Source organism: Desulfovibrio sp. SGI.230 (genome assembly GCF_050313065.1).
Lineage (GTDB): Bacteria > Desulfobacterota > Desulfovibrionia > Desulfovibrionales > Desulfovibrionaceae > Desulfovibrio.
The window spans coordinates 1-54472 of record NZ_JBNPKS010000008.1; the positions used below are offsets into that span (position 1 = coordinate 1).

General features: G+C 64.0%; 53 protein-coding genes, 3 tRNA genes and 1 riboswitch (1 of these 57 cut by a window edge). Of the genes, 45 read left to right on the plus strand and 11 right to left on the minus strand.

Going from position 1 to position 54472, the window contains the following annotated elements; genetic code table 11:
* Positions 1-186: 186 nt before the first annotated feature.
* From cobI to ACQRAG_RS07770, 6 genes are all read right to left on the minus strand, one after another.
* On the minus strand, positions 187-894 hold the full coding sequence (gene cobI / locus ACQRAG_RS07745; RefSeq protein WP_304026698.1) for a precorrin-2 C(20)-methyltransferase: 708 nt from the start codon (positions 892-894) through the stop codon (positions 187-189).
* Between the two features lie 478 nt (positions 895-1372).
* Entirely contained in the window at positions 1373-2314 is a 942-nt protein-coding gene (locus ACQRAG_RS07750; protein ID WP_427804062.1) for an ABC transporter substrate-binding protein, read from the minus strand.
* Positions 2304-3113 carry an ABC transporter ATP-binding protein gene (locus ACQRAG_RS07755; protein ID WP_418237200.1) on the minus strand — a complete coding sequence of 270 codons (810 nt, stop codon included), beginning with the start codon at positions 3111-3113 and terminating at the stop codon, positions 2304-2306. The genes ACQRAG_RS07750 and ACQRAG_RS07755 overlap by 11 nt, the downstream gene beginning before the upstream one ends.
* Complete coding sequence (locus ACQRAG_RS07760; protein ID WP_337519388.1) at positions 3113-4180, minus strand: iron ABC transporter permease; 1068 nt, start codon at positions 4178-4180, stop codon at positions 3113-3115. The genes ACQRAG_RS07755 and ACQRAG_RS07760 overlap by 1 nt, the downstream gene beginning before the upstream one ends.
* Before the next feature lie 131 nt (positions 4181-4311).
* A riboswitch (cobalamin riboswitch) is annotated at positions 4312-4490 on the minus strand.
* 662 nt (positions 4491-5152) lie between these two features.
* Positions 5153-5899, minus strand: coding sequence for a polyphenol oxidase family protein (locus tag ACQRAG_RS07765; protein WP_168936478.1), 747 nt, complete (start codon positions 5897-5899; stop codon positions 5153-5155).
* Positions 5890-6507 carry a 5-formyltetrahydrofolate cyclo-ligase gene (locus ACQRAG_RS07770; RefSeq protein WP_303868005.1) on the minus strand — a complete coding sequence of 206 codons (618 nt, stop codon included), beginning with the start codon at positions 6505-6507 and terminating at the stop codon, positions 5890-5892. Before ACQRAG_RS07770 ends, ACQRAG_RS07765 begins: the two co-directional genes overlap by 10 nt.
* A 71-nt stretch (positions 6508-6578) precedes the next feature.
* Between ACQRAG_RS07770 and ACQRAG_RS07775 the strand changes: the two genes are divergently transcribed.
* The 5 genes from ACQRAG_RS07775 (at position 6579) to ACQRAG_RS07795 (ending at position 10975) form a co-directional block, all read left to right on the plus strand.
* Positions 6579-7271 (plus strand): metallophosphoesterase, encoded by a 693-nt coding sequence (locus tag ACQRAG_RS07775; protein ID WP_168936476.1) that lies wholly within the window; start codon positions 6579-6581, stop codon positions 7269-7271.
* A 297-nt stretch (positions 7272-7568) separates the two neighbouring features.
* Positions 7569-10025, plus strand: a complete 2457-nt coding sequence (locus tag ACQRAG_RS07780; RefSeq protein WP_427804063.1) for an Rne/Rng family ribonuclease — start codon at positions 7569-7571, stop codon at positions 10023-10025.
* Positions 9998-10681: an epoxyqueuosine reductase QueH gene (locus ACQRAG_RS07785; RefSeq protein WP_204674817.1), complete on the plus strand. Its 684-nt coding sequence runs from the start codon at positions 9998-10000 to the stop codon at positions 10679-10681. The genes ACQRAG_RS07780 and ACQRAG_RS07785 overlap by 28 nt, the downstream gene beginning before the upstream one ends.
* A 69-nt stretch (positions 10682-10750) precedes the next feature.
* Positions 10751-10826: transfer RNA gene (locus ACQRAG_RS07790), tRNA-Asn, on the plus strand.
* Between the two features lie 73 nt (positions 10827-10899).
* A tRNA-Asn gene (locus ACQRAG_RS07795) sits at positions 10900-10975 on the plus strand.
* Positions 10976-11399: 424 nt separating this feature from the next.
* Here ACQRAG_RS07795 and ACQRAG_RS07800 read toward each other — a convergent pair.
* Both ACQRAG_RS07800 and ACQRAG_RS07805 read right to left on the minus strand, forming a co-directional pair.
* Entirely contained in the window at positions 11400-12107 is a 708-nt protein-coding gene (locus ACQRAG_RS07800; protein WP_304021034.1) for a DUF4405 domain-containing protein, read from the minus strand.
* Between the two features lie 177 nt (positions 12108-12284).
* Positions 12285-13817, minus strand: coding sequence for a peptide-binding protein (locus tag ACQRAG_RS07805; RefSeq protein ID WP_239465083.1), 1533 nt, complete (start codon positions 13815-13817; stop codon positions 12285-12287).
* Positions 13818-14094: 277 nt separating this feature from the next.
* Here ACQRAG_RS07805 and ACQRAG_RS07810 point away from each other — a divergent pair, with 277 nt between their 5' ends.
* Positions 14095-17352 carry a DEAD/DEAH box helicase gene (locus ACQRAG_RS07810; RefSeq protein ID WP_168936393.1) on the plus strand — a complete coding sequence of 1086 codons (3258 nt, stop codon included), beginning with the start codon at positions 14095-14097 and terminating at the stop codon, positions 17350-17352.
* 366 nt (positions 17353-17718) lie between these two features.
* A complete protein-coding gene (locus ACQRAG_RS07815) occupies positions 17719-19425 on the plus strand; it encodes a CHAD domain-containing protein (RefSeq protein WP_427804064.1) in 1707 nt (568 codons plus the stop codon).
* Positions 19426-19594: 169 nt separating this feature from the next.
* On the opposite strand, the gene ACQRAG_RS07820 is transcribed toward ACQRAG_RS07815, so the two are convergent.
* Positions 19595-20938 carry a deoxyguanosinetriphosphate triphosphohydrolase gene (locus ACQRAG_RS07820; protein ID WP_300645372.1) on the minus strand — a complete coding sequence of 448 codons (1344 nt, stop codon included), beginning with the start codon at positions 20936-20938 and terminating at the stop codon, positions 19595-19597.
* 258 nt (positions 20939-21196) lie between these two features.
* Here ACQRAG_RS07820 and ACQRAG_RS07825 point away from each other — a divergent pair.
* The 38 genes from ACQRAG_RS07825 (at position 21197) to ACQRAG_RS08010 (ending at position 52610) form a co-directional block, all read left to right on the plus strand.
* A tRNA-Arg gene (locus tag ACQRAG_RS07825) sits at positions 21197-21273 on the plus strand.
* Between the two features lie 500 nt (positions 21274-21773).
* Complete coding sequence (locus tag ACQRAG_RS07830) at positions 21774-23402, plus strand: DNA primase family protein (protein WP_427804065.1); 1629 nt, start codon at positions 21774-21776, stop codon at positions 23400-23402.
* A gap of 252 nt (positions 23403-23654) precedes the next feature.
* Positions 23655-25112: a primase-helicase zinc-binding domain-containing protein gene (locus tag ACQRAG_RS07835; protein ID WP_427804066.1), complete on the plus strand. Its 1458-nt coding sequence runs from the start codon at positions 23655-23657 to the stop codon at positions 25110-25112.
* A gap of 119 nt (positions 25113-25231) precedes the next feature.
* Positions 25232-26596: a DNA methyltransferase gene (locus ACQRAG_RS07840; RefSeq protein WP_302261859.1), complete on the plus strand. Its 1365-nt coding sequence runs from the start codon at positions 25232-25234 to the stop codon at positions 26594-26596.
* Positions 26589-27338: a hypothetical protein gene (locus ACQRAG_RS07845; RefSeq protein ID WP_427804067.1), complete on the plus strand. Its 750-nt coding sequence runs from the start codon at positions 26589-26591 to the stop codon at positions 27336-27338. The genes ACQRAG_RS07840 and ACQRAG_RS07845 overlap by 8 nt, the downstream gene beginning before the upstream one ends.
* Positions 27335-29221, plus strand: a complete 1887-nt coding sequence (locus ACQRAG_RS07850; RefSeq protein ID WP_427804068.1) for a terminase gpA endonuclease subunit — start codon at positions 27335-27337, stop codon at positions 29219-29221. Before ACQRAG_RS07845 ends, ACQRAG_RS07850 begins: the two co-directional genes overlap by 4 nt.
* A gap of 17 nt (positions 29222-29238) precedes the next feature.
* Positions 29239-29475: a helix-turn-helix domain-containing protein gene (locus ACQRAG_RS07855; protein WP_147589059.1), complete on the plus strand. Its 237-nt coding sequence runs from the start codon at positions 29239-29241 to the stop codon at positions 29473-29475.
* A gap of 152 nt (positions 29476-29627) precedes the next feature.
* A complete protein-coding gene (locus tag ACQRAG_RS07860; protein ID WP_006005152.1) occupies positions 29628-29852 on the plus strand; it encodes a hypothetical protein in 225 nt (74 codons plus the stop codon).
* A complete protein-coding gene (locus tag ACQRAG_RS07865) occupies positions 29849-31351 on the plus strand; it encodes a phage portal protein (RefSeq protein WP_427804069.1) in 1503 nt (500 codons plus the stop codon). Before ACQRAG_RS07860 ends, ACQRAG_RS07865 begins: the two co-directional genes overlap by 4 nt.
* 11 nt (positions 31352-31362) lie before the next feature.
* The gene (locus ACQRAG_RS07870; RefSeq protein ID WP_427804070.1) at positions 31363-33573 is read left to right on the plus strand and encodes a hypothetical protein; all 2211 of its coding nucleotides are present in this window, start codon (positions 31363-31365) and stop codon (positions 33571-33573) included.
* A gap of 14 nt (positions 33574-33587) precedes the next feature.
* Positions 33588-33926, plus strand: coding sequence for a DUF2190 family protein (locus tag ACQRAG_RS07875; protein WP_427804071.1), 339 nt, complete (start codon positions 33588-33590; stop codon positions 33924-33926).
* Positions 33927-34001: 75 nt separating this feature from the next.
* The gene (locus tag ACQRAG_RS07880) at positions 34002-34568 is read left to right on the plus strand and encodes a glycoside hydrolase family 108 protein (protein WP_427804072.1); all 567 of its coding nucleotides are present in this window, start codon (positions 34002-34004) and stop codon (positions 34566-34568) included.
* Positions 34565-34876 carry a hypothetical protein gene (locus ACQRAG_RS07885; RefSeq protein ID WP_427804073.1) on the plus strand — a complete coding sequence of 104 codons (312 nt, stop codon included), beginning with the start codon at positions 34565-34567 and terminating at the stop codon, positions 34874-34876. Before ACQRAG_RS07880 ends, ACQRAG_RS07885 begins: the two co-directional genes overlap by 4 nt.
* Entirely contained in the window at positions 34857-35075 is a 219-nt protein-coding gene (locus ACQRAG_RS07890) for a hypothetical protein (RefSeq protein WP_297230806.1), read from the plus strand. The genes ACQRAG_RS07885 and ACQRAG_RS07890 overlap by 20 nt, the downstream gene beginning before the upstream one ends.
* Positions 35062-35376 carry a hypothetical protein gene (locus ACQRAG_RS07895; RefSeq protein ID WP_427804074.1) on the plus strand — a complete coding sequence of 105 codons (315 nt, stop codon included), beginning with the start codon at positions 35062-35064 and terminating at the stop codon, positions 35374-35376. Before ACQRAG_RS07890 ends, ACQRAG_RS07895 begins: the two co-directional genes overlap by 14 nt.
* Before the next feature lies 1 nt (position 35377).
* Positions 35378-35638, plus strand: a complete 261-nt coding sequence (locus ACQRAG_RS07900; RefSeq protein ID WP_297138045.1) for a hypothetical protein — start codon at positions 35378-35380, stop codon at positions 35636-35638.
* Complete coding sequence (locus tag ACQRAG_RS07905) at positions 35638-35919, plus strand: hypothetical protein (RefSeq protein ID WP_006005134.1); 282 nt, start codon at positions 35638-35640, stop codon at positions 35917-35919. The genes ACQRAG_RS07900 and ACQRAG_RS07905 overlap by 1 nt, the downstream gene beginning before the upstream one ends.
* Positions 35912-36508: a hypothetical protein gene (locus ACQRAG_RS07910; RefSeq protein WP_427804075.1), complete on the plus strand. Its 597-nt coding sequence runs from the start codon at positions 35912-35914 to the stop codon at positions 36506-36508. Before ACQRAG_RS07905 ends, ACQRAG_RS07910 begins: the two co-directional genes overlap by 8 nt.
* Positions 36509-36877, plus strand: a complete 369-nt coding sequence (locus tag ACQRAG_RS07915; protein WP_427804076.1) for a head-tail joining protein — start codon at positions 36509-36511, stop codon at positions 36875-36877.
* The gene (locus ACQRAG_RS07920; protein ID WP_427804077.1) at positions 36870-37505 is read left to right on the plus strand and encodes a hypothetical protein; all 636 of its coding nucleotides are present in this window, start codon (positions 36870-36872) and stop codon (positions 37503-37505) included. Before ACQRAG_RS07915 ends, ACQRAG_RS07920 begins: the two co-directional genes overlap by 8 nt.
* Before the next feature lie 4 nt (positions 37506-37509).
* Positions 37510-37695, plus strand: a complete 186-nt coding sequence (locus ACQRAG_RS07925; protein ID WP_289616530.1) for a DUF2635 domain-containing protein — start codon at positions 37510-37512, stop codon at positions 37693-37695.
* Positions 37696-39171, plus strand: coding sequence for a phage tail sheath subtilisin-like domain-containing protein (locus tag ACQRAG_RS07930; RefSeq protein ID WP_427804078.1), 1476 nt, complete (start codon positions 37696-37698; stop codon positions 39169-39171).
* Positions 39172-39186: 15 nt separating this feature from the next.
* Positions 39187-39564, plus strand: a complete 378-nt coding sequence (locus tag ACQRAG_RS07935; RefSeq protein WP_278900214.1) for a phage tail tube protein — start codon at positions 39187-39189, stop codon at positions 39562-39564.
* Between the two features lie 10 nt (positions 39565-39574).
* A complete protein-coding gene (locus ACQRAG_RS07940; RefSeq protein ID WP_006005120.1) occupies positions 39575-39847 on the plus strand; it encodes a phage tail assembly protein in 273 nt (90 codons plus the stop codon).
* Positions 39848-39861: 14 nt separating this feature from the next.
* Positions 39862-39966: a GpE family phage tail protein gene (locus tag ACQRAG_RS07945; RefSeq protein WP_366937114.1), complete on the plus strand. Its 105-nt coding sequence runs from the start codon at positions 39862-39864 to the stop codon at positions 39964-39966.
* Positions 39966-41705 (plus strand): hypothetical protein, encoded by a 1740-nt coding sequence (locus ACQRAG_RS07950; protein ID WP_427804079.1) that lies wholly within the window; start codon positions 39966-39968, stop codon positions 41703-41705. The genes ACQRAG_RS07945 and ACQRAG_RS07950 overlap by 1 nt, the downstream gene beginning before the upstream one ends.
* Positions 41705-42919 (plus strand): DNA circularization protein, encoded by a 1215-nt coding sequence (locus ACQRAG_RS07955; protein WP_427804080.1) that lies wholly within the window; start codon positions 41705-41707, stop codon positions 42917-42919. Before ACQRAG_RS07950 ends, ACQRAG_RS07955 begins: the two co-directional genes overlap by 1 nt.
* On the plus strand, positions 42912-44063 hold the full coding sequence (locus ACQRAG_RS07960; RefSeq protein ID WP_297230813.1) for a phage baseplate assembly protein: 1152 nt from the start codon (positions 42912-42914) through the stop codon (positions 44061-44063). The genes ACQRAG_RS07955 and ACQRAG_RS07960 overlap by 8 nt, the downstream gene beginning before the upstream one ends.
* On the plus strand, positions 44060-44713 hold the full coding sequence (locus tag ACQRAG_RS07965) for a phage baseplate assembly protein V (RefSeq protein ID WP_418741499.1): 654 nt from the start codon (positions 44060-44062) through the stop codon (positions 44711-44713). The genes ACQRAG_RS07960 and ACQRAG_RS07965 overlap by 4 nt, the downstream gene beginning before the upstream one ends.
* Before the next feature lies 1 nt (position 44714).
* Positions 44715-45227 (plus strand): phage GP46 family protein, encoded by a 513-nt coding sequence (locus tag ACQRAG_RS07970; RefSeq protein WP_303740483.1) that lies wholly within the window; start codon positions 44715-44717, stop codon positions 45225-45227.
* A 9-nt stretch (positions 45228-45236) separates the two neighbouring features.
* Positions 45237-46316 (plus strand): baseplate J/gp47 family protein, encoded by a 1080-nt coding sequence (locus ACQRAG_RS07975; RefSeq protein WP_297138068.1) that lies wholly within the window; start codon positions 45237-45239, stop codon positions 46314-46316.
* On the plus strand, positions 46309-46974 hold the full coding sequence (locus ACQRAG_RS07980) for a YmfQ family protein (RefSeq protein ID WP_303740484.1): 666 nt from the start codon (positions 46309-46311) through the stop codon (positions 46972-46974). Before ACQRAG_RS07975 ends, ACQRAG_RS07980 begins: the two co-directional genes overlap by 8 nt.
* Before the next feature lies 1 nt (position 46975).
* Complete coding sequence (locus ACQRAG_RS07985; protein WP_427805310.1) at positions 46976-47923, plus strand: hypothetical protein; 948 nt, start codon at positions 46976-46978, stop codon at positions 47921-47923.
* A gap of 1003 nt (positions 47924-48926) precedes the next feature.
* Entirely contained in the window at positions 48927-49442 is a 516-nt protein-coding gene (locus tag ACQRAG_RS07990; protein WP_427804082.1) for a phage tail protein, read from the plus strand.
* Positions 49432-49605, plus strand: coding sequence for an anaerobic ribonucleoside-triphosphate reductase (gene nrdD / locus ACQRAG_RS07995; RefSeq protein WP_412389598.1), 174 nt, complete (start codon positions 49432-49434; stop codon positions 49603-49605). Before ACQRAG_RS07990 ends, nrdD begins: the two co-directional genes overlap by 11 nt.
* Positions 49592-50344, plus strand: coding sequence for a hypothetical protein (locus tag ACQRAG_RS08000; protein ID WP_303951405.1), 753 nt, complete (start codon positions 49592-49594; stop codon positions 50342-50344). The genes nrdD and ACQRAG_RS08000 overlap by 14 nt, the downstream gene beginning before the upstream one ends.
* A 44-nt stretch (positions 50345-50388) precedes the next feature.
* A complete protein-coding gene (locus ACQRAG_RS08005; protein ID WP_427804083.1) occupies positions 50389-51459 on the plus strand; it encodes a tyrosine-type recombinase/integrase in 1071 nt (356 codons plus the stop codon).
* 821 nt (positions 51460-52280) lie between these two features.
* Positions 52281-52610 (plus strand): hypothetical protein, encoded by a 330-nt coding sequence (locus ACQRAG_RS08010; RefSeq protein WP_303951409.1) that lies wholly within the window; start codon positions 52281-52283, stop codon positions 52608-52610.
* A gap of 383 nt (positions 52611-52993) precedes the next feature.
* On the opposite strand, the gene ACQRAG_RS08015 is transcribed toward ACQRAG_RS08010, so the two are convergent.
* Both ACQRAG_RS08015 and ACQRAG_RS08020 read right to left on the minus strand, forming a co-directional pair.
* On the minus strand, positions 52994-53725 hold the full coding sequence (locus ACQRAG_RS08015; protein ID WP_329968598.1) for a hypothetical protein: 732 nt from the start codon (positions 53723-53725) through the stop codon (positions 52994-52996).
* Between the two features lie 95 nt (positions 53726-53820).
* A protein-coding gene (locus ACQRAG_RS08020) for a hypothetical protein (protein ID WP_427804084.1) crosses the window boundary here: on the minus strand, positions 53821-54472 show its 3' portion. It continues 119 nt past the right edge of the window; 652 of the gene's 771 nt are visible here — the last part of the coding sequence; its start codon lies beyond the right edge, outside the window; the stop codon is at positions 53821-53823.

Genomic DNA, 54472 nt, shown 5'->3' on the forward strand with positions numbered 1-54472 from the left:
CCCCTCCCTTCCAAAAAACTTTGCTCCGGTCCGGATGGCCGGTCCCCGTCGCTGACCGGCGGGAAGGGACTTCGTGCCCGTACCGGGAGAGGTCTCCGGATGAAGGCCGTACGGTCGTTGGGGACAGATGACGAAAAAAGGACGCCGGAGGGCGTCCTTTTTTTGTGTGCATGAGGCTGGGAGAGGTTATTTTTTACGGCTCAAGATCAGGGACATGTACGGCGGGGTCCCCTCTTCGGCAGCCACCGTTGTCACGGGAGCCAGACGCTCTTCGGGCTGCTCCACATGGCTGGCCATAAGGCCGCTTTCAAGGCGTCCGCTACGGCGCAAGGATGACACGATGGCCGGGAAGTTGCGATAAGCCTTGAGGATGACGGCGGAGTCGGCCTGCTCCAGCGTTTGGGTCAGGCTCTCTTCGTCACGGATACCGGGGATGATGCACAGGGTCTCGTGGCTCTCGCACAAAATGGTGCGGGTACGCGCGGCCGCCGCCTGGAACGACGTGATGCCCGGTATGATCTCCACCGGCAACGAATCATCCAGTTGCCGGAGCGTTTTCAGCAGATAGCCGAACGTGCTGTAGACCAGCGGATCCCCGATGGTCAGGAAGGCCGCGTTCTCGCCGCCACGCAGCACGTTGCGCGTGATGCCCGCCGCCTTTTCCCAGGCCGCGCGCAAGGTGGCCTTGTCGTGCGTCATGGGGAATTCCAGCCGCTGCAGGCGCACGTCCGGGCGCAGATGGGGACGGGCCGTTTCCAGCGCCCGTGAATAGTCATTGCGCGGCGAGGCCGCCGCCAGGATCACGTCCACCTGGCGCAGGGCCTCCACGGCACGCAGGGTCAGCAGATCGGGAGCGCCGGGGCCCACGCCCACAGCGTACAGGGTTCCTGTCATGGTCATCTCGTATCGTTGCGGGCTCATGCCCGGTTACAGACTGATTCCTTCATCTCTCCACAGGGAAAAACACTACCGACTACCGTTGCATGAGGGCACGGCCCCCCTCCATCGTTCATTCCTTCAGAGGCGGCTACCGTCCGGCAGAAAAAATACCTGTCCGTGATACGGCCCCTCAAAAATCCGGCCCGTCTCTCTCCCCGGGATCCGGTTGTTCGGCTCCGGCAGGCTACCGCCTTGAACTCCTCTTCCCGGAGACTGAATACATCGCTCTTCATCCCCATCTCCCGAAGACGCAGCCCCAATCAGCCCCTGCCCTCTCCTCCCGGAGACCGACGGCACGGCAACGCCCGGCGCACCCCCGTTGCCTTCCACAGACCAGAAGAAAGAGCTTTTGGAGGATGGGGGGAGTTTGAGGGGGGAAGGCCCCTTTGAGCTCTGGCCAAAGGGGCCTTCCCCCCTCAACAAAATACCCGGCTCACTCCCCGCTGCCCTGCTCCTCGCCATGCAGCCAGCGAGCCAGCCGTTCGGCGGCCTCCACGGAACGGGGACCGGGACGGGCGAACAGATGCTCGTCCACCAGCAGCACGCGCCCGGAGCGCACGGCACTGAGGCCCCGGTAATGCGGACGCTCCGCCGGAGCCTGCGGCGCGGGGTTCATGGGCCCCTGTTGCAGGATGTAGGCTTCCGGGTCCAGCGCCACCAGCATCTCTTCGTTGCAACGCACCAGCTTTTGCGGCGCGTCCAGCACATTGCGGCCACCGGCATGGCGGATGATCTCGTCCACGATGCTGGCGCGCCCGGCAGCCAGCAGGTTGGGATAACGCACCTCATAGAACACGCGCACAGGCGGCTGCCCCGCATAGCGCTGCTCCAGGACCGCCAGACGCCGCTGCCAGTCCGCCACCAGGGCTTCGGCGCGCGTCTCGCGTCCGGTGAGCCGCCCCAGAGCGCAGGTCACGGCAAAAAGCTGTTCAAAGGACTGCATCTCGTAGACCAGCACCGGGATGCCCACGGCTTCCAGGGCCTCGGTCTGGGTCAGCACTTCCTGCCGCCCGGCCAGTTGCAGCACCACATCAGGCTGCCGGGCCGCCACCAGCTCCGCATTGGGGCGCATGTGCGTACCCACGGCAGGCAGGTCTTGCAGGCCGGGGATGGCCGCATCGGCCGCCGTGCGGGCCACAAGGGTCTCGCGGGCATCCAGCGCCAGCAATATCTCGTTGAACGCGCCGTACAGGGCGATGATCCGCTGTGCGGGCCGTTCCAGGCGCACGGTCACGCCCCGGCTGTCCACCAGCTCCAGTGCCCGGGCAGGCAGTACGGAGCAGCAGAACAGGCAGAGGAAGAGCCCCAGCCACAGGCCAGGACGAAAGCCCCAAGCGGCAATGAGCTGCCGCAGGCGACAAAGATCAGGCTTCATGCGGAGAATCCTCCCGGTATTCAGGGCCACGAGGCCGCAGGGGCAGGGCCTGGGGCAGACCGTTGCGGGGATGCGGGACGATATGCAAGTCCACGGCATAGAGAGCGCGCAGGTTCTCCGCCGTGAAGCAGCGGCGCACCGGGCCGTCGAACAATACGCGGCCCTCGCGCAGGCCCAGCAGGCGGGTGGCATACTGGGCCGCCAGATTGCAGTCATGCATCACCAGCAGCAGCGCGGCACCTGCCCGGCGACGGCGCTCCAAGAGGTCGAAAAGTTCCAGCATCCGGGCCAGATCCAGACCGGCGGCCAGCTCATCCAGCAGCAGCACGGGGCTTTGCTGGGCCAGCGTCCGGGCCAGGGCCACACGCTGTAATTCACCGCCGGAAAGCTCGCTCACCTGCCGCCCGGCCAGCGGCAAGGCACCGGTCTCCTCCAGGGCCTCGTGGGCGATGCGGCGGTCTTCGACGCTGTAGCTGCCCCACCAGCCCAGCCAGGGATAGCGGCCCAGCAGGACCATCTGCAGGGCGGTCATGCCCTGCGGTGCGGCACTGCGCTGGGAAAGTACGGCCACCCGGCGGGCCCGCTCCCGGGGGGAAAGACGGCGGATGTCCGCGCCTTGTACCTGCACCATGCCCGCCGTCGGCATCAGACTGCCCGCCAGAACCCGCAGCAGCGTGGTCTTGCCGCTGCCGTTGGGCCCCAGCAGGGCCACGGCCTCACCGGGATGGAGGTCGATGTCCACACCATGCAATATCTCGTCCGTGCCGTAGGCCGCCCGGATGCCTTCTGCCCGCAACATCAGCGCCTCCGCACCAGAAAAGCGAAAAAGGGGCCGCCCAGCAGGGCCGTCACCACGCCCACGGGCAATTCCTGCCCGCCGGAAAGCACACAGCGGGCCAGCACGTCCGCCCAGACCAGCAGGATGCCGCCGCCCAGGAACGCACCGTACAGCAAAGGGCCATGCGCGCTGCCCAGCAGCATGCGCAGGACATGCGGCACCACCAGACCCACGAAGCCGATGACCCCGGCCACGGCCACGCAACCGGCCGTCATGCAGCTGGCGCCGGCCAGCAGCCAAAAGCGTGTGCGGCCCACGGCAAGGCCCAGATGCGCGGCCTGTTCATCGCCAAGGGCCAGCATGTCCAGCTTGCGCCAGCCCGGCAGCACCACCAGCAGCCCCGGCAGCAAGGTGGCCAGCAGGAGCGGAACGCTGTCCCAGCCACGGCCTTGCAGGCTGCCCATGATCCAGAAAACAATGCTGGTGACGGATTCTTCGTTAAGGGCTTTGACCAGGGCCACCACGGCACCCAGAAAGGCCGCCACGGCGATACCGGCCAGGATGACCGTCTCGCGCCTAAAGCTCCCCTGCCCGCTGCCCAGCCAGAGCGCGCCGCCCAGGGCCAGCAGAGAGCCCAGCAGGGCCGCCAGGGAGACCGTGGCCGCAGCGGAAAGGCCCACGGCAAGGCCTCCGGCCCAGATGCCCAGGGTACCGCCCAGTGCGATGGCCATGCTGGCGCCGCAGGCAGCTCCGGCGGAGATGCCCAGGGTGAAGGGGTCCGCCAGCGGATTGCGCAGCACGCCCTGCAGGGCCACACCGGCCACGGCCAGCGCACCGCCGCACAGCAGACCCAGCAGCACGCGGGCCAGACGGATCTGTCCCACCACCAGCTGCACGCTGCCGTCCGCCGGGGGGCACAGACCCACCACGGCCCCCAGCGCCTGCCAGACATCGGCCACAGCCACAGGCACGGGCCCGGGCAGACAGGCCAGCGGCAACGAAGCACACCAGAGGATGGCCAGCAGCACGCAGCAGCACCAGCGGCGCGCGCTCCGGGCATCCTTGGCAATGGGGCTTTTCTCCGGCATGGTCCGTCCTGTCATGGCCATCAGTGGCCGGGCACACTGGCCCGGAAACAAAAAAAGCCCCTTCCACCAATGGAAGAGGCCCGTATTCCCTTGCTCCCCTCGGCAAGACCCGTGCCGATACCGGTCGCGGCCAGCGGCCACGGTCCACGGCAGGTATTCCGGCTCGGCCCCCGGCTTCCGGCCTTCCCGTTGCCAGTGGCACATGAAGGAAGCTGGTATGCGGGCCTTACGGCGGCGGGTCCGCTCCCGATTCTCACGGGATTCCCTTTTGACGCCGGCAGGTTCCGGCGACCATGGACGCGCTACTCTAGGCAGGGAGCTGCGGCTTGTCAACGTGTGATGGAAAGAGGGAGATGCGGCAGACAGGCCTAGTAAAGACCGCTTGTGGCTGCTGCCGATGTCCTCAGCTTCGCGACAGGCGCTTCCCGCAGGGCCGGGACGATACCCGGCAGTACAGCGCGAACGGTGGCCTTGCCTGGCGGGCTGTGGCCAAATCCCGTGCCGCAGCGGCTCCCCGCGCTAAAAAAGTCTTTTCCTCAACACGCATCATCACGGCAACCGGGACTGAGGGCGCCCGTCGTCCCCGGCACACAAAAAAGACAGCCCAAAGGCTGCCCTTGCCATCTCGCGCTACAGTCTCGCAGGGGCAGTGTGCTCTCCCCGACGGCTCTCATGCCGGAGAACAAAGACGGGACGAAAAGACCATGCCCTTCACACCCTGCATTTTACTAAAAACACAACTATCCTATATAAATAGGACAAACAGAAGAGACTGCCTCCACCGCTTTGATACCCCATCTTTCGGGGACCGGCGGCAGGGGCTGCCTCCCCGTAGCCCGGACAGGTTCCATCCTTCAGAAAAAAGCGCGTTGGAAAGGGGATGGGGGGAGCTTGAGGGGGGAAGGGGGAAACCTTGTGCGCGAGCCAAGGTTTCCCCCTTCCCCCCTCATGACAAGCAAGCTCTCCGGCCTGCTAGTCCAGACGCCAGATGACGCTGGCCTGACGGCCGGAAGCCTTCACGCAGCGGTACGAGAAGAACTGGCGGTTGCAGCTGGCCGTGCACAAATCGATGCCGTAGATGTTGCGCGGCAGCAGCCCGGCCTGTTCCAGCTGCCAGCGGGTCAGGCCCCACAGGTCCATGGTGCGGCTTTGGGCATCGAACCAGGGGCGGAACTCGTCGCTCCACTCGCTTTCGAAGTTGATGAACTCCGCCCGGGCCGGGCCCAGGCTCGGGCCGCGCACGGCCAGAAGCTCGCGCGGTTCCACGCCGTAGTGCTCGCAGAAGCGGCGCACCCCGGAACCGGGGAAGTCACAACGGTTGCCGCGCCAGCCCGCATGGATACCGGCCACGAAACGGCCGCTCTTGTGGGCCAGCAGGATGGGCTGGCAATCGGCGGTCTTGATGACCAGCCCAAGCCCGGCCTGAGCGGTGGCCATGCCATCGGCATCGCAGCGGGGCACGGCGTCGGGCTCCACGGCATCGGGCTCGAAGATCATGGCATCGCCGTGCACCTGATTGAGTTCGGCCATGCGCCGGAGGCCCAGGGCGGCCCGCAGTTCGCGGCGGTTGCCGATGACGCTCTGCCGGTCATCGGCCGTGGCGAGAGAGATGTTGCCACCGGCGTACGGGCCGTCTCCGGCCTCCTGCCAGCGGGTCTGGAAGGCGCAGCGCACATTGTCCACGCCGGGGAACACAAAGGGGATGAAACTTACAGGCATACGAGTCCTTCTTCAGTACACAGGCAGTCCACGGGCCGGTCCCAGTCCTGGGAAGGCAGCGCGTCCACCACCTGGAAAGCATAGCACAGGCCCACCAGCAGGGGCCGCCGACCGCTGCCCCGGGCACCGAACGCCGCCAGGAAACGGTCATAGTAGCCGCCGCCGAAGCCCAGGCGGTTGCCCGCGCGGTCAAAGGCCACACCGGGCAGGATGAGCACGTCGGGACAAAAATCGGGATGGGCCAGCACCGGGGGCGCCATGCCCAGCAGACCGGCATGGGGCTCCAGCATCTTGTAAGGCCCGGCGGCCATGTCGCCCACCCGGGAACAGGGCACGAAGTCCATGAGCCCGCGCTCCAGGCGCACCCGGGGCAGATAGACCCGCACACGGCGCTGCCAGGCATCGGCCAGCAGGTAGCCGGTATGCACTTCTTCCGGCAGGGCCACGTACAGGGCCACGCGGGCGGCCTGCTGCCAGACGTCCCAGTCCAGCAGGGCCTGCTGGGCCGCACGGGCCCGCTGCCGTGCCAGGTCGGGGTCCTGACCGCGCCGCAGCCCACGCATGCGGACGCGCAATTCCTTCTTCTGCTCATCGGGGGAAAGGGACATGGAGGTCTTTCCATCCTTGCTAAAATGTGCCATAGTTCGCGGAGTGACTTTATAACAAAGGAAACACCGCCATGCCAAGCGTCAACGAACAGGATCATCTCTGGATTGCCGTTGGGGACATTCACGACGAGCCCGGGCTGTTTGCCCGTATCCCCGAGCTGGCGCAGGCAGACGGCATCATCGTCACCGGCGACCTGACCATCACAGGCGGCGTCAAGCAGGCCGAAATGGTCATGGACGTTCTGCGGGCGCACAATCCCCGCATCTGGGCCCAGATCGGCAACATGGACAGGCCCGAAGTGGACGAATGGCTGAGCGGCCTGGGCTGCAACCTGCACACGCAGGTGCACGAGCTCACGCCCGATACGGCCATCTTCGGCATCGGGGCCTCCACGTTCACGCCTTTCGGGACGCCCAGCGAGTTTCCTGAATCCACCTTCGCCGGCTGGCTTGAGAACAGCTGGCAGAAGGCCCGCAAGTACCCCCACACCGTGCTGGTTTCGCACAATCCGCCCAAGGACAGCGCCTGTGACGTCATCCCGGGCAATATTCACGTGGGCTCTACTGCCGTGCGCGAATTCCTTGAAGAAGCCCAACCCGATGTCTGCCTGTGCGGACATATCCACGAAGCGCGCGCCGTGGACAGGGTGGGCCGCACCATCGTGGTGAATCCGGGCGCTCTGGCCCAGGGCGGCTATGTGCTGCTGCGCTCCAGCGGCGGCAAGCTGTCCGTGGAGCTGCGCGTCCTTGAAAATTGTGATTAGCGAAGCCCAGCGCTTCCGCGGGGGACAGACAGTCTGATCCCGCCCGTCATGGCGCGGCCCGGTGCCGCGCTCTCTGACGTTGCCCCTCCGGCGGCTGTTCCGGCCGCCTGGAAAACGCCGTCCCCGTGACGGGCGTTTTCTCCTGCCATCCCCCGTGCCCTGCCCTTTCCGGGCATCCCCAGGCCCGTGCCCGCTCACGGACACGCCATCCGGTGTTTGCCGGATGTCCGGCCTGTTCCCTCAGTCGGGATAACGGCTGACAAATTTCGCCGCCTTTGGCGGTCCAAAAGGATATTTATGACGCAGGAAAATACGCCGGCCGTGTCTGACGCGGCCGCTTCCTCTGATGTCGCTGAAGCAACCCCCACCCCCAAACGCCGTACCACCCGCCGCAGCTCGCGCGCCAAGACCGCCCCTGCCGCGGAAGAAACGACCACGCTGACGGCCTCCCCGGCCACCGATGCCGCCCCGGCCGCTGCGGACAACGGCGATGCCCAGGCCACCGACGCGGCAGCCACCGCGCCCCGCAAGCCTGCCCGCCGGAGCAGCCGCCGCAAGACCACGGCCCCTGCCGCCGAAAATACGGCTCCCGAGGCCGCTCCCGCCGCTGCATCCGCTGAAGAGGCGCCCGCCCAGACCGCAGCCCCCGAAGCTGCCGAAGCCTCCACCGATACCGACGGCGAACAGCACGCCGCGCCCCGTCGCGGGACCCGCCGTTCGCCCGGTGCCCAGCGCCGCCAGCGTACCCCCCGCAAAAAATCTCCCGAAGCTGCGAGCCAGCCGGCCGAAGCTGCTCCTGCCGAAAGCGGCGACCAGACCACCGAAACGCCCGCGGCCCGCCCCGCTGACGATCAGCCTGCTGCCGTGACGGCTGAAGCCCCCGCTGCCGAGACGCCTGCGGCGCCTGCCGCCAAGGCCGCTCCGGATAGCGAAGATGCGGCGACCGCTGCGGCTGTTGAGAGCAACGAAACGGCCGCTGCCGATACCGGCAGCCAGGAAGACGGCGAGGAACAGCCCCGCCGCAAGAGCCGTCGCGGCCGTCGCGGCGGACGCGGGCGCAACCGCAAGAACCGTGAGGCCCAGGCGGAAAGTGCCGAACCTGCCGACAAGGATACCGAGGAGAGCGCCGAAACGGCCGCCCCTGCCGACCTGCCGGACGATCTCAGTGACGAGGAACTGTGGCAGGCGGCCACCGGTGATGTGGAAAGTCTGGAAAATGCCCCTGCCCGTCCCCGCCGCCGTGGCGAGGACAGCGAAGCCCCCAAGAAGGGCAGCGTGCGTGCGGCCGCGGTCAAGGCCAAGGTGGCCGCGGGCAAGCGGCGCATGTTCATCAGCGTGCTGCCCGGCGAGCAGGTGGAAGTGGCCATCGCCGAGGAAGGCCGTCTGCAGGAATACTACCTGGACATGTTCCATCAGCGCAAACTCAAGGGCAATATCTACAAGGGTGTCATCCACAATATCGACACCAACCTGCAGGCTGCCTTCGTGAGCTACGGCGCGGGCAAGAACGGTTTCCTCCAGATCGACGAGATCCACCCCGAATACTGGCTGACCCATCACGAGCCCAGCAAGGGCAAAAAATTCCCGCCCATCCAGAAAGTGCTCAAGCCCGGCCAGGAAGTGCTGGTGCAGGTGGTCAAGGAACCCACCGGCAACAAGGGCGCCTTCCTCACCACCTGGCTGTCGCTGGCGGGCCGCTTCCTGGTGCTGACCCCCGGTCAGGAGCAGATCGGCGTTTCCCGCAAGGTGGACAGCGATGAAGAGCGCACCCGCCTGCGCGAGATGATGAACGGCATCGACCCCGGCCAGGGCCTGGGCGTCATCGTGCGCACCGTGAGCGCCGGCACCACCAAGACCACGCTCAAGAACGACCTCCAGTACCTCAAGCGCGTCTGGAAGGACATCCGCAAGAAGGCCACCGAAGTCTCGGCCCCGGCCCTCATCTATCAGGAGCCGGGCCTGCCCCAGCGGGCCGTGCGCGACTACCTGACCGACGATGTCTGCGAGATCTGGGTGGACAACGAGGAAGTGGCCGACAGCATCCGCGAGACCGTCTCCCTGCTCTTCCCCCGCAAGAAGGAGCTGGTGCGCCTGCATACCGACGTGCGCATGCCCCTGTGGGAGCGCTTCAGCCTGCGCCGCCAGCTGGACCAGATCTATTCCCGCGAGGTCACCCTGCCTTCGGGCGGCCGCCTGGTCTTTGACCAGACCGAGGCCCTCATGGCCGTAGACATCAACTCCGGCAAGATCTCCGGCAAGGTCAATTTCGAGTCCATGGCCCACCGCACCAACATGGAGGCCGCCGAAGCCATCGCCCGCCAGCTCAAGCTGCGCGACATCGGCGGCCAGGTGGTCATCGACTTCATCGAGATGCGCGACAAGAAACACGTGCTGGAAGTGGAAAAGACCCTGCGCACGGCCATGAAGAACGACCGCGCCCGCCACGACGTGGGCCGCATGAGCTCCTTCGGCCTGCTGGAACTGGTGCGCCAGCGTACGGGCTCCTCGGCCCTTTCCATCACCATGGAGCCCTGCCCCTTCTGCGGCGGCACGGGCCAGCGGCGCAACCTTGAATGGCAGGCCCTGCAGGCCCTGCGCGAGATGCGCCGTGCCCTGCGGACCCACGGCGGCGACAAGTACGTCTTCGAGACCACGCGGGAACTGGGCCTTTATCTGCTCAACCACAAGCGCGACAGCCTGCGCGACATGGAACAGGATTTTGGCAAATGTCTGGAAATCAGCATCCGTCCGTAACGGACGCCCCCGTCGAAACTTCCGCGGCCTGCCCTTCGGGGCAGGCCCCTGTTTTTGAACCCGTCAAAGGCGAGCGCAGCCTGCTGCTGCACATCTGCTGCGGTCCCTGCTCCATCATGCCGGTCAAGCGCCTGCAGGACGAGGGCTTCACGGTCACGGCCTGGTACATGAATCCCAACATCCAGCCCCTGATGGAATACCTGCGCCGCCGCGAGGCCGCCGAGGAATGCGCCGCCCGTCTGGGCATCGAGCTCATCTGTCAGGACGATACCTGGGATCTGGTGGCCTGGCTGCGCTCCGTGGCCGGACGTGACCTGCCCCCGCAGCGCTGCGCCTGGTGTTGCAGCAGCCGCATGCAAGCCGCCGTGGCCTATGCCCGCGCCAACGGCTATGCCCACGTGAGCAGCAGCCTGCTCTACTCCCGCTACCAGCCGCACGACGTCATCCGGGCCGCCGGAGAACATGCCGCAGCGGCGGAAGACGCCCCCCTGAGCGAAGGCCCCCGCTTCGTCTACCGCGATTTCCGCACCGACTGGCAGGCAGGCATCGATCTTTCCAAGGAATGGGGCGTATATCGCCAGCCTTATTGCGGCTGTGTGTACAGCGAAGCCGAGCGTTATGACAAAAAGTTGCAGCGCCTGATAAAAAAATCCTGAAAAAATGATTTTTCCGCTTGACGAACGGACCTGTTTTCCGTAGAAAGACTTTCGTTGCTTTTGCAGCACTCCCCGATAGCTCAATCGGCAGAGCGGGTGACTGTTAATCACTAGGTTGGCGGTTCAAGTCCGTCTCGGGGAGCCACAAAGGACTTCAGGGCTTGCGCGGCAAGCGCAAGCCCTTATTTCCCCAAAGCTGCAAACAAAGCAATCAATGATCCCCGATAGCTCAATCGGCAGAGCGGGTGACTGTTAATCACTAGGTTGGCGGTTCAAGTCCGTCTCGGGGAGCCAGACGATCAAGCCCTTGCGAGAAATCGCAAGGGCTTTTTCTGTTTGTATGCTTTTTGTTACAGAGACCGACCGCGCGGCTTGAGAGAAGGAGGTCCACAAGGCTCCCTCTTCTCCCCCCTGAAAGACCTTTCCGGCCTGCCTGATGTTTTCCGCCTCTGGACGAACAGAAAAAGAGACCTTTCCAAATGGCTCCAGAAAAAACACTGGCATAGTCTTGTCAAAGCTCCTCAGCCTCGTACTGCCCCTAATCGGGGGGCGGGCCTCCCTGCCGAGGACTTTTCATGCTCTGCCTATCCTTTGCCGGTGGCCCGTGGGCCGGTATGCTGGCAGCAGCATTCCCGGTAACTGCGGACGAAAAGACAAAAAACGGGCACGATCCCCGAAGATCATGCCCGTCTCAGATTCGATTAAAAAGGCTGCGACTTTATTGTGCCGCCTGGCCCTTGCCCTGCCCCTTGCCGCTGCCGCGCACGGGCATGGTGGCCCCTGTGCTCTTCATGATGAAGCTGAACAGTTCCTGCGGGGTCATGTCGTTGCTGGTGGCGATATCGATGAAAATGCTCTCCGGCTTCGGCTCGCCCTTGAAATCGGCCTCGCGCATCTTCTGCAGGATCAGGTCACTATCCAACCCCAAGAAAGCACTGAACTGTTTCAGGGAGCTGGTCTCGGCATGGCCGAAGGGCGGTTCACCGTACTTGCGGGCCTGATAGTCCTTGATGGCATCGTTCCAGCCGACCAGCTGCTGCATGGGCGGGATCTCCAGCAAGGTGCCCGCATAGACGAACAGGCAGATCAGGGCCGCTGCCAGCAGGGGCTTGCGGCTGCCGTCCTTGGCGCCGCGGATGTAGTTCATGACCGGTTTCCAGTTCAGGAACGTATGCCACAATCCGGCCACCAGGAAGAGCGCCCCGCCGGTGATGTGCAGATCGCCCCACTGGGCCTTGGTAAAGATGATGCGCCAGTCCGCCCAGTAGGCCACACGGCCTTCCGGCACCACGTAGAGCATGACGGAACTGATGATCAGCAGGACAAAGGAAAAAAACGTCGTCAAAGAAATGATCTTGCGTAACATGGTCACCCCCCAATGGTGTTTGATGGGGCTGCCTTTACGCTCTTCCAGTCCTGTGTTCAAGAGAGTTTTCCACGTTTCTATCAATAAAAAAGAGGAGACAGGATAGCATCCTGCCTCCTCCATCATACCCATCATGTCATTGATATTGGATAGCGTATCGTTATTCCGAGTATAACATGTCGATATAACATCAAAACATATTTTTAATACATCTGCGGGCAGGGTGCCAGCGACCTCCTACGGCGTCACCTTGTAGCGTTGCAGGCTCTTGGGCACCCACCATTCCTCAAAGTTGTACATGATGCCCGCCAGGGCGGGTTTGATGCCCATGAAGCGGTTCTGCACCACAGGCAGGGCATAGGGCACATAGAGGAAACAGTAGGGCTGATCCTCGTCCAGGATCTCCTGCGCCTGATGGTACAGCGCGGTCCGGCGCTGACGGTCCGGCGTGGAGCGGGCCTCTTCCAGCACTTTGTCCAGATCGGGGTTCTTGTAGTGGATGAAGTTCAGGCCGCCGGGCACGGCCTGCGAGGAATGCCAGACCGCGAAGATGTCCGGGTCCTGGGTGATGGTCCAGCCCAGGATGATGGCATCGAAGCGGCCGGTATTCACGAATTCCCGGATGAAGGCGGCCCATTCCACGGTGCGGATGCGCACGTCGATGCCCACGGCCCGCAGCTGGCTCTGGATGATGGTGGCGGTGAGGATGCGCGGCTCGTTGCCCTGGTTGGTCAGGATGGTGAACGCCAGCGGCTTGCCGTCCTTGTCCAGGATGCCGTCGCCGTCACTGTCCGTGAAGCCCGCCTCGGCCAGCAGTTTGCGGGCCCTGTCGGGATTGAAACTCACAGGGCGCAGGCCCGGATGATAGGCCCAGGTACCCGGCTTGTAGGGCCCGAAGGCCGGCTCCCCCAGCCCCAGCAGGACGCCCTTGACGATGTCGCCCCGGTTGATGGCGCAGGAGATGGCCTGCCGTACCTTTTTATCCTTGAAGAAAGGATGCTCCAGATTGAAGCCCAGGAAATTGTAGACCGAGGCCAGATAGCGGTATTTGTGGAAGGATTCCGCCCATTTTTTCCCCGATGTCTGGCGCAGGTACTGCTGCGGGCTCAGCTCCATCACGTCCAGGCGCCCGGCGCGGGTCTCCATGAACATGGTGGCCGTATCCGGGATGATGCGGAAGACCACCTCGCTGATGTGCGGCCTGCCCAAAAAGTAGGTGGGGGAAGCTTCCAGCACGATGCGTACGCCCGGCTCCCAGCGCTGGAGACGGTAGGGCCCGGCGCCCACAGGCTTGCGGGCGAAGGAGGTGGTACGGATGTTCTGCCCTTCCAGGATGTGCCTGGGCAGGATGGGATTCATCCAGGAAGACACGGCCCGGGCAAAGAAATGCTCGTAGCGGACCTCGAAGCTGTAGCGGTCCAGCACGCGGAATTCCTTGATCTGGAGAAAGTCGTCCGCATAGGGACTGCCCGTGGCCGGGTCGATGACCATTTTGTAGGTGAACTCCACATCCGCGGCCGTCAGTTCGGTGCCGTCTTCCCAGAGGATGCCCTTGCGCAGACGGAAGCGCAGCAGACGGCCCTCGTCTTCCATGCTGAAGGACTCCGCCGCCCAGCATTCCGGCTCCAGATCCTTGTTGAAGCGCAGCGGCGCCACATAAAGCAGATCCGCCACTTCGTGGGAGGCGGAGTCCGCCGTCAGATACGGGATGAGGTTGGAGGCCTCACCGATACTGCCCAGCAAAATGCGGTCGCCGTCCGTGGGGGGCATGCTGCCTTCCTCGTCATCCGCGGCGGCGGACAGCGGCAGACAAAGCAGCAGGAGGAGCAGAAAAAAAACTCTCCAGGTGGCGCTGCCCCCTGCCGGAGAGTCCTTGCCCGCTGCCCGGGAAGCGGCGAAAAATACCAACTTTTTTTTCATAAAATATTTTTTCATAAGTTACGCGCGTCTATTGCCATTGAAGTGATGCCTGTGATATTACTCCCAAATCTATTACTGCGATTTTTCAACGGAGCCCGCGCAGAAAACCGGGCCGCGGAGAGTATGCATGAGCAGATCTGAGCAGAACGTCGTCAGGGAGATGTGCCAGGCCTTCCTGCACGACGCCGTTCCGGAGTATATCCGTGATACGGCTTACTATATCCTGTCCGAAGGCGGGGTGCAAAAAATAAATATCCAGGAGGGCGAGACCTGGGAGGCGCAAGGCGTCATCCAGGGCGAAGACCTCCAGGTCTATACGCCCAGCCTGACTTTCTCCATCACGGATCGCAGCACCCGCCACCAGTGCAACTGTTCGGAATCCTTCACCAGCACATGCCGTCATGTGGCGGCCCTGGCCCTGCGTCTGCTGGAGGAACTGCGCAAGGAACAGGGCGACGCCGAAGAAGTCACGCCCCCTGCCAAGGACTGGAAGCAGAGCTTCCGCTCCTTCTTCTCCACAGACATGGAGCCCGAGCCCGGCAAGCACTACCTTATTTTCCGCTTCCAGCCGGAGCAGGGCCGTCTGCTGGTCTCCTTCTTCCGGGGCCGCCAGAACAAGTCCGGCCTGTCCAGCGTGCACAACGAGATCACGCTCCAGCAGATCATCAACAATCCCGACTGGTGCGAGTTCTCGCCCCAGCTGCCGCATGTGGCCCGCCAGATAGGCCAGCACCTGGACTATTACGGTCATCGTGTGGAGATCCCCGACGGTCTGACCTCGTGGTTCTTCTGGGCCGTACGCAAGGAATATTACCTGCTCTGGAAGGATACCGACCGTCCCTGCCGCATCGAGAGCACGCCCTTTGCCCTCAAGCTCAAGCCCAATTTCGATGACAACGGCTTCAGCTTCGACGTGCTGCTCAAGCGTGAAGGCCGCCCGCCCCTGCCCATCCGGGCCAACGGGGCGCCCAGCGACCACCTGCATGGCGCCGAGGCCCCCGAGGACGCGCCCATCACCTTCCACGGGCAGATGCCGCTCTGGGTCTGTTACCAGCACAATTTCTATCCCGTACAGACGGGCCTGTATCCGTCGCTGGTGCACAACCTCATCTACGAACGCCCGGTGGTGCCGCAGGAAGAGATCTCCGAGTTCCTGGACCGCGTCTGGACGCGCCTGCCCTCGTCCGAACTCTACGAGCCGCAGCAGTTCCTGCGCATGATGGAGCCCGTGTTCCAGCCGGCCACCTATAATCCCAAGCTTTTCCTGGACGAGGAAGGCAGCCTGCTGACCCTGGAGATCGACAACATCTACCAGACCCGTCACGGCGAGTTCACGCTCAACGGCCCCAACCCCGATTTCCAGACCGGCAGCTACACCTACGAAGGCCAGACCTATCTGGTGCGCCGCCATCAGGAAGAAGAGGCCCAGCTCATGAACGAGCTGGCGGGAATGGACTTCCAGGCCCGTTCCAGCAAGCTGTGGTTCCTGGAGCCGGAAGAGGCAATCGCCTTCCTGCTGGACTCCTACCCCACGCTGGTGGAGAACTACCGCGTCTACGGCGAGCGCGCCCTTTCGCGCTACAAGATGCGCACGGCCAAGTCCTCCATCTCGGCCGAGGTGGTGAGCAACGAGAAGGAAAAGTGGTTCTCGCTGGAGATCAGCGTGGATTACGAAGGCCAGTCCCTGCCCCTGGACAAGATCTGGAAGGCCTGGACCCGCGGCAAGCGCTATGTGCAGCTCAAGGACGGCTCCTACACCAGCCTGCCCGAATCCTGGCTGGAAAAGATCGCCCACAAGCTCACGGCCCTGGGCCTGGACCCCAGCAAGCCGCCGCAGACCAAGTTCAAGCAGTTCGAGGCGCCGGTGCTGGACAGCCTGCTGGAAGACCTGCCCGGCGCGCGCACGGACTCCTTCTGGAACAACCTGCGCGAAAAGATCCGCTCCTTCCGCGAGGTGCGGCCCGTACCGCCGCCAAAGGCGCTGCAGGCCAATCTGCGCAGCTACCAGCTGCAGGGCCTGTCCTACCTCAACTTCCTGTCGGAATACGGCTTCGGCGGCATCCTGGCCGACGAGATGGGCCTGGGCAAGACCGTGCAGACCCTGGCTTTCATCCAGCATATGGTGGAAAGCCGCTTCGAGGGCCCCAACCTTATCGTGGTGCCCACCTCGGTGCTGCCCAACTGGGAACGCGAAGCGGAAAAGTTCGTGCCCGGCCTGCGCCGCCTGACCATCTACGGCACGCGCCGCGAGGGCATGTTCAAGCATATCGCGGAATCGGACCTCATCATCACCACCTACGCCCTGCTGCGGCGTGACCTGGAGGAGATGGAGAAGTACGAGTTCAACACCGTCATCCTGGACGAAGCCCAGAACATCAAGAACCCCAACACCATCACGGCCCGCGCCGTGCGCCGCATCCATGCCCGCATGCGCCTGTGCCTGTCCGGTACGCCCATCGAGAACAACCTCTTCGAGCTCTGGAGCCTGTTCGAGTTCCTGATGCCCGGCTTCCTCGGTTCGCAGCATGCCTTCCAGCGCGGCATCGTCAAGCCCATCAAGGACGGCGACGCCGAGACCCTGGACTACCTGCGCACCCGCGTGCGGCCCTTCATTTTGCGCCGTACCAAGGCCGAAGTGGCCAAGGACCTGCCGCCCAAGGTGGAAAGCGTCACCTGCTGCGCGCTGGAAGAGGCCCAGGCCGAGCTCTACGCCGCCTTGGCCCGCAAGCTGCGCGCCCAGGTGCTGGCCGACGTGGACGAAAAGGGCCTGGCCAAGAGCCAGATGTCCATCCTGGACGCCCTGCTCAAGCTGCGCCAGATCTGCTGCCATCCGCGCCTGCTCAAGATCGACCTGCCCGGCTTCTCCAACAACCTGCCTTCCGGCAAGTTCGACGCCTTCAAGGACATGGTCATGGAGATCGTGGAGGGCGGCCACAAGGTGCTGGTCTTCTCGCAGTTCGTGCAGATGCTCCAGATCATCCGCCAGTGGCTGGAGTTCTCGCAGATCCCCTTCTGCTATCTGGACGGCGCCAGCAAGGACCGCTTCGAACAGGTGGACCGCTTCAACAACAGCCCGGACATCCCCATCTTCCTCATCTCGCTCAAGGCGGGCGGCACGGGCCTGAACCTGACCAGCGCGGACTACGTCATCCACTACGACCCGTGGTGGAACCCCGCCGTGGAAAGCCAGGCTACGGACCGTACCCACCGCATCGGCCAGACGCGGCAGGTGTTCTCCTACAAGCTCATCTGCCAGAACACGGTGGAAGAAAAGATCCTCAAGCTGCAGGAAGCCAAGCGTGGCGTGGCCGAGGCCATCATCCCCGGTCAGGACACCTGGAAGTCCCTGACCCGCGAGGATCTGGAGATGCTCTTCGAAGTCTAGGCGATACCGCCGCAAACAGCGTCATCACACGGCGCGGAAGTAGGGCCCTGCCCCGGCTTTCGCGCCGTTTCCCGTTTTCGGGAGGGCCCGCCTTCCGCATATCCGGGCCGTACGGCAAGGCCTTGCCGGCGGCCGCCTTCTCCCCAACACACCCCATCCCGGAGAAGACACGACCGCGTCCCGTCCTCCTGCCGCAACGCTCACTGTCCCGCCGTCCCTTGGCATACGTCCCCGCAATGACGCTCAGCCCCCTTGCGCGCCTGTTTCGGGAAGGCTATGCTCCAGGCAGCCTCCGGGCCTTCATCCCTGCCTTTCCGGCCCGGGGACGCCTCTTTTTCCGGCAGAAGCCTGCCAAGGAGACGCCGCATGGACGAAGCTCCCCCCACCACGCCCCGCACCCCGCTCTGGCGCGGCACACGCTGCCTGCGCAATGATTCTCCCGCCCTGCGCCCCTGCGGGCTCCGCCGCCTCTGCCGGTTGTTCGGCATCGACCTGGCCGCTCGCCAGCGGGAAACCGATCTTGTCCTGTCCATCTTCGCCGGACTGGCTCCCCAGCACGGTCTGGACAGGGACCTGGCCCCTCTGGCCGTGCTGGCCCATACCTTGGTGGAGCTGGGGGACGGGATGCCCGATGCGGACGAGATCCTGCTCACCCATCCTCTCAAGCGCCTTGATGCCGCCGGCAACCGGCTGCTGGCCATGGTCCTGACCCTGCTCACCGTGGGCAAGGGCCGTACGGACAAGGTGGAGCCCCTGCTCACCGCCATGGGTTGTGCCCGCGACGATCCCCGGCGGCGTACCGCCGTGGTGCTGGCGGCCATCGTGCAGGTGGCCCGTTTCGCCCTGCGCTTCGATCCGCTGGAGATACGCCTGCCCGGTGAGCCCCCCGTCCTCTTCCTCATCCGGGTGCGCACGCCCCTGCGCCTGCGCAAGCAGCTGGTCATCCATGCGCCGCTCTGGGAACGCCTGTTCGGCAAGTCCTCCTTGGAATGGTTCTGGACCTTCGATGCCGATGCCGACGCGCCCGTCCCGGTCCAGGCGCCGCCTTCCGGGCAATTGTTCAGCAGCCATTTCAGCGCGTATCTGCAAAGACAGGCACGGGCCCTGCATGAGCTGGCCCGCAGCGACAGCGCCCTGGACGAAGAGCCCATCCACGATGCCCGCGTCATCCTGCGCAGCCTGCTTTCCGTCTTCCGCAGCCTGAAGCCCTATCTGCGCAAGGACTGGCTGGCCTCTGTGGAATCCGACCTGCGTACGGCCCGCAAGCTGCTGGGCGGTGTGCGGGATACGGACGTGCTTTTGGGACACATTAGGGACTATGCCTTGCGTCCTGTCCCTGCCGGTGCCGCCGAGACCGCCGCCGCAAGCGGACAGGCCCCGGAAGGTACTGCCCCCCTTTTCCGGCCGGCGGATCTGCCCGCCGGTCTGCGCAGCCTGTATGCCGCCCTGCAGGAAGAACGCGCCACGGCCCTTTCCCGTGCCGCGGACCATTATGCCTCGGACGCCTACCGGGAGCTGCTGCACAAGCTGGATGACAATGCCGCGGCCCAGACCTGCCGCCCCATGCTGGACCGCCGCGGCCGCGCCCGGCCCATGCTGCTGGCGGACATCATGGCGGCCGGTGTGGATCAGGCCACACGCGACCTTCTTGCCCATGACCGCTGGACGCACGGGCACCTGATCCCCGAAGACCTGCTGCACAACATGCGCATCGCGTTCAAGCAGTTACGCTATTTGATGGCCTTTTTCGGCAGCCAGGGCGGCAAGAACGGCGAACGCCTGATCCGCCTGTGCCGCCGCTGTCAGGAAAGCCTCGGCCAGATGCACGACAACGCCGTGGCCGCGGCCACGGCCCTGCGCCACTTGCAGCACATGCCGGAGACCCGGCAGCATGCGGAGGATGCCGACGGTCTGGAGGCATATGCCCGCTGGTGCGAGGACGAGATGCACCGCCATGCCATGGCCTTCCTGACGGACTGGGCGGAGAACGGCCGGGACGAGCTTTGCCGCCTGACCCGCAAGCTTTCCCCGTCCGCAGGCGATCCGCTTCCCCTGCTCCGCCCGGACGACTAGCCGCGGGCTCCCGGACGCGCCAGCGCCCCGGGAACGTGCGGCCCGGCTGGCAGCCCCTGATAAAAAAGCGCCCTTTTCAGGGCGCAACGGCAGGAAACCGGCAGGGCGGGCCATCTGGTCCCTGCCCTCCGGCTTTCGGGGCATTTGGCCCCTGTAAAAGATGCCTCCGCTAGCAGGACGTGCCCAGGAACTGGGTGGACACGAAGCTGGCGTACTGGTCGGTCATGCCGGTGATGAAATCCAGCACCCGCAGATAGGAGACGTACAGGTCATCCTCACGGCGCGGCGCATGGCCGCCCATGAGCTGCAAGGCCTGCTGCTCCTTGTAGGTGAGCCGCCCGGGATCGCAGATGCGGCGATGGCAGGCCGGGATGAAGGTATCCAGCAGGCGCTTGTAGACACTGTAGGACCCGATCTCCAGCGCCGTCTTGTGACTGTTCTTGAGGATGCGCCCGTTGAAGATCTCTTTGGCCCTGTCCATATAGGCCCGGACGTCCTCCGGCGCCATATCCATGAGCGGACCTTCGAACTCCCGGCGCATGATGCGCTCGTACTGCGCGGCGAAGGTCTCGAACAGGCTCGCGGTCACGTGGCCGATGACACGGGCCCGCACATACCCGGCCCGCTCCCGGTCGGAACCCATATCTTCCAGCCGCTGCGGGTCGAGCTTCAGGCTCGGGGCCAGGGGCTCCACCACCTTCAGGATGTCCGCCAGGGTGATGATGTCCAGCTCGCGGGCGTCTTCCATGTCCACGATGCGGTAACATGTGTCGTCGGCCGCTTCGGCCAGCAGGGAGAGCGGATGGCGGGCAAAGTCGCCCCGGCGCGTTTTCAGCCCCAGAGCGCAGAACACCTCTTCGAAGATGCCCGCCTCGGCCTGATAGTAGTTGAACTTGCACTTGCCGCTCCGCGTACGGGACTGCCAGGAATCCCACGGATATTTGACCATGCTGGCCAGCGTGGGATAGGTGAGCCGGAACCCGCCCTGATCGCGGTTGTTCTCCACCACGTTGACCACCCGGAAGCCCTGGGCGTTGCCGTCGAAGCAGCGGAAATCGCTCTGATGCGTCTCCTCCAGCGCATTCACATAGGTGTGGTTGGCCGGGTCCCCGAACCAGTCACGGATGGCGAACTCGCCCGCATGGCCGAAAGGCGGATTGCCGATGTCGTGGGCCAGGCAGGCGGCTTCGAGGATCTGGCCGGGAAATTCCGGCGCGGCATACTCCGGCAGCTCGTCCCGGCGGCGCAAAAAATAGCCCGCCATGGCGCCCAGCGAACGCCCCACGCTGCTGACCTCCAGCGAATGGCTGAGGCGCGTGTGGATGTGATCGTTACGCACCAGCGGATGCACTTGTGTTTTGCGGGCCAGACGCCGGAACGAACTGGAATAGATGATGCGGTCCCGATCCTGCAAAAACGGGCTGCGGGCCGGGTCCAGCTTCTTGAAATCCACCCCGCTGCCCCCGTAGCGCAGGGGAAGGAGCAATTTACGCCACTTTTCCTGAAAATTCATGGGACCTCCCGCGTGCCTGGAACAGTAAAAAACTATCGGTAAGTACAGAATTTGCCACGCCTGGATGCGGAACACAAGGGCGGCCGGGACATGGCGCACATACTGCCCGTTCCTTCCCGGGGCAGGAAGAAATGGACGGCCGGCGCTTCGGCTTCGGACAGGGGCAGGCAAGGAGTTCCGCCCCCTGCCCCACCGCATGGACCATGGCAGCCTGCCCCCTCTTGACGGACAGACGCTTGCCACCTATAAGGACAGCACGCGCTCGTAGCTCAGGTGGATAGAGCAGGAGCCTTCTAAGCTCTTGGCCGGGGGTTCGAATCCTCCCGGGCGCGCCACAAGAATATCAGACGGTTACGCGCCATTCGCGAGTAACCGTCTTTTTCTTTTCTGGCTCCGCTTGGAGTTTTGTCACCCACTTGTCACCCATGTGCAGTGGCTTCGCCTTGCGCACTTGGTCGGCATCTTGTTGTGCGCCCGCAGCTTTCCGCCGCGAGGTGCCCTCTGTGATCACAGGAGGCACCTCGTCCATAGGAGCATGCGGGCGCGACCTTTTGCGGGCGCAGCCCGCCCAGGGGGAGCGCTTCCCCCCGTCCCCCCTCTCCCCCCTGACCCAAAAGCTGGCCAGCATGGTCCTGCGGCATTGTTCGCTGCTGCTGCGGCTCCGGGTCCTTTTCAGGCCCCCCTCTCATGCGGGGCTGTCGACTCCTAAGAATCGCGGGATTTTTTTGGAAATTTTCCGTGGGAATCCGGGAAGATTCTCCGGCGCTGTAGCGTCGGCGGCTCCCCGTCTCCACGCACGCCCTTTGACCGATAACAACGCCACCGAGGTTATCCAATGACCGATCAGGAAATACTGCAGCAGGTGCAGGAACGCATCGCCGAAGAACAGCAAGGCCAGCCCTCCAACGACGGCCCCAAGCTGGACAAGCATGGCCTCCCCATACCGAAGCCGGACTTTGTGGAACGCTGCCTCTATGCCAACGAGCTGGGCGACGGTCTCCTGTTCTCCTACCTTTTCAAGGGCCGCCATGCCTATGTTGGCCAGGCTGACGAGTGGATCTGGTGGTCCGGGCACCACTGGTCTGTGGATCTCATCGAGAAGGGACACCGGGCCCGGGCGGATGTGGAGCATGTGGCTCAGGCCTACTACACCACCGGGGCTCACTTTGACCGGCTGGCTAAGGATGCCGAGCGCGACGGCGACAAGGAGTCGGCTGGACGTCTCAAGGCCAAGGCCGAGAAGATGAAGGCCCGGGCTGCCCGCTTGCGAACGGAGACCGGGCGCAAGCGCTGTCTCGAATTTGCCAAGACCAATCTGGAGAGCCCGCTGGCCATCGCCGGTGATGAGATCGACCGAGACCCATGGTCGCTGCCCATGGCGAATGGCGTTGTGGACCTGCGCACGGGGGAGATACGCCCGGGCCGTCCGGACGACTGGCTGGTGAAAAGCAGCCCGGTGGAGTGGCAGGGCATCGATGCCCCTTGCCCTCACTGGGAGCACTTCGTCACCGAGATCATGGGCGATGACCCGGAGATGGCGTCCTTCCTCCAGCGCGCCTTCGGCTATGGCGTCACCGGTCTGGCCCGCGAGCACATCTTCCTGGTGCTGTTTGGACGTGGGCGCAACGGAAAGAGCATCATGACCGAGGTAATCCAGACCGCTTTGGGCGGCAAACATGCGGCCACCACATTGGCCGGGCCGGTGCAATCCGAGATGCTGCTCGACCAGGGAAAGAACCGCAATGCCGCAGGCCCCAGCCCGGACATCATGTCCCTGCGCGGACTGCGCATGGCCTTTGCCTCAGAGACTGACGAAGGGCAAAGATTTTCATCCACGCGCGTAAAGTGGTTTTCTGGCGGCGATACCCTCATTGGTCGCTACCCGCACGATAAACGTAACATCTCGTTTGAGCCTACCCATCTGCTGGTGCTGCTGACCAACCACAAGCCTCATGCTCCGGCCAGCGACTTTGCCTTCTGGGAACGCCTGCTGCTGGTGGACTTCCCCCTGTCCTTTGTGGATCGCAAACCGCAGAACGAGAACGAGCGCCCCATGGACAAGGGGCTGAAGGACCGCTTGCTGCAGGAGCTGCCGGGCATAGCGGCATGGCTGGTACGCGGCTGTCTGGAGTGGCAGCGCGTGGGCATCGCACCTCCGGCCAAGGTGCGCGAGGCAACCTCGGAGTACCGGCGCGACGAGGATCTGCTGGCCGACTTCGTGGACGAATGCTGCGACCTGCAGCAGGAAGGCCAGCCCGAGATCCGGTCCAAGGCGTCAGACCTCTACGATGCCTTCTGCGCGTGGTTCAAGCGCAACGTGTCCGCCAAAAAGACCATTTCTCAGAAGGCCTTCGGCAAGATGATGCTGGAACGCTTCCAGCGCGAGCGGAAGGGGGGCACCTACTACTATTTTGGGGTGAGCGTCTCTCCGCACGCCCAGCTGGAGCTGGACCAGGAAGAGTAGCAGGACCATTGCAGGCCCATCGCGGGCGGCTTTTTTTGACCGTCCTTAACCTAACTGCTTGGCATCAAAGCAGATTCTTCGGCTGTAGGAGTATGGGACCTTTCGACTGCTATTTTCCCCTGTATGCGCACCAGCGCTTTTTCATCATGAATTTACACCATCATGGTCCCATACTCCTGATTAAAAAAAACAGACTTAAAAAACAGCATGTTGAATGCCATGACCATGCAAGACCTTGGCAGGAGCTTGGTGATGATTGAAAGCCTCATCCAGGATCGCGGCCTGAAGGCCGTCAAGGTGGCCGGGACCCACGGCGGCGAATGGGCTTGTCCCTGCCCCGCCTGTGGCGGGAAGGACCGCTTCCGCTTCTGGCCTGCCCAGGGCGAAGGCGGGACATGGTACTGCCGCCAGTGCGACAAGGGGGGCGACAGCATCCAGTTCCTGCGTGAGTTCGAGGGCCTGAGCTACACCGAAGCCTGCCGCCGTCTGGGCGTTGAACGGGCGGCGGCCCCCACCAGCATCATGCCCAGGGCCGACAAGGAGGAGCGCCCGTGGGAGCCTTCCCCCACGCCTGCCGATCCCGGCCCGGTCTGGCAGGAGCACGCCGCCAAGCTGCTGGACTATGCCCATGCCAAGCTGCTGGCTGACGAAGATCGCATGATGTGGCTGGCCATGCGCGGGATCTTCCCCGATGCGGTGGAACGCTTCCGCCTGGGCTGGCTCCCTGGAGAGCACGGCAAGGACTGCTACCACCGGGATCGCGGCGCCTGGGGCCTGCCGCCGGAGACCAATGCCCGCGGCCAAAAGAAGTCCCTCTGGATACCCGCGGGGCTGGTAGTCCCCGCCCTGACCGAAGACGGCGCGGTGCGGCGCCTGCGCATCCGGCGCACGGATGAGGCCCGGGAACGCTTCGGGGCGGAGATGAAGTACGTGGTGGTGCCGGGCTCCAGCATGCGCCCGCTGCTGCTGCGGCCCGAGGCCCGGGCTTTCGTGGTGGTGGAGGCGGAGCTGGACGCCATGGCCTGCGTGGCGGCGGCCATGGACGCCGGGCTGGACGTGGGGGCCTTCGCTGCCGGGACCAACATGGGGCGTCCGGATGCGGCAGCCCATGCCGTGCTGCGCCGTGCCCTCTGCATCCTCGTGGCGCTGGACTTCGACCAGCCGGACGAGAAGGGACAGCGGGCCGGGGCCAAGGGCATGCCCTTCTGGGCAAGGACCTACCGCACGGCCCGCCGCTGGCCGGTCCCCAAGGGCAAAGACCCCGGGGACGCATTCCGGGAAGGCTGGAATCTGGCGGACTGGATACGCATCGGGCTGCCCCCTGTTTTCGCGCCTGCGCCTGTGCAGGAGGCCCCAGCACCCCTCCCTGTGGCCCCTGCCCCGGAAAAAAAGCAGGCCCGTGAGACCATGGGCGCTGGACGGATGGACGACAAGGGGGGCGGGAAGAAAAAAGCGACGGCTGCCGGGGCATGGGGCGGTGTGGAGTGGCTGACCCACCCCATCGGCCCGCGCGACAGCCTCCAGGTACTGGCCCGGGCGGGGCTGGAGGCTCGGCCCACCAGTGACGGCGACTACGAGATCTACGGGCAGGAGCGATGGCCCCAGCGAGATCAGGCCCGGCTCATGGGCTGGCTGCGGCGCTTCGGCCAGTGGGTCTGGCAAGCGCTGTACGACAAGGAATTTGCCCCGCCGAACGGCAGGGCGATGTGAGAGGCGGGGTCCCCGGAAGGAGCGGCAACTCCACCGGGGACCGGATGTGTGCTCATCCGGCCAGACAATCCGACCCCGTGCAATTAAGATGCACGTTGAACCTAACAGGAAACTGACGGATGGAAAAGCTGAAACTGGAGTATTGGCCTGTGGATCGTCTGCGTGCCTGCGCGCGTCCTTTGCGTGACAACGACGCCTGCGTCGAGCGGATGGCCTCTGCCATGAGCCGCTTCGGATGCCGTATCCCCTTGCTGGTGCGGGCCGACGGCGAGGTGGTGGATGGCCATCTGCGTCTCAAGGCTGCTCGGGCGCTGAACTTTGCCAGCGTGCCCGTGCTGCTGGTGGACGACATGGATGACGCGCAAATCCGGGCGTTCCGCTTGCTGGTCAATCGCTCCGCAACATGGGCGAAGTGGAACGAGGGGGAGCTGTCCCAGGAACTGGCTGAACTGAGGGCTATGGACGTAGATCTGGAGATCACCGGCTTCGAACCGCGCGAGCTGGATCGCTTCCTGAAGGCTGCGGCCCTGGATGACGACGATGTGCTGGATACTGCCCCGGAAGCGCCTGCGCGACCGGTGAGCCGTCCGGGAGACCTGTGGCTGTTGGGCGGACACCGTCTGCTCTGTGGCGATGCTACCCTGCCGGAGTCTTACGCGGCCCTCATGCAGGGCATGGAGGCTGATATGGTCTGGACGGATCCGCCGTACAACGTGGCATATGAAGGGAAGGCCGGGAAGATCAAGAATGACGCCATGAGCGACCAGGACTTCGCGGCTTTCCTGCAGCGCGTCTTCCGCCAGATGGTGACCGGTGTGCGCAAGGGCGGGGCTGTATATGTGGCCCACGCTGAAGGTGGTGGGCTTGGCGTGATATTCCGCCAGGCCTTCATCCAGGCTGGCCTCAAGCTGGCCAGCTGTTTGATCTGGAGAAAAAACTCCGGGGTGCTCTCGCGAGCTGACTACCACTGGCAGCATGAGCCCATCCTCTATGGCTGGCGGCCTGGAGCGCCACATATGTGGTTTGGCGACCGCAAGCAGACCACCGTGCAGGACGCATTCCCGGCCGCGGTACGTGAGGACGGTGACGTCCCCTGCTGGCACATCATGGATGGTGAGCGCATCGTAAGGATCAGCGGCAAGGACGTGCACGTGGAGGTCCTGGCTGGCTCTGTATTCTGCGAGCCAAAGCCCCAGCGCAATAGCCATCACCCGACGATGAAACCGGTGGCCCTCATCGAGCGGATGCTGACCAACAGCAGTAAGCGTGGCGGCATGATTCTGGACCCCTTTGGGGGGTCTGGCTCCACGCTTATGGCCTGCGAGCGTCAAGACCGTATCTGCCGGACGATGGAGCTTGATCCACGCTTTGTGGATGTGATCATCCGCCGTTGGGAAGATGCCACTGGACGTGAGGCGCTGCTGGAAGATGGCGTGCGTCCCTTTGTCGAGGTGGCCCTCGAGCGTGGAGGTGATCATGCCTGATGATGATCTGCTGCGTCTGGCCAGGCAGTCTGCAGAGACAGACCTCCCGTTCCTGCTTCGCGCCAAGGAAGAGGCAAAGAAGCGTATGAAAGACAATCCGACCCCGGAGAACGTGGGTGGCTTCAGACGTGCCCGAGAAGAGCTTGAAGGTGAACTGGCGCGGAGGCAGGGGCAGACGTCCATCCGCGTCTATAAAACCCAGCTGGATGCCGTGGCCTACCTGAAGGACGCGGGCTACAAGTGCAGCAAAAGCCAGTTCAACCGGGACGTGAAGGCCCGCAAGGTCCCCCGGACCCCGGAAGGCTGGTTCGATGAGGCCGCCCTGCTGGGCTATGCCAATGCCAATCTGACGCCAGCCGGTCAGGTGGCGGACCGGCAGCTGGCCGATGCCACCACCAGCCGCCTGTCGGCAGACGCGCAGCTCAAGCGCTACCAGGCGGAGCGGGCGCGCCTGAAGCTGGAGAAGGAGCAGGGCCTGCTCATGCCCCGGGCCGAACATGAGCGAGATCTGGGCGCCCGTGCCCTGTTCTTCCGAAACGAGGTGCGCAACTTCATCCACCTGCATGGCGCCACCCTGATCCACCTGGTGGGCGGCGATGAAGGCCGGCTGCGCGAGCTGGTGCAGTGGTGGATGGAGACCACGGAGATCTGGGTGGATGCCTGGAGCGGCGAGAGGGAGTTTGTGGTCAACGAAGAAGACGACGGCGCGGATGCGAACGCGCCGGGTGAGGAGGATGCGTGAAGATCCGGTTTTGTGAGGCCGAACGCCGGGTATTTGCCCGGCGTGAAAAGCTGACCGTCTCGCAATGGGCCAGCAAGTACCTGATCGTGCAGGACGGCATCTACCGCGGCAGCCCGCTGCGGCTGGATGTGTCGCCCTTCCTGCGCGGTCCCATGGACGCCTACTCGCGCCCCGGTGTGCGTGAGGTGGTGGTCTGCGGTTCCCTGCAGGTAGGCAAGACGCTGCTGCTCTATGCCTGCCTGGGATGGTCCATGGACTACCGTCCGGGCATCAAGATGCTGGCCATGCCCACCCGCGAGTCCCGCGACCGCGTGGTGGAGAAGAAACTGCGGCCCATGCTCCAGGGCAGCCCCGTGCTGCGGCGCATGGTAGCCAAGTACCGGCGGGAGAACATCCTGCTCAAGGACGGCACCAGCATCGAGCTGGCCACGGCCGAATCTCCCAGCCAGCGCGCGTCCATCACCGTGCAGGATCTGTTCGTGGACGAAGAGGACCTCTACAGCCGCAGCGGGGACTCCTCCCCTCTGGAGGATTTCAAGGGCCGCACGCGCTCCTACGGCGACTTCGCGAAGATCATCCGGGCCTGCCAGCCCAAGGGGGACGAAAGCTCGTCCATCTGGACAGGCATCACCAGACAGGTGGACCAGCTCATGTGCTACGAGGTGGTCTGCCCTGCCTGCCGTCATCAGCACCTCATGGACGTGGACCGGATCGTGGTCCCCGACGGAGAGACGGATCCGCGCCTGATCCGCTCCCGCAAACTGGCGCGGTACCGCTGCCCGCATTGCCAGTACCTCTGGAGCGATCATGCCCGCGACCTGGCTGTGGCCTCCGGGCGCTGGCGCCCCTACGTCTGGACCGGGGCGGCCTTCGAACCCGGTCCGGACATCAGCGATGCCCGCAGCATCGGTTTTCACCTGCCCGCGGTCCTGTCCCGTTTCGTCAGTCTCTCGGATCTGGCGGCCCGGCGTATCCTGGCCGGGAGCGATGACCCGGCCCAGCAGCGCCAGTACCACAATGACGACCTGGGCATGCCGTGGTCGCCAGTGGAACTCCAGACCGATGTGGACCGTCTGCTGGAGCTCCGTGATCCGCACCTGCCGCCGCGCACAGTGCCTCACGGCGCGGTGGCCCTGACCTGCGGCATCGACGTGCAAAAGCGCGGCTTCTGGTATCTGGTCCGGGCGTGGATGCCGACCATGGCCAGCTATGTCATCGACTACGGCTACCTGGGCAGCTGGGATGACGTCCAGGCCCTGGTCTTCGACACCTACTACCCGGTGCAGGGGCCTGACGGCAGCGACGTGGGCGAGCGCATGCCCATCTGGCGGGCCTGTATCGACTCCGGCGGTACCGAGACCGAGGGCGTCTATACCCGCACGGAAGAAGTCTACATGTGGGTGCGGGCCAACGGCTGCGGCGTGGTCCATGCCTGCAAAGGCGCCAGCCGCCCGCAGGCCGCGCCGGTACGCTGGGTCGTCCGTGAGCGTATGCCGCACAATGGCCGCCCCATCCCCGGCGGCCTGCGGCTCTACCTCATCGACAGCGACGCCTTCAAAACCACGGACATGGGCCGCATGCTCAACCAGGACAGCCGCCAGCCCCTGCGCTTCCATGCCGGGGCTGATGAAACGCTGGCTTCGCAGCTGTCGGCAGAGCGCATGGTGCGCAAGAACGGGAACCTTGTCTGGGTCCGGGAGCACAAGGACAACCACCTGCTGGACTGCCTTGTGCTGTCTGCCGCTGCAGCGGATGCGTCGTGGACGCCCAGCCTGCCGCACTATATACTGCAACTGCAGTCACAGGCCCGGATGCAGACCACGGCACAGAGGCCTAGAGCAAAGAAACGCCCGCAGCCAGAAGCTGTGGAACACAGATGGTAAACATGCAGGAGGAAAACATGGCTTTTGTAACAACTGATGGCGATGCTTCTGGTGGTGCAGCTTTGCGTGTGTCATATGAAACGCAGCATCTTCGTGGGCTCAAAGCGATTTCTGGGTATATCGGATGCTCTGAGAATACGCTGAAGCTCTATATCCGTGATCATGGATTTCCTGCCACAAAGGTCGGTGGAGGATGGGTGAGCGACAGTGAGAGCATTGATCGCTGGCGTCGAAACAAGATCGCAGGAAGATGAATAATGCAGTATGGAGATGGTTGAGGCCAGCACATCAAAAAAACATCAAAAAACATCAAAAAACGTCAAAAAACATCAATCCTTGCCCGAAGGATTTTTTTCACGCTACCCCCATGCAAAAGCGATGACCGTTTTTGCATGGGGGTTTTGCTATGGCCGGATACTGGAGAGATCTCTACGAAAAGATGCGGGAGGACCTGCAGTCTCCTGCGTTCCGCCAGTTCGGCAGTTACTCCATCGCCGGTCGCAGTTTCTCCTATCGCAGCCTTGACGACTTCCGCTCCCTCCTGGACTGGGTCAAGCGCGAGGCGGACAAGGAAGACGGCATCGCGCCCTATCGGGCTCGGCGCGTGGCTCGGAACGGAGGGCGGGGATGATGCGTCCTGTCGGCAGGGCCGCCCGGCGGCCACCCCTTAGCTGCATCGGCAGGCAGGCCCGGCAGGCTCGCTCCGGCTACAGCGGAGCGGCCAGTCCGCGGGGCATCGGCAACTGGATGCCCGCCAACGCGGATTTCAACCAGCTGCTGGGCATGGACAGTGGACGCATGCGTGCCCGCGTGCGTGACCTCGTGCGCAACTTCCCGCCCTTCGCCCGCGCCGTCAATGCCATGGTGGCCTTCACCGTGGGGAGCGGCGCCCGCTTCCAGTCGCTGGCCACCCTGCCCGACGGGAGTCCGGACATACCCACCCGCAAGCGCATCGAGGATCGCTTCCGGGCCTGGATGGAGCATGCCGATGTGGCTGGCCGCCTGCACTTCTACGAGATCCAGCAGCTCTGCAAGCGGCAGGAGTGCGAGTGCGGCGAGTACCTGCTGCGCTTTGCCCGCCCGCGGGACAGGCGCCGCGGTCTGCTGGGCCTGCAGATCTACGAGCCGGAGAACCTGTCCAGTTGGCGCATCGAAGGTCAGGAACCGGACAGCGATATCTGGCAGGGCATCGAGTACGACATCTGGACCGGTGAGCCCCTGGCCTATCATTTCCAGACCGTCTTCGGCTGGGAGCGCCAGCTGCGGACGTGGCGCGAGCCTGCCTTCAACGTGCTGCACGGTTTTCAGACCCTGCGTCCCGGTCAGCTGCGCGGCGTGACCCCCTTTGCCCCGGCCATCCTCATGGCCAGGGACATGGGCGACTACACCACGGCAGAGCTGGGCGCGGCCAAGATGGCCGCCAAGTGGCTGGCCTTCGTGAGCAGCGGCGATCCGCAGTTCTCCCAGCTCACCCGTACGCCGGGCGGCCTCTCCGGGGCACTGCGCGAAGAGGTGGAGAGCCTCGAGGACATGACCGTCGAGTACCTCAATGACGGCGAGCAAGTAAATTTCGCGCCGCCCAGCCAGCGCCCTGGCGACAGCTTCGACCGTTTCGTGCGCCATACCCTGCGCATGGTCGCCATCTGCATGGACCTGCCCTACGAGATCCTTTCCGGCGACTACACGTCCATCAACTATTCAACCAGTAAGGCCAGCCGCAACGACTTTGCCATGTTCCTGGTGCCCCACCAGTTCCGGGCCGAGCAGCATCTCATCCGCCCCGTGTTCCGGCGCTGGCTGGACTGCGAGGCGCTGACCCAGGACTACCTGCCCGGCTACTGGCAGGACAAAAGCCGCTATCAACGGGCCATGTGGATACCCGCGGGCATGCCCAGCGTGGACCCCCTGCGCGACGGCAAGGCGCAGATCGACGGCATCAATGCTGGCATCCTGTCTCCCCAGATGGTCATCCTTGGCGATGGTCGCGACCCCGAGGAAGTGGTGGAACAGCGCGCCGCCTGGGCCCGCCTTTGCGCCGCGCACGGCATCGATGCCACCACCGGCGCCGTGAGTACCTCGCTGGCCAATAACCCCGCCAAGCTGGGCGCTGCCGAAAGCGCCGAAAAATAGGAGGCATCTCCATGTCGTTTGTCACCCGTGCAACCCCTCTGGGCGATGGGCGCCCGCTGACGCTGGACGAATCAGCCCGATCCGTGGAGGTGGTGGCCTCCACCCAGGCACCCGTCACCGTATTTGACTTTGAGGAATGGCAGCCCATCCGTGAGGTCCTGCTCATGAGCGGCTGCCAGCTGCCCGAGTCCGGTCGGGTGCCCCTGCTGGACTGCCACAGCCGCGAGCATGCCGGGGACATCGTGGGCAGCTTTGACCGCATCCGAGTGGAAGACGGACCGCAGGGCCCGCAGCTGGTGGGCCGGGCCGTCTTCTCGGCCACCCCGGACGGCGAGGCCCCGTTCCGCAAGGTGGTGGAGGGGCATCTCACCGATGTGTCCGTGGGCTACGACGTGATCGCGTATCAGCGCATCCGGGCGGGCGAGGTGGCCGTCATCGAAGGGGTCACCTACGAAGGTCCGCTGCGTGTGACCACGCAGTGGCGCCTCCTGGAGCTGTCCTGTGTGCCCATCGGCGCGGACAGTTTTGCCAAGATGCGTTCCGCCATCAACAACCTGCAACCTGCCCGGAAGGGCAAAAAGGAGAGAGTCATGTCCAAGGAATCCGGGCAGCATGAGCGCGGCAAGATCGCGGCCAGACTGCGCGCCCTGCTGGGGCTGCGTGAAGATCCTGAAGAACAGCCTGCGCCTGAAGATGAGCCCCGCCAGGCCGTGGTCACGGATGGCTCCGGGACCACGGTGGAGCCTGAACAGCTCGACGATGCCGAGCTGGATCAGCTGGTAGACGACCTGGGCGCCCTGCTGGACGAAGCCGAGGCCGAACAGGAGGGCCGTGAAGATCCCCAGCAGCCGGAAGATGCCCAGCGCGAGGGCGGTGATGACAAAAACGCCTGCCGCAGCGCCGTGCTGGCCAGGCTCATGGCCAGCCTTACCCCGGGGCAGCGTCAGCGTTTTGGCCGGCAGCTGGAGCGCCAGCGCATCCGCGGTATTCGGGAACTGGCCCGGAGCTTCCAGCTCTCCCCGGATCAGGAAGACAAACTGGTTTCCTCGGGCATGAGCCTTGGCCGTGCCCGCAAACAGGTGGAGGACATCGTGGCACAGCGCCAGAATTTCGGGCCCGGCTACCAGGTCGTGAGCGTGGGCCGCACTGAAAAAGAATCTTTCCGTGCTGCCGTGCAGGACAGCCTGCTGCTGCGCTGCGGCACCAAGCTGGAAAAGCCCGCTCCCGGTGCTGATGAACTGCAGGGTATGACCCTGCGCGAGATCGCCCGCGAGATGGTGATCCGCTCCGGACAGCGTGCCGGTGGTGACATCCGCACCATCGTGGGCCGCGCCCTGACCACCACGGACATGCCCCAGCTGCTGGTGGAGACCAGCCGCCGCACGCTCATGGAGGCCTACGAGCAAGCCCCCGAGACCTGGCGCGACTGGTGCGAGACCGGCACGGCCACGGACTTCAAGGCGGGCAAGGCCCTGGGCCTGGAAGGCGACGTGGCGTTGAAGAAGATCCCCGAGTACGGCGAATACACCGACGGCCGTCTGGCTGAAAATGCCGAGGAATACCGCGTGGAGACCTTCGGCCGCAAGCTGGTGATCTCCCGTCAGGCCATCATCAACGACGATCTGGGCGCCCTTACCGACATGCCGCGCATGTACGGCGAAGCCTGCGCCGCTCTGGTGGGTGATGTGGCCTACGCAGCCCTGATCGATGCGGCCCTCAAGATGGGGGACGGCAAGCCCCTGTTCGACAGCGCCCACCACAACCTGTTCACCGGCAAGGGCGGCGCGCCTACGGTCGAGAATCTGGGCGCTGTGGTCACCGGCATGGAACTGCAGCAGGACAGCTTCGGCAGGGTGGTCACCATCCAGCCCCGCTTCTTCATCGCGCCCATCGCCCTCAAGACCACCTGCGAGTCGTTCTTCAATACGCAGATCACCGGCGGGCCGGTGGTGGGCACGCAGGCACAGCCGCTGGTCCATAATCCCTATGGCGGTGAATTTTTCCGGCGCATCTATGACCGTCGTCTGGATCTGGATGCGGCGACCACATGGTATCTGGCCGCGGCCAGATCCACGGTCAAGGTCTTCTTCTTGGGCGGCGTGCAGGCTCCCTACATCGAGAGCCGCGACAATTTCGACACCGATGGCTTCGAGACCAAGGTCCGCATGGACGTGGGCGCCAAGGCCCTGCGCTGGATCACTCTCGCCAAGGCCACGGCATAGCAAAGGAGGACAACATGCAAAACTCCCGTTCCATGGGCCGCTGTATCCACCATACTCCCCGCAAGGCCGTGCTGGGCGGTGAGCTGGTCGTGCTCACCGGCATGGTGGCCGTGGCCAGTACCGATATCTCGGCGAATGAAGAGGGGGCCTGCGAAGTGGAGGGCGTCTTTGCCCTGCCCAAAAAGGCCGGCGAGACCCCCAAACAGGGCGAGCCCCTGTACCTGGCCAGTGACAACACGCTGACCAAGACGTCCGGGACGCAGTTCGTGGGCACGGCCTGGGCCGATGCCCAGGCCAATGATCCCACGGTACTCTGCCGCATCAACTTCGGGCGTGACGCCATCGGCGGATAGCCATAACGATTCCCTCCTTGCCATGGGTCGCGTGCCTCCGGGTACGCGACCTCCCCCCCACACACAGGAGTCCTTATGGATCAATCACGCCTGATAGACCTGGCCTTCGATTTCTGCATGCGAGCGGAAGGCAACGCCACCTACACCGATGACCCCGACGACGCTGGGGGCCCCACCAAATGGGGGCTGGCCCTCAACTACAACCGGGATGTCCTGCCGGACAAAAATGGGGATGGTTACATCAATGCCGCCGATGTGCGTCTCCTAGAACGCGAGGACGCCCGCCAGGTATGGGAGCGCGTCTACTGGCGCGGCAATGGCTGCCACCTGCTGCCCGATGCGCTGGCCTTCATCTATGCGGACATGGTCTTCAACCCCGGCCCGGGGGCGGCCCCGAAGCTGCTGCAGCAGGCGCTGCGAGGGCTGGGCTGTTCCGTGGCCGTGGACGGCATCATCGGCGCCGAGACCAGGGAGGCCATCGGTCGCTGTGACCCCGGCGAGCTGCTGGTGGAGCTGACTGCGCAACGCCTGCGCTACTACGGCACACGCTCCAAGTATCCCAAGTACGGGCTGGGCTGGGATCGCCGGTCCGTATGGTGCCTGCGTACAGCGCTGGGCATCTGGTCGGGAGAGATCCAGTGAGCCCGCTGCAGATCATGGGCTTTGCCGCTGCCCTGCTGGCTTTCGCCCTGACCATCTATCATCTGGGCGTCGCCCGGGAAGAGGCCGAACAACTGCGGGAGTCCCTGCATATAGGTACGACCCAGACCAGGGCCGCGGAAAGCGCCCTGTCCGAGCTGGAAAAATCCCGCCGGGAGGCGGCTGAAAAGGAGCGGGAATATGCCCGTGCTGCAAAGGCTGCTGCTGACCTGCCTCTTGAGCAGCGTTTTGGCGAGTATGACCGCCTGTTCGACGCCATCGAGGCTGGTCGTGGCGAGCCCGCCCCCTGAGTTGCTGGAAGATTGTCCGCCCCCGGCCATCTCCCGGGAGGTATTGCCCGCCATTGCCGCGGGCCGGGCGGATGACGCCGGGCGGGCCTATGTCGATTATGTGCTGACCGTAGAGGCGGCGTGGAACGCCTGCCGTGATCGTCAACGTGCGCTGCGGGCCTATGTGCGCCGCATGGAGACCCTGCATGATCCGTCCTGATCCCGATGATGATACCAGGCGCGACCGGATGCCCCGTGGCTGGCAGGATGACCGCTGGAGCCGGGACGGCTGCGGCTGGGATGGCCGGCAGGCGAGCGGCTGGAATGGGCGACCGCGCCCCCGGATGCGCCTGCCCCGGCCTCTGCGTATGGCGCTGCTGGCGATCCTGTGTCTGTTCGCGCTGCTGGCCGCTGTCGATCTGGCCCTGACCATCATTGATCCCGACAGGCCCATGCATGTGGCCCAGCTCATCCTGGGGCCGCTCCTGCGTCTGTCCGGCCTGTTTACCCTGGGGATGTGATATGGCCGCACCTCTGACCTATGCGGAAGTTTCTGCCGCCATGGGGGCCCTCCTGATGCTTTTTGTCGGCCTGAGCCTGCGCGAACTCATCGCACTGATGCGCCAGATCCTGGCCCGTCAGCGTGAATGCCCCACGCTCTATGCGGACCGCGAACGCAACGACAAGGCCCACAAGGAATTTTACGACGGCATGGAGGATCTCAACGTGCGCGTGACCCTGCTGGAAAAGGAACATAGACCGCGCTGTGACGGAGAAGACTGATGACGGAACAGGAATTTTTCGATGCCTGCGGCCACAAGGGCTTCAGCGAGCTCCAGACGGAGGACGGCAAGACCCTGCGGGTGCTGGCCTACCATATCGGCCAGCAGGATGCCCGCCTGCGGGTGCGCATCTCGTACAGTACCACGGAGCTCGGGCGACGTCTGCGTGGCCAGGAACGGGTGACCCTCTGGGGCAGCAACTGGCGCGTAGTCCGTGGTCATGCCCAGGAGCGGGCCGAGGTCATGCAGGCCATGCTGGAGAGCGAGATCAGCTATGCCTGAGCTCTATCGTGTCGATGCCGACTGGCAGGACTGGCTGTCCGAGATCTGGGATGAGGTAGACAGTATCGCCTCCGAGTCCAGGCTCCGGCAGGCTGTGGTCCGGGCCACCAATGACACGCTCACGCATATGCGCAGTTTCCTTTCGAAGGGGATCCGCGCCACCTACTATGTCAAAAAGGCCGATATCGACGCCGCCATGAAGATCGTCAAGGCCCGCCAGCGCGGCCGGAACATCGAGGGCCGTCTGAGATTCCGTTACCGGCAATCGTTGCCCCTGTCGCAGTTCGGCGCCCGGCAAGGCAAGACCTATGTCTCGGTCAAGGTCTTAAAGGCCAATCGTGCGCGGCGCATCCAGCCCGGCGGCGAGAAACAGATCCTGGCCACGAAAAAGGGCCGGGCCGCGGTGTGGATTGCCAAGGGGCATGTGCTGGCTCGCGTGGAAGGCCGGGAAAAACCGCTGCCCCTGTATGGCCCCAGCTTCATGGCCTTTTTCCGCTCTCCGGAGAACGAGGCGAGTATCGCTCGAGAAGAGAGCGCATGGATGCTCAAGCGCCTGTACCATCATGTGCGGCGTCTGCAGGAGGACTAAATGCCTGACGACTACCAGCCTACGCAATTCGAGCAGGTCCTGGACCGTGACATGGAGCTGGTCTTCCAGGCCCCTCTGGGCGCCGGACTCACAGTGACGCTGGTGGCCGAGGACGGCAGCCGGAGCGAGCTGCGGGCCATGTTCGCCACCCCGGGAGCAGAGCCGCTCTCCGGCGTGGCCAGTGCGCCGGTGGTCAGCGTGGCTCCCACCCTGCATGTGCCCCTGCGCGATGTGCAGGCGGCGCTGGGGCGTCCCCTCTCCACCCGGGACCGCGTCATCGTGCGCGGCCGTACCTACCGCGTCCTGAATCCGCAGGACGACGGTTACGGCCTGATGGAGTGCAGGCTACTGGAGGCCGCCCATGTCTGATGTCCTGTTCGCCTGGGGCGGCGTCCATCCCCGCACGCTCATCCGCCGGGCCGTCTGTCAGGTCATGCGCGAGCATGACGGTCTGGCCGCTCTCATTGGTGCCCGGATCTGGCCTAACCGCATGGAGCACTGGTTCCACAGTGAGCTCCCGGCGGCCGGTGTCTATACCGTCAGCGAGCAGCGCGTGGAGTCCGATACGCGGCCCGAACCGCAGGAGCGGGTCATCTCCCTGGCCGTTGAGCTGCTGGGCGGGGAGCTGGAGGCCGTGGACGATACGCTGGACGCCCTCTGCCTCCAGACAGAGCGGGCCGTGCTGCGCCTGGACGCCATCGGCCGGGCCATGGGCGCCATCGTGGACGCCAGTCTGCCCGAGCCCCTGCCGCTGGTCAGCGGTACGCATCCGGCGGACACTCTGCTCTCCATCACCCACGCCGGCACCGAGATGGGCATCGTGACCGACGGTGCCCGCGAGTACGGCGTGGCCACCCTGAATTTCGACCTGGAATACCACTGGCCGACGGTCCCCCCGGAGCTGGCCGATTTCCTGCTGGCCCACACGGACTGGTACGTCCACCCCGGTGATGACCGGGTGGACATGATCTCACAGGTAAACTTTGACCAGGAGTGATCTGATGCCCCATCCCACCACCATGCTTGTCGTGCCCGCCGTGCGCGATGGCCGTCCCCTGCGCATCGCTGATCCGCAGTCCGGCCAGTATCTCCCGGCCACGGGTGCCGTGGTCCCCCGTTCCGCGTTCTGGCTGCGCCGTCTCAAGGACGGTGATGTGCAGCTCAAGCCCGCTGCCAAGGAGGTCTAAATGTCCATCGCCTTCAACGTCCTGCCCGATACCGTCCGCGTGCCTTTTGCGTATGCCGAATTCGACGGCTCCGGTGCGTCTGATGATCCGGCCCTCATGCCCTACACCGTGCTCATGGTAGGGCAGATGCTCGACAGCGGCACGGCCGAGGCCGGGACCGTACAACGTCCCATGAGCGCTGCCCAGGCCGCCACCCTCTTTGGTGAGGGCAGTCAGCTGGCCGCCATGTGCGCCGCCTACCTCAATGCCAACAGCATCACCAAGATGTTGGCCATCGGCGTCAAGGATGCCGAGGAAGGTACGGCCGCCAAGGGTGCCCTGACCATCAACGGCACCTGCGTCAACGCCGCGCCGCTCTGCCTCTACATCAACGGCAAGCTGGTGCGTTCCGCCGCGCCCCTTGCCGCGGAAGCCTCTGCCGTGGCCGAGAATCTGACCAACGCCATCAATGCCGACAAGAGCCTGCCCGTGACGGCCACCTTTAGCGGTGGCGAGGTCAGCCTGACCGCCCGGCACAAGGGCGAGTGCGGTAACGATATCGACCTGCGCATCTCGTACTACGATGAGGACAAGCCCGGCGGCCTGACCTTCAGCTTCACCCAGATGACCGGCGGCGCCGGCAATCCTGATCCGGCTCCGGTCATCGCGGCCATGGCAAACGACCAGTACCACGTCATCGCCTGGCCGTGGACGGACAGCGCCAGCCTTGCCGCCCTGCGCGATGAGCTGGCGGACCGCTGGGGCCCCCTGCGTCAGATCGATGGACAGGCCATCGTGGTCAAGCGCGGCAGTTATGGCGACGTGACCACCTTCGCGGGCGAGCGCAACGACAAGCATCTGACCGTCTTCGCCTCCGAAGGCAGCCCCACCTCTCCCTGGGAGGACGCGGCCGCCACGGCGGGCGTCATCGCCTACTACGGCAACAGCGATCCGGCCCGGGGCTTCAACACCCTGCTGGTGCCGGGCGTCCTGGCTCCGGCTCCGGCCGACCGCTGGACCGACTTCCCCGAGAAAAACCAGGCTCTCTTCGAGGGCGTATCCACCCGCTATGTGGCTCCGGATGGCACGGTGCGCCTGCAAAAGTGCATCACCACCTACCGCCTCAACGACCTGGGCGCCGAGGACAAGGCCTTCCTCTCCCTCAACAGCCCGCTGACGCTCTCCTACCTGCGTTACGACTGGAACAACTATTTGAGGACAAAATATCCGCGCCACAAGCTGGCCTCTGATGCCGATGCCGCCCGCTATGACGCCAGCCAGCCCATCATGACACCCAAGCTGGGCCGGGCCGAAGCCATCGCCCGCTTCATGGATGCGTGGCTGCCCATGGGCCTGGTGGAAGGCAGCGAGCAATTCAAGGCGGCGCTGCTCTGCGAGCGCAACGCCAAAAACGAGAACCGGCTGGACTGGCTGCTGCGGCCTGATCTGGTCAACCAGTTCGAGGTGGCCGGGACCCTGATCCGGCACATCGTCTAAGGGGAGGTGAGGAATATGGGAAACGGAACCAACAATCGGCGGGCAGGCATCATCTACGTCAAGGTTGATGGCCGGCAGTACGACGCCAAGGGCGCCTATACCTACAATCTGGGCAAGCCCAAACGTGACGCCATCATCGGCGCCGACGGGGTGCATGGCTACAAGGAAACGCCGCAGGTGGCCTTTATCGAGGGGGCCGTCACGGACAGCGATGAACTGGATCTGGCGACCCTGGTGACGGCCGACAACGTCACCGTCACGCTGGAGCTCAACAACGGCAAGGTGGTCACCCTCTCCAATGCCTGGTTTGCCTCCGAAGGCAGCGGCAGCACGGATGAGGGCGAGATCGCCGTGCGTTTCGAATCGCGGCGCGAGGCCGTGGAAAGCAACTAGGGAGCGTCATATGGAACCCATCGTCATCAAGCTGACCGTGCCGCTGACCCACGGCGCCGAGACCATCACCGAGCTGCGCATCACCCGCCGCCCCACGGCGGGCGACCTGCGCGGCGTCAAGATCAGCGAGCTCACGTTCGACGACATCATCACCGTGGCCTCCCGCCTGGTGGCCCTGCCGCCCAGCGTGCTCAACACTATGGACCTGTCCGATTTCACCGAGCTCTCCGGCGTTATCGGCGCTTTTTTCGGGAGTGGCCAGCCGACTGGGATGACGCTCTGACCCTGCTGGCCTGGCTGTACCACTGGCCCCCCTCGGAGCTGGAGCGGATGACCGCCCGTGATCTGGCCTGGTGGGCTGAGCGAACCAAAAAACTGCAAAAACTCATGGAGCATGACTGATGGCCGAGGGCAAGCAGAGCCGGTTTGACCTGATCATCAATGCCGTGGAGCGTGTCTCGGGACCGTTCCGCCGCATCGAGCAGGCTATGGACGGGGTCCGGGATCGCACCGAGAAGGCGCGCCAGGCTCTGGGCCGCTTTTCCAGGGTGACGGGCCTGCAGCGCCTTTCCGGCAGCATCGGCAACGTGCGGGACAAGCTCCAGGGCATGGTGCAGCAGGGGCAGGCGGGGCTGGAGCGTCTGGGCGCTCTGGCGGGGCGCCTGTCCCTGCTGTTCGGCGCTGCCGGTGGGGGCGCCTTCGCCCTGGGCACCGAAGCTGCCACGGCAGCCGCCGAGGCCAGCAAATTCGCCAGTATGGTGGGCCTGTCCACCGGCAACTGGCAGGAGTACGCCGGTGCTGCCAATCTGGCAGGAGCCGAGGCCGATGAGCTGGCCAGCCTGATGCTCACCCTGCAGGAGCGGGCCGTCAATGCGGCCCGCGGCGAAAAGGGCGATATCGAGATGCTCCAGCTCATGGGCATCAGCGCCAAAAATGCCAGGGGCGAGCTCAAGAACGCGGATACGCTCCTGCTGGAGCTGGCCGACCGCGTCAAAAAAATGCGCGAGGCTGGCGAGATGGGCAAGGCCGCGGGCATCATGAACCAGCTGGGCGGCGAGGAAGGCGCCCGCCTCCTGGATCTGCTCAAAAATGGCCGCGAGGGCCTGCTGGCCATGCGCAAAGAGGCCCGGGAACTGGGGCTCGTCCTCTCGGATGAGGCCCTCGAGTCCGCCCTCGAGTACGGCTCCGCCATCAACCGTGTCAAAGCCACCTTCCGGGGGCTTGGTCTTACGCTGGGCACTGCCTTCCTGCCCTCGCTGACCAAACTGCTGGACAAATTCCAGGCCTGGCTGCAGGTGCAGCGCGACATCATGTCCGCCGGATTTGAGGAATGGGTGAACGGGCTCAACCTCAACGAGGTCTGGGCATCTGTGGAAGGATTTTTTGAAGGGCTGAAACGGCTTGCCTCCCTGTTGCAGCGCGTGGCCGACCTCTGCGGCGGCTGGAGCAATGTGCTGTTGGGGCTGGTGGTCCTCATCTCCGGCAAGGCCCTGCTGGCCCTGGGCTCGCTGGCTATGGCCTTCGGTCAGCTGGGCATGGCCATGCTCGCCACTCCCGTAGGCTGGTTAGTGGCTGCCCTCGCCGGAGCGGCCTATGCCATCTACAAAAACTGGGATGGCTTGTACGCTTATTTCCAAAACCTTTGTGCCGGGGTCAAGGCAGCCTTCGAGCAGGGCTGGCTGCAGGGTGTCATAAAATGGCTTGTCAGTTTTACTCCGGCCCGCTGGATCGCGGATGGACTCAATGAACTGGTGGCCACCCTCACCGGTGTGGACCTCTACAGCATCGGCGGTCAGTGGATCGATGGGCTGCTCCGGGGCATCAAGCAGGGGTGGCAGCAGCTCACGGGCTGGATCGACAAGGGCGTCAGTGCAATCGGCAGCTGGTTCGGCGGCGATGATGACGCTCCGGACATGGCGGCACAACAGCGATTCCCCACAGCCGGGCAGCCGCTCGACCTGGGCAACAGCGTCCGTCCGTTGATGCAATCCAGCCACAGCGAGCAGGTCATCCGGCAGGAAAACACGGTGCGCATCATCGCCCCCGAGGGCATGCGCCTTGAAGGCGAAGGCCAGGGCCGCGGCCTGGATGTGCGCGGCGATGTGGCCGAGGCCGGGGTCCTCAACGCAGGAGCCATCTGATGGATCTGTGGAAAATGCAGCTTCGGGCCGCCAGCTTCCGGGGCGTGTCCTTCGGGGTCACGGCGGATGAAAGCGAGGGCGGCCGCCGCACGGTGACGCATGAATTCCCCCAGCGCGAGGCTCCCTACGTGGAAGATCTGGGCGGTGCGCCGCGGCGCTTCACGGTCCAGGCCTTCGTGCTGGGCAGTGATTACATGAGCCGCCGCGACGCGCTGGAAGCTGCCCTGCAACAGCCGGGGACGGGTACGCTGGTGCATCCCTGGTACGGCGAGGTGCAGGTCAGCCAGACAGCCCCCTACAAGGTCCGGCACAGCGCCCAGGATGGCGGCATGGCCGTCTTCCAGCTCTTTTTTTGCCGCGATACCGAGCCCAACAGCCCGGCCGCCAGCGTCAACCAGGGGCTCCGGGCCCGCCTGGAAGCGGGGACGGCGGGCCTGCTGGCCTGCGACAGCTTCGACAGCGTCCTGCGCCTGGCCGGGCAGGCTGAATGGGCTGTCAGCCAGACCTACAGCCTCATCGTGGATGCCGTGAGCACGGTGCAGGCCATCATGCACGGCGATGTCTCCACTGTGGCGGATCTGCTGGGCGCGGCCACGGGCTATGATCTCATGCCGCTGGCCAGCGTGGGTCAGCATCTCTGGAGCGTGCTGCAGGACATCGGCGGGCAGTCCGGGCTCTCTGATGCGGCCGTGTCCGGACGCTGGGCCAGTGTGGCCCGCACTGACTTTTTGCAGACCGTGCCGGACAACGTGGGCTCCCAGCGTGCGGTGATCCAGAGCAACGGTCAGGCTGTGGAGAGCCTGGTGCGCCGTCTGGCCCTGGTGGAATCGGCCCGTGCCGCCACCACGGCCCAGCCCGCCAGCCGGAGCGAGGCACAACAGCTGCGCTACGATTTTCTTGATGCGATGGATGAGGTTTCGGCGCTGGAGCCGGTTATCCCGGACATGACGCAGGCCAGCAGCGTGAGCCGCACGGAGATCCAACTGGCCGCCTCTCTGGCCAGCCTGCGTTCCGGTACTCTGGCCACACTGGCCGAGGCCGCCCGGCGGGCACCGGAGGTGGTGACCATCACCCCGGCCTGTGTGCTGCCTTCGCTGGCCCTCTGCTACCGCCAGAGCGGCGGCGTGGACCTGGAGGCGGATCTGGTGGCCCGTAACCGCCTCATCCATCCGGGCTTCGTGCCGGTAGAACCGCTGGAGGTGCTGCGTGGCTGACGACATCACCCTGCGCATCGATGGCGTGGACTGGACCTACTGGACCTCCGTGCAGGTCACCCGCCAGATGGATGCCATCGCCGGGACATTCTCCCTCGCGCTGGCCGACAAATGGATCGGCGGCGCCCAGGCGCTGCCCATCGCTGCGGGCATGGCCTGCCAGATCCTCATCGGCGGCGAGCAGGTCATCGATGGCTACATCGACCAGGTCCGCCCCTCATTCTCCGCCACGGCGCACGGCATCAGCGTCACCGGACGCGACAGGAGCGCCGATCTGGTGGACTGCGCTGCCATCCACAGCCCCGGGCAGTGGCTCAACTGCACCGTGCTCCAGCTGGCCCAAGCTCTGGCCAGCCCCTTCGGGGTGAACGTCACGGCCGAGGGCGACGTGGGCGCGCCCATTGCCAGCTTCAAGCTCGAGGAAGGCGAGACCGCCTTCGAGGCCCTGGACCGTGCCCTGCGCCAGCGGGAGCTCATGGCCTGCCCGGACGGCAAGGGCGGCATCGTGCTGCTCAAGGCCGGAGCGGGCACAGCCAGCGGCAGCCTGCGGCAGGGGGAGAACATCCTTTCGGCCGAGGGACAGTTCGACATGGCCGACCGCTTCAGCGACTACATCGTCAAGGGCCAGAAGCCCGGCACGGACAAGGGCTGGGGCAAGGATGCCTGCGCCGTGCGCGGCCAGTACCGCGACCAGGCCGTGCAGCGTTACCGGCCCATGCTGATCCGGGCCGAGCAGTCCGGGGACAGCAGCAACGCGCACCAGCGGGCCGCATGGGAATGCAGCGTGCGGGCCGCCCGGGCCGTGACCGTCACGGCCACGGTGCAGGGTTTCCGGCAGCAGGGCGTGGGGCGGGAGCAGTCCGGCCCCCTCTGGCAGCTCAACCAGATGGCCGATGTGGACCTTCCCTATCTGCGCATCAGCCAGCGCCTGCTGGTGGCCGGGGTGGAGTTCCGGCGTGACGCCACGTCAGGCAGTACCACCCGCCTCACCCTGCGCGACCCGGCCGCCTTCAAGCCCGAGCCCAAAAAAGAGGAAAAGGGCGGCTCCGGCAGCGGTGGCGGCGATGCCAAAATGGAGAAGGAAGTGGACCTGCAGACCCGTCTGGCTCAAGACGCCGCGGCACGGCAAAAGGCCATCAAATGAGCGACCGTCAAACGATTCGTCTTCTGGAGCGATTGTCCCGCCGCATGCGCAACATCGTGGCGCGTGGCGTCATCTCGCTGGTGCGCGATGCCCACAAATGGCAGTCCACCCAGCTGGAGCTGCTGGATGGCGAGGTCCTGGACGATGCCGAGCGTGCCCAGCAGTACGGTTTTTCCTCCGTTCCCCATGCCGGGGCCGAGGCTGTGGTGCTGTTCGTGGGTGCGGACCGCTCGCATCCCGTGGTGCTGGCCGTGGATGACCGACGCTACCGCGTGCAGGCCCTCAAGGACGGCGAGGTGGTGATCTACACGGACGAAGGCGACCGCATCCACCTCAAGCGCGAGCGCACCATCGAGGTGACCACCAAGCATTTCGTGCTCAAGGCCGAGGATGACGTGCGCATCGAGACCAAGAATTTCAGCATCCAGGCCGACCAGAGCGTGCAGGTAGAGACCGCCAGTACACGGTTTGCCACCGGGGCGCTGGCTTTTGGCGGCCAGGGCGACGGCGCTGTCACGGCACAGCTCACCGGCGGCATCGTGGCTTCGCAGGATCTGCAAAGCAATGGCGGTGCCGTCTCCCTGACCCGGCATGTGCATGCGGGCGTACAGGCCGGGAGCGATACGACGGCCAGCCCCGTGGGAGGATAGCATGGATATCTGTCTGCATTTCGACCAGGAGAACGGCCTGTTCGACGCTCTGCTCTCCGGGCCTCTGGCCGACCTGCAGGGCGACGATGGCCTGATGACGGCGGTGATCATCTCTCTGTTTACGGACGCACGGGCACATGACGACGATCCCCTGCCCGATGAGCGTGTGGGCGTGTCCAGCGACCGGCGAGGCTGGTGGGGAGACTGCCTGCCCGATGCCCAGGGCGAGCAGACGCTGGAGAGCATCGGCTCCCGGCTCTGGCTGCTCTGGCGGGAGAAAGATCTGGACAGCGTAGTGGCCCGTGCCCGGCAGTATGCGGAAGAGGCGCTGGCCTGGCTGACCAGGGAGGGGCATGTCAGCTCCCTGAGTGTCAGCGTGGAGCGTGTGCAGCCGGGGCACCTGGGTATCAGTGTGGCCGTGCAGCCCTCCGGCAGCGATGACCCGGGCCGCGAGTGGCGTTTCATCTACGATTATCAGCAAGCCCAGCCGGTAAGCGTCCGGCTGGAGGCATAGGAGGCTGCCATGGCTTGGGACCGTCCGACCCTCACCAGTCTGCACGAGCGCATCGCCCGTGATTTTTCTGGCCGCCTGCTGGATGGCGCCACGCTGCTCCGCCGCTCCGTGCTGGCGGTGCTGGCAAAAGTCTGGGCCGGGGCCTGTCATACGCTGCACAGCGTGCTGGCCTGGCTCTACCTGCAAGTTTTTGTGGACACGGCCGAGGGCGAATACATGGAGCGCTGGGCCGGGGTCTGGAACCTCTCCCGTCTGCCTGCCGCCGCGGCCGCGGGCGACGTGGTCTTCACCGGACAAGACGGCGCCGTGATCCCGGCCGGGACCCTGCTGCAGCATCAGGCCAGTGGGCTGCAGTATGGCCTGGAGGACAGGGCTGTCATCGCCGACGGCAGCGCCCTGGTGCGCGTGATCGCCGTGGAGACCGGCGCCGCCGGTAACCTGGACGCCGGGGAACAGCTGCAGCTGCTCTCTCCCATCGCCGGTGTGGAGAGCGTGGCCGTGGTGCAGACAGGGGGATTGACGGGCGGCGCGGATGCCGAGAGCGACGATGCCCTGCGTGCCCGGGTCCTGGAACGCCTGCGCCAGCCGCCCCGCGGCGGCAGCATGGCTGACTATGTGCGCTGGGCCAGGGAGGTGCCGGGCGTGACCAGGGCTTGGTGCTATCCCATGCATATGGGCATCGGCACCGTGGGCGTCTGCTTTGTCTGTGACGCCCAGGAGGACCCGTTCCCCTCGGAAGAGATGGTGCAGCGCGTGCAGGAGCACATCGAGCCGCTGCGCCCGGCCACGGTCAAAGAACTGGCCGTGTTCGCCCCCGAGCCGCTGGATGTGACCGTGCGCCTGCGCATCTCTCCGGACACGGAGGCTCTGCGCGACGCTGTCCGGGCCGAGATCGAGGACGTCTTTTCCCGCGAGGGCGCTCCGGACAGCGTGCTTTACCGCTCGCATATCTCCGAGGCTGTGTCCCTGACCCCCGGCGAGCAGGATCATGAACTGCTGGAGCCTGCCGAGGACGTGGTGGTGCCTGCGGCCTACCTGCCGCGGCTCACGCAGGTGGTCTTTGAAGGCGAGGTGGAGAGCCATGCCTGAGACTGATCTGCGCGCCCGCTCCGCTGCCGACTACCTGCGCATGCTCCAGCACCTGCTGCCGCAGGGCCAGGCCTGGACCCGTGCTCCGGGCGCCGTGCTGACCGCGGTGCTGCAGGCTTCGGCGGATGAGCTGGAGCGCCTGGATATGGCCATGCGCCTGCTGCTCATGGAGATCCTGCCCACAAGCGCCATCGCCGGGCTGGAGGACTGGGAGCGCGTCCTTGGCCTGCCTGATGCCTGCCTGCCCGCCGGGACCACCCTGCAGGAGCGCCGCAGCGCCGTGCTGGCAAAGCTGCGCGACGAGGGACGTCAGGATCTGGCCTACTGGTACGGCGTGGCCGACTCGCTGGAGTACGACGTGACCATCGAGGAGCACTGGCCTTTCTGCTGCGGCATCCACCAGTGCGCTGACCCGTCCGGCCTGACGCCGGAGGAGATCCAGGCCCATCCCGAGATCGGCTATCTGGCCGTGCCGGAGATCCGCTGGTGGTGGAACGTCATCGTCCACGGCGACCGTCTGCTCCGCTTCCGCTGCGGCGAGAGCCTGTGCGGTGAGCTGCTCATGGACTGGCGCGCCGCCGCCTCCCTGGAGTGCGTCATGCTGCGCGACAAGCTGGCCCACACCCTGCTGACCTTTACCTACCAAGAAGGAGAATAGCATGAAATACAATCCCCCCGCCGGATCCCAGGACCCCGATGCCAAGTACGTCACCGGCCAGCCCGGCAAGGTCCGCGGCAGCGCCGTGCCTGCCGAGGCCGTGGAACATCCCCAGCGCGAGATCGTAGAGGTCATCAAAAAGGCCGGGCTCACCCCCAGCGCTGATGACCTGGGCCAGCTTTATGAGGCCATTCTCAAGATCATCGGCGTGCAGGTCCCTGTGGCCAGCAAAACCGAGACTGGTCTGGTGCAGATCGGTGATGGTCTGAACATCACGCCCGAAGGGCTGCTTTCCGTGCTGGTGGCGACGTCGAAGCAAAACGGCATCATGCGGCCCGACGGCACCACCTGCACTGTGGAAGATGGCGTGCTGAAGGTGCTGCAGCAGAGCAACGACTACATGGAAGCATGGCGCAAGTCGTGGATCGGCGTGCCCCGTTACTGGCGCAGTACGGAACTGCCCGACAACCATTGTTGGGCCAATGGCGACCTGATCTACTTCAACGACTGGCCGGAACTCAAGGAAATCTACGAGGCCGGAGGATTCGAGGGTATGCTCATGGGCTGGGATGCCGATGTGGAGACCCAGAAATCCAACCTTGGCAAGTGGCGGCCCAATGCCTCCATCCCTACGGGATTATACACTCCTGCCCTAAGCGAGCAGTTTTTCCGAAATTGGGGGCCGGGCGAAGGAAACGGAGCCGGCACACATGTACTGGATACGATGCGTGTGATAACTGGCCAGATTTATACCTATGGCAACAGCGGCTCTAATTCAGGCGCATTGGCCTTTAACCAAAGCACGACTGCTATCCAAGGTGGTTCTACAAGCTATGGTGGCACACTCCAGCTTAATAGCTCCAATTTGGGTGAGCGCTATTCTGGAGGTGAGACTGCGCCTCAACATATCTGGCAGCCCCTTTGCCTATACTTGGGCAGGCCTGCCTAGATACAAAATGGCAGGTTGCCAGATGTGCTCGGGAGAAAATTCCGTTCCAACATGGCCTTTCCACTGTTTCGACAGATCCATTTTAACGATTGACCGATCGCCAGAGCTAACAGCAGTCAGCCCCCGTCCATTTGTAAAAAACACGCCGGACGGCAGTACATCGGAGTCGAGAGCCCCTACCACGCCCGTAGCGTTACGCCCAGTATCAGCGAGCCACGTTCCGGCTGTCGTGTCGGCTCCCGGCGCCCAATTTCGGAAAGACTTGCGGCATCCCCAAAAGTCTAGCCCTGGCCGGTGGTTACGGAGGGGCCAAAGGTTTTTCCGAAATTGGGCGCCGGGAGCGGACTCCCAAGCAGGGGGGTGGGGGCGGGATGAAATCCGAAATATTACAGGTAATATCAATTTCACCCATGCAGGATCGCGCAATGGCACTGGCGCACTGAAGCCGTCAGGTGGATCACAAGTTTTTAGTCATTGGGATGGTAGTTATTTGAGTTCCAATACATCACTCGGTTTTGATGCATCGCTTTCAATCCCGACTGGCCCCCAGAATGTCCCTCAACATGTTTGGCAGCCCCTTGTTATCTACTTAGGCAGGTCTTCCTAAGTATAGGATGATCGGCTGGTTAATGCTGGACGGCATAACGGTTGTAGCTCTCCCGTAAATGGGCGAGCAACGTGATGCATCCATTGTTGTTTTCATTTTACCATACGATCCATTTCCTATCCCATAAGAAGACATTTGAGATGAAGAGAATGCTCCATAATGCCCAGAAGAAAAATCTCCTGTCCAACCACCGGTAATATTGGGCAGTCCAGGCTGATTAAATATACCAGCCTTTTCTTCACTCCCCGGCGCCCAATTTCGGAAAAACTTTTTTCAACCAGTAATATCAAAATATTATAGGAGAATATCATGGAAAAGGTGATGTATATGTTTGATCCTCTAACCCATGAATATCAGGGATCCCGTCCTGCTCAACGAGTGGGAGATAAAACCATTATGGAAAGCGCCTACGCCACAGCCACGCCGCCGCCCGATGCCATCCCTACGGGTTATGCCGCTCGCTGGACGGGGACCAAATGGGATCTGGTTGAAGACCACCGCCAGCATCTGGACAGCACGGGCACCAAGCAGGGCGGCACCCCTTACTGGATGCCGTCCGAAGGCGACGACTGGCAGAGCCAGCCCCGCTACACCGAAGACCTCGGCCCGCTGCCGGATGGTGCGGTCACGGTGCGCCCGGAAAAGCCCCTGTCTGTGGTGAAGGAAGAAAAGGAGCGGGAGGTCAGGTCTGCCTGCGATGCGGCCATCATCGCCAGCCTCACCATGCCTGCCGCCAGCCCTTCCGTGACTGAGGTGTCGGTGGCGGCTGCCTCCCTGGCTGCTGTTGATCCTGATGGCCCTGACACTATCCTCGCGCTGCATGCGGCTCGTCGGGACGAGCTGCTGGCCCTCATCCAGGCGGCTGACAGCGTCGCTGCCGTCCAGGAGGTCGAGGTCTCCTATGCGATCTGATTCTGATGACCGGTCCCGCGGCCAGGGCGTGCCGTTCGAGCGCGTGCGGCGAATCACCGGCTACCTGGTAGGCACGCTGAACCGATTCAACAATGCCAAGCGGGCCGAAGAACGGGATCGCGTCAAGCATGCAACGGGAGGTGCTCTGGATGACAAGCAATGACGGGCCCGGCAGCTTCGGCCGTATCATCGAGGACCAGTACATCACGGCGCCCATAAGCGCCGGGGGTGACGGCATCACCGTCTATGGCAGCGATGGGCCTGTGCTCATCCGCCGCTGTGTGGTGGATCTGGGCAGCTGGCCGCTGGAGAGGCTCGACGAGGGCCTCTCCGGGGTGGACGGGGCCCGGGCCGTGGTGCGCGAGACCCGCGTGGCCAGAGTGGGTAAGGGCATCCTGTGGGGCAATGGCGATTACCCGGAGACGGACCCAGGCGCGGAGCTGGTGCTGGAGGACTGCATTGTGCGCGACATCGGCCGCCGCGCTCCGGAGGCGCAGGATGGCGTGCGTGTGCTGATGCGCCGCTGCGTGATCCGCAACTGGGGCGTCCGCAGCCGCTTCTCGGTGCGTAGTTTCGGGGCGTGGGCGCACGATGGGGCCTGCATCCAGGCCGAGGACTGCGTCTTCTGGCAGGACCGCTTTCTGCAGGCCGGGCTGCGCGGGCTGGCCGTGGATCTGGCAAACTGGATCGGATGGGCCTGGAACCGGCGGGACCTGAATCCCCTACACTGGCTCCTGCCGGGGGTGTGCCGCGGCCTGACCTCCAGCCAAGGCGGCACGGTCAGTGCCAGTCGTTGCTGGACGAATCGCTGGTGGATTAGGCTGCAGGGGCATCGAGGCCCCAGGATGTCCAAACGGGAGGCCTTGGCCCTCATGGCTGAATTGGAAGGCAGGCTGCTTTGACGGTAGAGACAATCCCCCGCATAGTGCCCGAAAGGAGGGGTACTATGCCTGTGATTTTTTTGCCCTATAAGAAGAGGCCCTGGATTTGTAAATTTCGGGAACCATGGAGTGGACGTCCGCGCGTTCGCTCCTTCAACAGCGAACAGGAGGCGCTGGACTTCGAGAAGGTCCAGCGCCTTATTTTTGAACGTGAAAAAGCCTTGGTGCGCCGAGCCAGATACAAAGGACGCCAGCCGGAGAGGACGCTCACCGTGGCCGAGTTGCTGTCAGCCTATATCGAGGCCCGGCAGAGCCTGTCCACGCGGACGACGGCCATGCAGCACCTCCGCAGTTTTGCGGACATCTACGGGCACCGAAAAGCGCACTGCATCAGCGTGGACGACGTGCTGGCGTGGATGGAGATAATGCGCCAGCGCGGGGCTGGCGCCGCCACGGTCAGCCGAAGGGCGGCTATCCTCAAGGGGGCATGGGCATGGGCCTGCCGCAGCCGGCATTTGGACAGCAATGCCCTGTCCGCGTTGCGCATTCCTACAGTCCGTTCCCAGAGAATTGATCCGCCGACGTTGCAGGAAGCTCGGCGTCTGTACGCTGTGGCTGCGGAGCATGTGCAGCGGGTGATTGCTCTGGGCATGGGGATGGGGCCGCGCATCGGCCCCAGCGAGCTTTTTCGGCTGCGCTGGCTGGATGTTGACCTCGATAGCCGTCTGATCCGTATGCCGAATGCCCGCAAGGGCGCTGAGTTCGAGGCCCGGAGCATCCCTGTCCGTGATGATCTGCTGCCCCTGCTGCGGCGCTGGCAGCAGGCGGATGCCGCAGCAGGCGTGGAGTTCGTCATCCACTATCGTGGCCGTCCGGTGCTTTCCATCAGCAGGGCATGGCACAACGCCCTGCGCAGAGCCGGGATCGGCCGACGCCTCCGCCCCTATGATCTGCGCCATGCGTTCGCCTCTCACGCCCTGGATTACGGTGCTGACCGTAAATGCGTCGCGGAGGTGATGGGGCATAAACACGAAGGGATGCTTCTCCAGATCTATCAGCATACGCTGCTGCGCCAGCGCCGCCGGGCCGTCAACGCGGGGCCTGGACTGGGAATAAAAATCAAAAAAAATGAATAAAATCAGCAAGAAAAGACTTGCAACCTATCTGGGAAAGAGCGAACACACAGACATGCCGAATGGCAAAAAACAATAAAATACAAGAGGTTGCAATATGTTTATTTGTGAAAGTGAAGCCAAGAAAAAGATGTGTCCTTTTTTGGGCTCTCAGTGCCTGGGGCGGGATTGCATGGCGTGGAAATTCGTCCAAGAGGGCGATGGACGTCATCCCGCGTTCCGAATGACGCAATGTGCCGGGCTCTACTTCGATGAACACCAGACGGAATGCCAGGAGGACTGCTCCAGCTGCAAGCACCGCCCGGGGCGTTGCATCCGCCTCCATCCTGTGGATCCGTATGCAGCAAAGCGCAAGCAGATGTAGCAAAAGAGAGCCGGGGGAAACCCCGGCTTTTTATTAAAAAAATGAATAAAATCAGCAAGAAAAGACTTGTAACCCATCTGGGAAAGAGCGAACACACAGACATGCCGAATGGCAAAAAACAATAAAATACAAGAGGTTGAAAAATGTTCCTGCCTGAAGTTGAAGCCAAGATGAAAGAATGCCCTTTTTTGGGTGGACAGTGCAAAGGAAGGGCCTGCATGGCCTGGAAGCCCGCTGACGCGAGCGATAGGGAGAATCCCTTCCGGGCGGCCGCATGCGCCGAGATCTACCGCGACGCGAATGGGGAAAAATGCGATGGCAACTGCAGGCGCTGCAAATATGGCCCTGGATGCTGTGCCCTCATCTACCCTGAGACGCCCATCCAGAGAGCGAGAAGGGGATCGTAGAATCGTGGGGGGACTCTCCCCCCCACTCAGAGCTATCTATCTGGAGGTCATAAATGCTGGAATCTCAGAACCCGTGGTATGGTTTTTTTGGATCCGTGGGAGAGCCCGCAGAGGTCGCTTGGCCGATTGCCTTGACCCTCATCACGGAGGCTACGCACTGCGATGAGGCCGAGGTCAGGGATTTTTTGGATAGCCGCCATGGCCGCCAGTTTGCCGATACCGTTCGCTGTTATCTTGATCGTGGCCATGCACTCGAGCAGGCCGTGGCCGAGGCTGTGGCCGAATGGCAGGGATATCGTGTGGGCAATGCCACGCGCCGGGCATACGGCATCCCCGACGGAGCTGACTACCTCACAGGCATGGTGCTCACCTGTGCATGCTAAGGCAGGCAACCTCTTTTTCCCCGCTCAGGCGGGGATTTTTATTTTTAAGAATTTCCTGGTTCAAGAACCAGTTCTTGCAGCCTATAAAAGTCTGTGCTAGGCCATCGGCGGGCGCATCCTCCTAAAGGAGGGTACTCCCATGAAACACTTCCTCCGGGACGTGCTGGCTGCCTTTGTGGCCGCCGTCCTTGCGGCCTTGGTGATTCGCTTGTTGAACCTCTAAGACGCAAGTAGCCCGGTAGGAGGTGCAACTCTTACCGGGCCAAAACTTGCGATCCAGTTAATCGCGGGGGATGTGCCCACGGCGGCGGGTGTTAGCGCACCTGCCGCCTTCTTTCTTTCTAGCCATTCCCACGCCACTTGGCAAGCCCCGAAAAACGGCGCTACAGGCTGGACGGGTCTTTTTCTCCCTTCAGGCAGGCCAGCACCCCCGCGATGAAATCTTCCGGGGGCATGTCGTTATGGGTACAGGCCTCCCAGTCCGGCCAAAATTCCTCGCACTCCCCGTCCAGCCAGTCGGCGACATCGGCCGCAGAAGATGCCAGGGCTCCCTTGACCAGCGGGTGGTCCGATTGCAAAAGTCCCACGATGGTTTTGGCACGTCCCTTTTCCGGCAGAGGATTGCTGAGGCTTTCGCAGAAGGCGGCGACCATTTCATCAAGCCCCCCATGCCGCAGGGCGAACGCCATGCAGGGATGCTCCTGCTGCATCTTGTCGAACAGGCGCATCACAGCCACGGGGTGTTTGGACGCGCACTGCTGGAAAAAACACTCCTCGATGGCCTCTGTCAGCAGCTCATGGTCGGCAAGGGGGGCCGCTTCCACCAGAGCATCCAGTCTGTCCAGGACAGCCTTGCCGCACGACGTCGCATGGATTGTCTTCTCAAAGGCAGCCTGATAGCGCTCATAATTTTCAAAAACGCCGAAGCCTTCGTTTGCCTGCACGTCAAGGCAAAAAGGACAGTCCGGCTCCGCAGGCTGTCTGACGTTTTTTGCAGGGGCCTTGATGGGGGGGCGTTTTTCCGGCACAGGCACTTGGGGAACAGCATATTTTTTGCGCTGCCGGATGAGCCAGACCACACCAAGGACGACAAGTAACAGCAAGACAACTTCCATAGTCGTTTCCCTAAGTTAAAATCTGGCTAGCTATCCAGGAATATGTTGCTTTTCAGTGTATAGTCTTTGCATATGAGGAAACTGGTGGGCTCTTACTATTTGGCTTTGCGAAGATCGTCGTAAAGCGGCCTGTCCACAAAGATTGGCTGCAATGTGCCATCTTTGTCCATTTGGCCGACAGCCACCGGCTTGCACATCCCCTGCACAAAGAACTTGCCGTAATGAATCTTGCTGCACAGCAGCAGTGCCGCATTGTCTTTGTTGACTTTGGCCAGATCCAGACCGTTCGTGTCCTCAAAATAGGCGTGGAAAAGTCCCTTGAGCTTCATGCAGGGCAGATCCCTGCCGTCAGAGTAAGTCCCTGTGGGGGAGTAGCGCTGCCGGCCGAGGCTATCCACCTCGCCCCAGACAAGAATCTCTTTGGCGGACAATTCCTTTTCGGCAGCAAACTGATTGCCCTCAAAACTCTCCATGAGCAGTTTCGGTGAATATTCGCTGATGCCGGATGGCCACACATTGGGCTTGGGGGCTTCCTTGGGCTGTTGTGCCGCTTTGCCTTTTCCGCTGAAGGCATTTTTGATCATGCTCATGCCTCCAATCAGACCACAGGCGCTACCGCCCCAGACGGCAGCCTGCAAATCGGTCAGCTCTTTGCCGAATTCTTTTTTGTACTTGGCCTTCATGTATTCCACCAAGGCTTTTGTCTCCGCCTCATCCAGCGGCATGGCGTAAGGCTTGCTGCCGGAC

What these genes read in the sequence shown, in the direction of transcription:
- ACQRAG_RS07870 (WP_427804070.1), top strand. Translation starts at nt 31,363, where the DNA reads ATGTCGTTTGTCACCCGTGCAACCCCTCTGGGCGATGGGCGCCCGCTG.
- ACQRAG_RS08010 (WP_303951409.1), top strand. Translation starts at nt 52,281, where the DNA reads ATGCTGGAATCTCAGAACCCGTGGTATGGTTTTTTTGGATCCGTGGGA.
- ACQRAG_RS07880 (WP_427804072.1), top strand. Translation starts at nt 34,002, where the DNA reads ATGGATCAATCACGCCTGATAGACCTGGCCTTCGATTTCTGCATGCGA.
- ACQRAG_RS07820 (WP_300645372.1), bottom strand. Translation starts at nt 20,938, where the DNA reads ATGAATTTTCAGGAAAAGTGGCGTAAATTGCTCCTTCCCCTGCGCTAC.
- ACQRAG_RS07940 (WP_006005120.1), top strand. Translation starts at nt 39,575, where the DNA reads ATGGAACCCATCGTCATCAAGCTGACCGTGCCGCTGACCCACGGCGCC.
- ACQRAG_RS08000 (WP_303951405.1), top strand. Translation starts at nt 49,592, where the DNA reads ATGACAAGCAATGACGGGCCCGGCAGCTTCGGCCGTATCATCGAGGAC.
- ACQRAG_RS07845 (WP_427804067.1), top strand. Translation starts at nt 26,589, where the DNA reads ATGCCTGATGATGATCTGCTGCGTCTGGCCAGGCAGTCTGCAGAGACA.
- ACQRAG_RS07805 (WP_239465083.1), bottom strand. Translation starts at nt 13,817, where the DNA reads ATGCCCCCCACGGACGGCGACCGCATTTTGCTGGGCAGTATCGGTGAG.
- ACQRAG_RS07750 (WP_427804062.1), bottom strand. Translation starts at nt 2,314, where the DNA reads ATGAAGCCTGATCTTTGTCGCCTGCGGCAGCTCATTGCCGCTTGGGGC.
- ACQRAG_RS07950 (WP_427804079.1), top strand. Translation starts at nt 39,966, where the DNA reads ATGGCCGAGGGCAAGCAGAGCCGGTTTGACCTGATCATCAATGCCGTG.
- ACQRAG_RS07990 (WP_427804082.1), top strand. Translation starts at nt 48,927, where the DNA reads ATGGAAAGCGCCTACGCCACAGCCACGCCGCCGCCCGATGCCATCCCT.
- cobI (WP_304026698.1), bottom strand. Translation starts at nt 894, where the DNA reads ATGACAGGAACCCTGTACGCTGTGGGCGTGGGCCCCGGCGCTCCCGAT.
- ACQRAG_RS07910 (WP_427804075.1), top strand. Translation starts at nt 35,912, where the DNA reads ATGCCTGAGCTCTATCGTGTCGATGCCGACTGGCAGGACTGGCTGTCC.
- ACQRAG_RS08005 (WP_427804083.1), top strand. Translation starts at nt 50,389, where the DNA reads ATGCCTGTGATTTTTTTGCCCTATAAGAAGAGGCCCTGGATTTGTAAA.
- ACQRAG_RS07985 (WP_427805310.1), top strand. Translation starts at nt 46,976, where the DNA reads ATGAAATACAATCCCCCCGCCGGATCCCAGGACCCCGATGCCAAGTAC.
- ACQRAG_RS07815 (WP_427804064.1), top strand. Translation starts at nt 17,719, where the DNA reads ATGGACGAAGCTCCCCCCACCACGCCCCGCACCCCGCTCTGGCGCGGC.
- ACQRAG_RS07840 (WP_302261859.1), top strand. Translation starts at nt 25,232, where the DNA reads ATGGAAAAGCTGAAACTGGAGTATTGGCCTGTGGATCGTCTGCGTGCC.
- ACQRAG_RS07915 (WP_427804076.1), top strand. Translation starts at nt 36,509, where the DNA reads ATGCCTGACGACTACCAGCCTACGCAATTCGAGCAGGTCCTGGACCGT.
- ACQRAG_RS07830 (WP_427804065.1), top strand. Translation starts at nt 21,774, where the DNA reads ATGACCGATCAGGAAATACTGCAGCAGGTGCAGGAACGCATCGCCGAA.
- ACQRAG_RS07785 (WP_204674817.1), top strand. Translation starts at nt 9,998, where the DNA reads ATGTCTGGAAATCAGCATCCGTCCGTAACGGACGCCCCCGTCGAAACT.
- ACQRAG_RS07860 (WP_006005152.1), top strand. Translation starts at nt 29,628, where the DNA reads ATGGCCGGATACTGGAGAGATCTCTACGAAAAGATGCGGGAGGACCTG.
- ACQRAG_RS07955 (WP_427804080.1), top strand. Translation starts at nt 41,705, where the DNA reads ATGGATCTGTGGAAAATGCAGCTTCGGGCCGCCAGCTTCCGGGGCGTG.
- ACQRAG_RS07920 (WP_427804077.1), top strand. Translation starts at nt 36,870, where the DNA reads ATGTCTGATGTCCTGTTCGCCTGGGGCGGCGTCCATCCCCGCACGCTC.
- ACQRAG_RS07810 (WP_168936393.1), top strand. Translation starts at nt 14,095, where the DNA reads ATGAGCAGATCTGAGCAGAACGTCGTCAGGGAGATGTGCCAGGCCTTC.
- ACQRAG_RS07980 (WP_303740484.1), top strand. Translation starts at nt 46,309, where the DNA reads ATGCCTGAGACTGATCTGCGCGCCCGCTCCGCTGCCGACTACCTGCGC.
- ACQRAG_RS07855 (WP_147589059.1), top strand. Translation starts at nt 29,239, where the DNA reads ATGGCTTTTGTAACAACTGATGGCGATGCTTCTGGTGGTGCAGCTTTG.
- ACQRAG_RS07925 (WP_289616530.1), top strand. Translation starts at nt 37,510, where the DNA reads ATGCCCCATCCCACCACCATGCTTGTCGTGCCCGCCGTGCGCGATGGC.
- ACQRAG_RS08015 (WP_329968598.1), bottom strand. Translation starts at nt 53,725, where the DNA reads ATGGAAGTTGTCTTGCTGTTACTTGTCGTCCTTGGTGTGGTCTGGCTC.
- ACQRAG_RS07780 (WP_427804063.1), top strand. Translation starts at nt 7,569, where the DNA reads ATGACGCAGGAAAATACGCCGGCCGTGTCTGACGCGGCCGCTTCCTCT.
- ACQRAG_RS07760 (WP_337519388.1), bottom strand. Translation starts at nt 4,180, where the DNA reads ATGCCGGAGAAAAGCCCCATTGCCAAGGATGCCCGGAGCGCGCGCCGC.
- ACQRAG_RS07975 (WP_297138068.1), top strand. Translation starts at nt 45,237, where the DNA reads ATGGCTTGGGACCGTCCGACCCTCACCAGTCTGCACGAGCGCATCGCC.
- ACQRAG_RS07770 (WP_303868005.1), bottom strand. Translation starts at nt 6,507, where the DNA reads ATGTCCCTTTCCCCCGATGAGCAGAAGAAGGAATTGCGCGTCCGCATG.
- ACQRAG_RS07775 (WP_168936476.1), top strand. Translation starts at nt 6,579, where the DNA reads ATGCCAAGCGTCAACGAACAGGATCATCTCTGGATTGCCGTTGGGGAC.
- ACQRAG_RS07755 (WP_418237200.1), bottom strand. Translation starts at nt 3,113, where the DNA reads ATGTTGCGGGCAGAAGGCATCCGGGCGGCCTACGGCACGGACGAGATA.
- ACQRAG_RS07865 (WP_427804069.1), top strand. Translation starts at nt 29,849, where the DNA reads ATGATGCGTCCTGTCGGCAGGGCCGCCCGGCGGCCACCCCTTAGCTGC.
- ACQRAG_RS07900 (WP_297138045.1), top strand. Translation starts at nt 35,378, where the DNA reads ATGGCCGCACCTCTGACCTATGCGGAAGTTTCTGCCGCCATGGGGGCC.
- ACQRAG_RS07895 (WP_427804074.1), top strand. Translation starts at nt 35,062, where the DNA reads ATGATCCGTCCTGATCCCGATGATGATACCAGGCGCGACCGGATGCCC.
- ACQRAG_RS07905 (WP_006005134.1), top strand. Translation starts at nt 35,638, where the DNA reads ATGACGGAACAGGAATTTTTCGATGCCTGCGGCCACAAGGGCTTCAGC.
- ACQRAG_RS07765 (WP_168936478.1), bottom strand. Translation starts at nt 5,899, where the DNA reads ATGCCTGTAAGTTTCATCCCCTTTGTGTTCCCCGGCGTGGACAATGTG.
- ACQRAG_RS07875 (WP_427804071.1), top strand. Translation starts at nt 33,588, where the DNA reads ATGCAAAACTCCCGTTCCATGGGCCGCTGTATCCACCATACTCCCCGC.
- ACQRAG_RS07965 (WP_418741499.1), top strand. Translation starts at nt 44,060, where the DNA reads ATGAGCGACCGTCAAACGATTCGTCTTCTGGAGCGATTGTCCCGCCGC.
- ACQRAG_RS07930 (WP_427804078.1), top strand. Translation starts at nt 37,696, where the DNA reads ATGTCCATCGCCTTCAACGTCCTGCCCGATACCGTCCGCGTGCCTTTT.
- nrdD (WP_412389598.1), top strand. Translation starts at nt 49,432, where the DNA reads ATGCGATCTGATTCTGATGACCGGTCCCGCGGCCAGGGCGTGCCGTTC.
- ACQRAG_RS07970 (WP_303740483.1), top strand. Translation starts at nt 44,715, where the DNA reads ATGGATATCTGTCTGCATTTCGACCAGGAGAACGGCCTGTTCGACGCT.
- ACQRAG_RS07935 (WP_278900214.1), top strand. Translation starts at nt 39,187, where the DNA reads ATGGGAAACGGAACCAACAATCGGCGGGCAGGCATCATCTACGTCAAG.
- ACQRAG_RS07835 (WP_427804066.1), top strand. Translation starts at nt 23,655, where the DNA reads ATGATTGAAAGCCTCATCCAGGATCGCGGCCTGAAGGCCGTCAAGGTG.